This is a genomic window from Paenibacillus sp. FSL L8-0436 (assembly GCF_038593025.1).
GTDB lineage: Bacteria > Bacillota > Bacilli > Paenibacillales > Paenibacillaceae > Paenibacillus_AQ.
In genome coordinates, this window is record NZ_CP151955.1 from 2,763,398 (window position 1) to 2,821,068 (window position 57,671).

Annotated in this window: 44 protein-coding genes and 3 pseudogenes (2 of these 47 running past the window's edge); 40 read left to right on the top strand and 7 right to left on the bottom strand. The window is 49.3% G+C overall.

Annotated features, from left to right (window positions below; genetic code table 11):
• The 20 genes and pseudogenes from NSS79_RS12550 to NSS79_RS12645 form a co-directional block, all read left to right on the top strand.
• A protein-coding gene (locus NSS79_RS12550; RefSeq protein ID WP_342440359.1) for an ABC transporter substrate-binding protein crosses the window boundary here: on the top strand, positions 1-125 show its end. 610 nt of this gene lie to the left of the window's left edge; only the last 125 of its 735 coding nucleotides appear in the window; its start codon lies off the left edge, out of view; the stop codon is at positions 123-125.
• Positions 122-877, top strand: a complete 756-nt coding sequence (locus NSS79_RS12555; protein ID WP_342439592.1) for a methyltransferase domain-containing protein — start codon at positions 122-124, stop codon at positions 875-877. Before NSS79_RS12550 ends, NSS79_RS12555 begins: the two co-directional genes overlap by 4 nt.
• A 7-nt stretch (positions 878-884) precedes the next feature.
• Complete coding sequence (locus NSS79_RS12560; RefSeq protein ID WP_342439593.1) at positions 885-1,634, top strand: class I SAM-dependent methyltransferase; 750 nt, start codon at positions 885-887, stop codon at positions 1,632-1,634.
• A 358-nt stretch (positions 1,635-1,992) separates the two neighbouring features.
• Positions 1,993-2,391 carry a hypothetical protein gene (locus NSS79_RS12565; RefSeq protein ID WP_342439594.1) on the top strand — a complete coding sequence of 133 codons (399 nt, stop codon included), beginning with the start codon at positions 1,993-1,995 and terminating at the stop codon, positions 2,389-2,391.
• A gap of 794 nt (positions 2,392-3,185) precedes the next feature.
• A pseudogene (locus NSS79_RS12570) lies at positions 3,186-4,618 on the top strand (family 43 glycosylhydrolase).
• A gap of 252 nt (positions 4,619-4,870) precedes the next feature.
• On the top strand, positions 4,871-7,126 hold the full coding sequence (locus NSS79_RS12575; RefSeq protein ID WP_342439595.1) for a glycoside hydrolase family 95 protein: 2,256 nt from the start codon (positions 4,871-4,873) through the stop codon (positions 7,124-7,126).
• Between the two features lie 485 nt (positions 7,127-7,611).
• Positions 7,612-9,279 carry an extracellular solute-binding protein gene (locus tag NSS79_RS12580; RefSeq protein WP_342439596.1) on the top strand — a complete coding sequence of 556 codons (1,668 nt, stop codon included), beginning with the start codon at positions 7,612-7,614 and terminating at the stop codon, positions 9,277-9,279.
• Between the two features lie 94 nt (positions 9,280-9,373).
• Positions 9,374-10,360, top strand: coding sequence for an ABC transporter permease subunit (locus NSS79_RS12585; RefSeq protein WP_038589874.1), 987 nt, complete (start codon positions 9,374-9,376; stop codon positions 10,358-10,360).
• Positions 10,361-10,374: 14 nt separating this feature from the next.
• Positions 10,375-11,286, top strand: coding sequence for a carbohydrate ABC transporter permease (locus tag NSS79_RS12590; RefSeq protein WP_342439597.1), 912 nt, complete (start codon positions 10,375-10,377; stop codon positions 11,284-11,286).
• 127 nt (positions 11,287-11,413) lie between these two features.
• A complete protein-coding gene (locus NSS79_RS12595) occupies positions 11,414-12,943 on the top strand; it encodes a response regulator transcription factor (RefSeq protein WP_342439598.1) in 1,530 nt (509 codons plus the stop codon).
• A 24-nt stretch (positions 12,944-12,967) separates the two neighbouring features.
• On the top strand, positions 12,968-14,776 hold the full coding sequence (locus NSS79_RS12600) for a histidine kinase (RefSeq protein ID WP_342439599.1): 1,809 nt from the start codon (positions 12,968-12,970) through the stop codon (positions 14,774-14,776).
• Entirely contained in the window at positions 14,769-16,292 is a 1,524-nt protein-coding gene (locus NSS79_RS12605; protein ID WP_342439600.1) for a response regulator, read from the top strand. Before NSS79_RS12600 ends, NSS79_RS12605 begins: the two co-directional genes overlap by 8 nt.
• A 164-nt stretch (positions 16,293-16,456) precedes the next feature.
• On the top strand, positions 16,457-17,893 hold the full coding sequence (locus tag NSS79_RS12610) for a glycoside hydrolase family 43 protein (RefSeq protein WP_342439601.1): 1,437 nt from the start codon (positions 16,457-16,459) through the stop codon (positions 17,891-17,893).
• Between the two features lie 19 nt (positions 17,894-17,912).
• Positions 17,913-19,425: pseudogene (locus NSS79_RS12615) on the top strand (glycoside hydrolase 43 family protein).
• A 511-nt stretch (positions 19,426-19,936) separates the two neighbouring features.
• Positions 19,937-20,328, top strand: a pseudogene (locus tag NSS79_RS12620) (hypothetical protein).
• Positions 20,258-21,097, top strand: coding sequence for a carboxylesterase family protein (locus tag NSS79_RS12625; RefSeq protein WP_342439602.1), 840 nt, complete (start codon positions 20,258-20,260; stop codon positions 21,095-21,097). Before NSS79_RS12620 ends, NSS79_RS12625 begins: the two are co-directional and overlap by 71 nt.
• On the top strand, positions 21,016-21,756 hold the full coding sequence (locus tag NSS79_RS12630) for a carboxylesterase family protein (RefSeq protein WP_342439603.1): 741 nt from the start codon (positions 21,016-21,018) through the stop codon (positions 21,754-21,756). The genes NSS79_RS12625 and NSS79_RS12630 overlap by 82 nt, the downstream gene beginning before the upstream one ends.
• 17 nt (positions 21,757-21,773) lie before the next feature.
• On the top strand, positions 21,774-22,556 hold the full coding sequence (locus NSS79_RS12635) for an alpha/beta hydrolase-fold protein (protein WP_342439604.1): 783 nt from the start codon (positions 21,774-21,776) through the stop codon (positions 22,554-22,556).
• Between the two features lie 499 nt (positions 22,557-23,055).
• Entirely contained in the window at positions 23,056-24,135 is a 1,080-nt protein-coding gene (locus NSS79_RS12640) for an AI-2E family transporter (protein ID WP_342439605.1), read from the top strand.
• 27 nt (positions 24,136-24,162) lie between these two features.
• Entirely contained in the window at positions 24,163-24,507 is a 345-nt protein-coding gene (locus NSS79_RS12645) for an Asp23/Gls24 family envelope stress response protein (protein WP_342439606.1), read from the top strand.
• Between the two features lie 76 nt (positions 24,508-24,583).
• Here NSS79_RS12645 and NSS79_RS12650 read toward each other — a convergent pair whose 3' ends face one another.
• Both NSS79_RS12650 and NSS79_RS12655 read right to left on the bottom strand, forming a co-directional pair.
• Positions 24,584-25,999 carry a HAMP domain-containing sensor histidine kinase gene (locus NSS79_RS12650; protein ID WP_342439607.1) on the bottom strand — a complete coding sequence of 472 codons (1,416 nt, stop codon included), beginning with the start codon at positions 25,997-25,999 and terminating at the stop codon, positions 24,584-24,586.
• Positions 25,980-26,690, bottom strand: a complete 711-nt coding sequence (locus tag NSS79_RS12655; protein WP_342440360.1) for a response regulator transcription factor — start codon at positions 26,688-26,690, stop codon at positions 25,980-25,982. Before NSS79_RS12655 ends, NSS79_RS12650 begins: the two co-directional genes overlap by 20 nt.
• A gap of 323 nt (positions 26,691-27,013) precedes the next feature.
• Here NSS79_RS12655 and NSS79_RS12660 point away from each other — a divergent pair, with 323 nt between their 5' ends.
• The 6 genes from NSS79_RS12660 to mnhG are packed head-to-tail and all read left to right on the top strand — an operon-like array spanning position 27,014 to position 32,809.
• On the top strand, positions 27,014-29,881 hold the full coding sequence (locus NSS79_RS12660) for a Na+/H+ antiporter subunit A (RefSeq protein ID WP_342439608.1): 2,868 nt from the start codon (positions 27,014-27,016) through the stop codon (positions 29,879-29,881).
• Entirely contained in the window at positions 29,869-30,204 is a 336-nt protein-coding gene (locus NSS79_RS12665; protein ID WP_342439609.1) for a Na(+)/H(+) antiporter subunit C, read from the top strand. Before NSS79_RS12660 ends, NSS79_RS12665 begins: the two co-directional genes overlap by 13 nt.
• Entirely contained in the window at positions 30,201-31,676 is a 1,476-nt protein-coding gene (locus NSS79_RS12670; RefSeq protein WP_342439610.1) for a Na+/H+ antiporter subunit D, read from the top strand. The genes NSS79_RS12665 and NSS79_RS12670 overlap by 4 nt, the downstream gene beginning before the upstream one ends.
• 5 nt (positions 31,677-31,681) lie before the next feature.
• Positions 31,682-32,158 carry a Na+/H+ antiporter subunit E gene (locus NSS79_RS12675; protein WP_342439611.1) on the top strand — a complete coding sequence of 159 codons (477 nt, stop codon included), beginning with the start codon at positions 31,682-31,684 and terminating at the stop codon, positions 32,156-32,158.
• Complete coding sequence (locus NSS79_RS12680; RefSeq protein WP_342439612.1) at positions 32,158-32,451, top strand: Na(+)/H(+) antiporter subunit F1; 294 nt, start codon at positions 32,158-32,160, stop codon at positions 32,449-32,451. The genes NSS79_RS12675 and NSS79_RS12680 overlap by 1 nt, the downstream gene beginning before the upstream one ends.
• Positions 32,441-32,809 carry a monovalent cation/H(+) antiporter subunit G gene (gene mnhG / locus NSS79_RS12685; RefSeq protein WP_342439613.1) on the top strand — a complete coding sequence of 123 codons (369 nt, stop codon included), beginning with the start codon at positions 32,441-32,443 and terminating at the stop codon, positions 32,807-32,809. The genes NSS79_RS12680 and mnhG overlap by 11 nt, the downstream gene beginning before the upstream one ends.
• A 79-nt stretch (positions 32,810-32,888) precedes the next feature.
• On the opposite strand, the gene NSS79_RS12690 is transcribed toward mnhG, so the two are convergent.
• The gene (locus tag NSS79_RS12690) at positions 32,889-33,689 is read right to left on the bottom strand and encodes a YheC/YheD family protein (protein WP_342439614.1); all 801 of its coding nucleotides are present in this window, start codon (positions 33,687-33,689) and stop codon (positions 32,889-32,891) included.
• A 165-nt stretch (positions 33,690-33,854) separates the two neighbouring features.
• On the opposite strand from NSS79_RS12690, the gene sbnA reads away from it, so the two are divergent.
• Both sbnA and NSS79_RS12700 read left to right on the top strand, forming a co-directional pair.
• A complete protein-coding gene (gene sbnA, locus NSS79_RS12695) occupies positions 33,855-36,056 on the top strand; it encodes a 2,3-diaminopropionate biosynthesis protein SbnA (protein WP_342439615.1) in 2,202 nt (733 codons plus the stop codon).
• Between the two features lie 20 nt (positions 36,057-36,076).
• Complete coding sequence (locus NSS79_RS12700) at positions 36,077-37,042, top strand: 2,3-diaminopropionate biosynthesis protein SbnB (RefSeq protein WP_342439616.1); 966 nt, start codon at positions 36,077-36,079, stop codon at positions 37,040-37,042.
• A 54-nt stretch (positions 37,043-37,096) separates the two neighbouring features.
• Here NSS79_RS12700 and NSS79_RS12705 read toward each other — a convergent pair whose 3' ends face one another.
• Complete coding sequence (locus NSS79_RS12705; protein WP_342439617.1) at positions 37,097-37,906, bottom strand: copper amine oxidase N-terminal domain-containing protein; 810 nt, start codon at positions 37,904-37,906, stop codon at positions 37,097-37,099.
• Between the two features lie 145 nt (positions 37,907-38,051).
• Between NSS79_RS12705 and NSS79_RS12710 the strand changes: the two genes are divergently transcribed.
• The 5 genes from NSS79_RS12710 to treR all read left to right on the top strand — a co-directional run bounded on the left by NSS79_RS12710 (position 38,052) and on the right by treR (position 44,142).
• Positions 38,052-38,387, top strand: coding sequence for a potassium channel family protein (locus NSS79_RS12710; RefSeq protein WP_342439618.1), 336 nt, complete (start codon positions 38,052-38,054; stop codon positions 38,385-38,387).
• A 91-nt stretch (positions 38,388-38,478) separates the two neighbouring features.
• The gene (locus NSS79_RS12715) at positions 38,479-39,300 is read left to right on the top strand and encodes a methyl-accepting chemotaxis protein (protein ID WP_342439619.1); all 822 of its coding nucleotides are present in this window, start codon (positions 38,479-38,481) and stop codon (positions 39,298-39,300) included.
• Between the two features lie 346 nt (positions 39,301-39,646).
• A complete protein-coding gene (gene treC / locus NSS79_RS12720; RefSeq protein ID WP_342439620.1) occupies positions 39,647-41,347 on the top strand; it encodes an alpha,alpha-phosphotrehalase in 1,701 nt (566 codons plus the stop codon).
• A gap of 39 nt (positions 41,348-41,386) precedes the next feature.
• A complete protein-coding gene (treP, locus tag NSS79_RS12725) occupies positions 41,387-43,378 on the top strand; it encodes a PTS system trehalose-specific EIIBC component (RefSeq protein ID WP_342439621.1) in 1,992 nt (663 codons plus the stop codon).
• Between the two features lie 32 nt (positions 43,379-43,410).
• Positions 43,411-44,142, top strand: a complete 732-nt coding sequence (gene treR / locus NSS79_RS12730; protein WP_076114387.1) for a trehalose operon repressor — start codon at positions 43,411-43,413, stop codon at positions 44,140-44,142.
• Between the two features lie 361 nt (positions 44,143-44,503).
• On the opposite strand, the gene NSS79_RS12735 is transcribed toward treR, so the two are convergent.
• Positions 44,504-45,274: a DeoR/GlpR family DNA-binding transcription regulator gene (locus NSS79_RS12735; RefSeq protein WP_342439622.1), complete on the bottom strand. Its 771-nt coding sequence runs from the start codon at positions 45,272-45,274 to the stop codon at positions 44,504-44,506.
• A gap of 227 nt (positions 45,275-45,501) precedes the next feature.
• Here NSS79_RS12735 and NSS79_RS12740 point away from each other — a divergent pair, with 227 nt between their 5' ends.
• The 5 genes from NSS79_RS12740 (at position 45,502) to NSS79_RS12760 (ending at position 52,616) form a co-directional block, all read left to right on the top strand.
• Positions 45,502-47,271 carry an L-fucose isomerase gene (locus NSS79_RS12740; RefSeq protein WP_342439623.1) on the top strand — a complete coding sequence of 590 codons (1,770 nt, stop codon included), beginning with the start codon at positions 45,502-45,504 and terminating at the stop codon, positions 47,269-47,271.
• Positions 47,272-47,294: 23 nt separating this feature from the next.
• Positions 47,295-48,725, top strand: coding sequence for a rhamnulokinase family protein (locus tag NSS79_RS12745; RefSeq protein ID WP_342439624.1), 1,431 nt, complete (start codon positions 47,295-47,297; stop codon positions 48,723-48,725).
• A gap of 23 nt (positions 48,726-48,748) precedes the next feature.
• Entirely contained in the window at positions 48,749-49,399 is a 651-nt protein-coding gene (locus NSS79_RS12750) for a class II aldolase/adducin family protein (protein ID WP_342439625.1), read from the top strand.
• 13 nt (positions 49,400-49,412) lie between these two features.
• Positions 49,413-49,841, top strand: a complete 429-nt coding sequence (gene fucU, locus NSS79_RS12755) for an L-fucose mutarotase (RefSeq protein WP_340899054.1) — start codon at positions 49,413-49,415, stop codon at positions 49,839-49,841.
• 393 nt (positions 49,842-50,234) lie between these two features.
• Positions 50,235-52,616, top strand: coding sequence for a transglutaminase-like domain-containing protein (locus NSS79_RS12760; RefSeq protein ID WP_342439626.1), 2,382 nt, complete (start codon positions 50,235-50,237; stop codon positions 52,614-52,616).
• A gap of 96 nt (positions 52,617-52,712) precedes the next feature.
• Here the strand turns inward: NSS79_RS12760 and NSS79_RS12765 are convergent, their stop codons facing one another.
• Together NSS79_RS12765 and NSS79_RS12770 are read right to left on the bottom strand one after the other, a co-directional pair.
• Positions 52,713-53,117 carry a hypothetical protein gene (locus NSS79_RS12765; RefSeq protein ID WP_342439627.1) on the bottom strand — a complete coding sequence of 135 codons (405 nt, stop codon included), beginning with the start codon at positions 53,115-53,117 and terminating at the stop codon, positions 52,713-52,715.
• 145 nt (positions 53,118-53,262) lie between these two features.
• Positions 53,263-55,623 carry an ABC transporter ATP-binding protein/permease gene (locus NSS79_RS12770; protein WP_340899051.1) on the bottom strand — a complete coding sequence of 787 codons (2,361 nt, stop codon included), beginning with the start codon at positions 55,621-55,623 and terminating at the stop codon, positions 53,263-53,265.
• 365 nt (positions 55,624-55,988) lie between these two features.
• Here NSS79_RS12770 and NSS79_RS12775 point away from each other — a divergent pair, with 365 nt between their 5' ends.
• Both NSS79_RS12775 and NSS79_RS12780 read left to right on the top strand, forming a co-directional pair.
• Positions 55,989-56,663, top strand: a complete 675-nt coding sequence (locus NSS79_RS12775) for a response regulator transcription factor (RefSeq protein ID WP_342439628.1) — start codon at positions 55,989-55,991, stop codon at positions 56,661-56,663.
• On the top strand, positions 56,660-57,671 hold the 5' portion of the coding sequence (locus NSS79_RS12780; protein ID WP_342439629.1) for a HAMP domain-containing sensor histidine kinase. The gene runs 23 nt beyond the window's last position; the window shows 1,012 of its 1,035 coding nt (coding positions 1-1,012); its start codon is at positions 56,660-56,662; its stop codon lies off the right edge, out of view. The genes NSS79_RS12775 and NSS79_RS12780 overlap by 4 nt, the downstream gene beginning before the upstream one ends.

Genomic DNA, 57,671 nt, shown 5'->3' on the forward strand with positions numbered 1-57,671 from the left:
TGTTTGCTGCTATATACTTCCCCGATGATATCCTGGCAGTGAACAAGAGAGTAACAGGGTTCAAAGCCGGGTATACCACCTTCTCGCCAATCTTTTGGAATCAGCTGGATATAGGTGGAGAATGATGTTGAGAGAAATTTCGAAGTATTGGACCGCAAGCTCGGAGAGTTATGACAAAGTCATACAGACCCAATTCCGCAGCAAGACAACCATTAACCTGTGGAAACAGCTGCTTACTAAAGGCTTGGGAGTCAAGTCCCGGCAAAAGGTGCTGGATGTGGGAACCGGGCCCGGTTTTTTTTCCATCCTCTTATCGCAGATGGGACATCTGCCTACAGCCGTTGATGCATCTCAGGGGATGATCGATAGAGCTTCACAGAATTTTGAACATTTTGGATACAAAGTTCCTGCTTATGTCGGCGATGCTGCGGATTTGCATGCTGAGCTGGACGACAGCTTTGATGCAGTGGTTTGCCGGGATGTGGTATGGACGCTGCCCGATCCACAGAAGGCTTATGCCGAGTGGTACCGGACTCTGAAGCCTGGAGGGGCCCTGATTATTTTTGACGGTAATTATTTGTATAACGAGAGCAGGACGGTATTTCGCAGACTATGGTATGCCTTGTCTTGGACACTGATTCTGCTTACAGAGAAGAGAATCCGGCAACGGAGTAATCAAGATAAAAGTATGCTAAGCGAGCTGCCGTTTGTTAATGTACTGCGCCCTGAGGCCGATGAGAAAGCGCTGATACGGGCCGGATTCCGCAGTATAGATGTTCAGCGGAACTTTATTCCTGCCCGTGCGATGCCGCTGAATTATTTGAAATACGGCTACCAGAATGTAAACCGGTTCATGATTATAGCCAAGAAGGAGTGAATGATACATGAGTATCCAGCAGGAAGTAGAAACATATTGGGAAGGTGAAGCAGAGCTGTATAGTGAAGGCATTCAGCGGGAACTGAACGGATTCCAGCGGGAAGCGTGGCTGAAGCTTATCCTGGCGAATGCACCGCAGAAGGATAGACTGCATATTCTTGATATTGGCTGCGGTCCCGGCTTCTTTTCTGTGATTCTCTCCAGTGCCGGGCATCTGGTCACTGCGGTCGACTGCACAGACAATATGCTGGAAGAAGCGAGAGCACACACCAGCCGGGAAGGTGTCACCGTTACTTTCCGCAAGATGGACTCACACAAGCTGGACTTTGCAGCGGAGAGCTTCGATCTGATCGTATGCCGCAATGTCACCTGGAGCCTTGCCGATCCGCAGTCAGCGTACAAGGAATGGAGAAGAGTACTCAAGCCGGAGGGAAGGCTGCTGGTTTTCGATGCCAACTGGAACCGTCATCTGTGGGACGAAGAGATGCAGCTGAAGCATGCCGAGGATCAGCAGGCCTACATAGACCGGGGGTTTGGTGAGCTTCCGCATCACAAGGACATCGAGGAGACTGACCGTCTGAGCCTTTTATTGCCGCTGACCAGAGAGTGGCGTCCGGAGTGGGATGTACGGACCCTCAAGGAAGAGGGTTTCTCCGCTGTATATACAGAAGAGAACCTGAACGCCAAAGTACTGGAAGAGAAGCAGCAAGTATTGAACCGTTCAACACCGATGTTCATGATTTGCGCCGAGAAATGATAATGAGCAGCTGTAATAATAATGAAATGAGAAAAAAAGCAGCGATTCTCTAAAGGAGAGTCGCTGCTTTTTGTATGGAATTTTTGCTTTCAGCTCAATCTTGGCAACGTCCAAGTTGGAGGTTTGTCCATTGACGTTACACTATAGCGACCTCGGTTCAAGTCCCACGGGCAGGTTAGTTCCAATTAAAGGTAAGTGTTCTTTTATGGCGAATAATACTAAAGGTATCGTTCTAAAGAGGTTGTCCATTGAAGATTTTGATATCATAAACGATTGGTGTACCTCGGCTGGTGTAACCAATATGCTTTTTCAATTTTCAATCAACACAATAAATTAACAGAGCAGAGAGGTGATCATTTTGACAAGGAAGAGATTAGTAACTGTTCTTACATTGCTTATAGTCTTATTATCTGCTTGTGACACATCAAGTGATACAGAAGTAGAAAAGAATGAAGAATACAACTTAATGATTACTAATAATAGCCCGTTGGATTTAAAAAGCGTAGTTGTTACTGTTAAACAAAAAGATACCACGCTAATTAATTCTTTAATCGATAGTAATATCAAACCTGGGGAAGTTGCGAAGTTCCGGGTGGAAGATGGGAAACAGACATTTAAGATTACATTAAATCCGAAGGAAAATTACTCGGTGAGTAAAGAATTTAACGAAGTATTTGGTAAAGGGGAAATTGTTGAATATCAAGTAATAATAGAAGAAAACGAAGTAACAATAAAAAAAATTAAAGCCAATGAGTAGTTGGGCTGAGTGTAAGAGCTGTAACGATAGAGGGTTTATTTCAATGTAATAGGATACATAGAATTATGAGCGATATTTTTTGTTGAACAACAGCCATACCTTTATATCCGGGGGAAAGGCCGGTTTCCGGATGGCAAGCCTTTTGCAGATGGTAAGAGGGATCGCTGTAAGGAGTTTCGGGAACGAACTTAATCAGCTTGGTCGCCGGATCCCACATCGGGTCGCCTCTTCCGACATTCCGTTCTCCTGGAAGAGGTTTCTGTATTCTCCCGTATAGAAGGAGCCTTTTTTGAAGATGTTCATAACAATCCTCCATTAGATATGGTTTTCTCAAAGTCTAACATAAGCGGTGGTATAGAAATTAAAGAGTTTTCCTTGAAATTTATAGATGATTCAGGCCTGGTTCTCCACACCGCAAATCATTTCCGGAACATCTAAGAATAGATCAATGTTAAATGGCTATATGTCATGGACTTCGATCAAGGTGCTTCACTATACTGTAATGGACAAATCGTGAAGCAAAAAAATGTAAGGGTGATGGGTAGGAATAGGGTGCAAAATCATATTTCTCACCGCTGACGGCTCTTTCGGCATTGTCACGGTAAGAGTTGATGCATTGGTAGATGATGACGTAGAAAGCAGAAGGCATATTCTTCTGTGGACCTCCCCGGATCTGGTTACCTTTCATAATCATGGTCTGGTTCAACTGCACAAGGAGCTTTATGTCAAAGAGGCCGTTTGTGACCTTGATGGTACTGGTGAAGAATGCACGCATAAGCAGACAAAATATATAAATGGCAAGGGGGGAATTACGATGGTTCAATCCGTATCTCCCGTCTTGGGAATATATACCCGACGGTGAGCCGTATGTCTTTGAAGGCAGAGTGTATGTGTATGGCTCGCATGACCGTTTTAACGGACACGCTTTTTGCTTGAATGACTATGTCTGCTGGTCGGCACCGGAGGACAATCTGGCCGATTGGCGGTATGAGGACGTAATCTACCGGACTACGGATGACTCGTTTAACCCTGAAGGCAGCATGTGCCTGTATGCTCCCGATGTCACCGTGGGACCGGACGGGCGGTATTATCTCTACTATGTACTGGACAAGGTTCCCGTCGTTTCGGTAGCTGTCTGCGACAAGCCGGGAGGCAAGTATAAGTTCTACGGCTATGTCAGATATGCCGATGGATCACGCCTTGGAGAGCGGGAAGGAGACGAGCCGCAGTTTGACCCCGGCGTACTGACCGAAGGAGAGAACACCTACCTGTACACCGGATTCTACGCGAATGGAGACCAATCCAGACATGGCGCAATGGCAACGGTGCTTGGCCCGGATATGCTCACAATTGTCGAAGAACCTGTATTTGTTGCGCCGAGCCAGCCATACAGCAAGGGGAGCGGATTCGAAGGTTACGAGTTCTTCGAAGCTCCTTCCATCCGCAAAAGGGGAGAAACCTACTACCTTATCTATTCCTCGATCTCCATGCATGAGCTGTGCTATGCGACCAGCAAGCATCCGACCAGAGACTTCACCTACCAGGGAGTCATTGTCAGCAATTGCGATCTTCATATCGATACGTACAAGCCGGGGGACCAGCCGATGTATTATGGCGGCAATAACCATGGCAGCATCGTTGAAATTAATGGAGAATGGTACATTTTTTATCACCGGCACACCAATGGGACGGCATTCTGCCGGCAGGGCTGCATCGAAAGAATTGAATTCCGCGGGGATGGCACTATTCCCCAGGTGGAGGTAACATCCTGCGGTCCGAACGGAGGGCCGTTCGAAGGCCGGGGGGAATATCCGGCATACCTTACCTGCCATTTGTTCTGCAAAGATCAGGAAATGTACACCGGAGGCTTCGGCCGTACCGGAGCATGGATGGACAGCCGGTTTCCGAAAATTACCCAGGACGGCAGGGATGGCGACGAGGAAATCGGCTATATTGCCAATATGACGGATTCGGCTACCGCCGGCTTTAAATATTTCGCGTGCGAGGGAGTCACCAAAATCAAAATCAAGGTGGCGGATATTGCCAGGGCGTGTTTGAAATAAAAACGTCGTGGGACGGACCGGTTCTCGGACGGATACCGGTAGGGTTTGCAAATGTCTGGAAGGAATACTCTACAGAACTAGCTATTCCGGACGGTGTACAAGCACTGTATTTTACGTATACCGGCAATGGCGGTGCCAGTCTGGCCTCATTTACTTTGGAATAATCCCAAGTGGAATGGCAAAAGACCGGAAGAATAACAGGCCTTGTAGTCTGAAGGCGTCATATTCATATAAAATTTGAACCATTTGGAAAAATAACTGACATGCAGGTAACCGGACTCAAATGCGGCTTCCAATGCGGAGCAGATTGTTGTAAGGATTCGCCGGATCGGCATTTGCGGAATCGATCTGCATGCGTATCACGATATAGTATCGCTATGTTCAACACTATTAGGCAGATTAAAGGAGGTGCAATCATGACAAGCATGACAAGCATGGTACACAATCAGCAGTTGTGGTACAGCCAACCGGCGGGAGAATGGAACGAGGCTTTGCCGATTGGAAACGGGCGGCTCGGTGCTATGATTTTTGGCGGTGCAGCCGAGGAGAAGCTGCAACTTAATGAGGATTCCGTATGGTACGGCGGTCCGCGTGATCGCAACAACGAAGACGCGCTGCCTCATTTACCCGAGATTCGCAAGCTGATTCTGGAGGGAAGGCTCATGGAGGCGGAGAAACTGGCTGCAATGTCGATGGCGGGACTGCCCGAAGCGCAGCGGCATTATTTGCCGCTGGGTGAGCTACTGCTGTCATTCGGAGGGCACGAACAACCTGCCGATGACTACAGAAGAGAGCTTGATTTGAAGTGCGGGGTATCCCGGATTAGTTACCGGATCGGTGAGGTTTGGTATACCCGCGAGATGTTTGCTAGCTACCCGGATCAGGCCATTGTCATTCGAATTTCAACCGACAATGAGGAAGGAGTTTCCCTGAAGGCGAGGTTTAACCGCCACAGCTGGAGATATCTGGAGAAAACAGAGAAATGGCAGAACAGCGGACTGGCGATGAGCGGAGTTTGCGGCGGCAAGGGGGGCAGCTCCTTTGCCGCTGTCTTGAAGGCTGTCACGGAAGAAGGTACCTGCCGGACCATTGGCGAGTATTTGCTTGTGGATGGTGCATGTTCGGTTACGCTACTGCTTGCCGCAGGAACCACGTTTCGCCATCCTGACCCGGAGCTTTACGCCAAAAGACGGCTGGAAGAGCTGAGCCAGGTTCCATATGAAGATCTGCTGGCCCGGCATATCGCAGATTACCGCGGATTGTACGGACGAGTTGAGCTGGCGCTGCCGGAGATCCCACATAAACGTGCTTTACCGACCGACGAACGGCTGAAACTGCTCCGGAAGGGAGAGGAGGATAACGGTCTGATAGCGACCTATTTCCAGTATGGCCGCTATTTGCTTATCTCCTCCAGCCGTCAAGGCTCCTTGCCCGCGAATCTGCAGGGTATCTGGAATGACAGCTTCACCCCAGCTTGGGACAGCAAATTCACGATCAATATCAATGCGCAAATGAATTATTGGCCTGCGGAAATCTGCAACCTGGCTGAATGCCATGAGCCACTGTTTGATTTGATCGAGCGGATGCGGGAGCCAGGGAGGGTCACAGCCAGGGTTATGTACGGTTGCCGGGGGTTCACGGCACATCACAATACGGATATCTGGGCAGACACAGCTCCGCAGGATACCTACCTGCCGGCTTCGTTCTGGCCGCTGGGCGCAGCCTGGCTGTGCCTGCATCTCTGGGAGCATTACCGGTTCAGCCAGGACCATTATTTTCTGGCACAGGCGTATGAGACGATGAAGGAGGCGGCCCAGTTCCTGCTTGATTATTTGATGGAAGACGCCGAAGGCCGGCTGATTACCTGCCCGTCCGTCTCCCCTGAGAACACCTATAAGCTGCCAAGCGGCGAGACGGGAGTGCTCTGCGCCGGGGCATCGATGGATTTTCAGATAATAGAAGCGCTGTTTGGAGCCTGCATCCGCAGTGCAGAGATTATCGGCAGGGACGAGGCGTTCCGCGAAGAACTCGCCTCCGCTCTGGAGCGGCTTCCCAAACCACAAATCGGGAAATATGGCCAGATCCAGGAGTGGATGGAGGATTATGAAGAGGTGGAGCCGGGGCATCGCCACATCTCCCATCTATTTGCACTGTATCCCGGCGACTCCTTTAGCATGGAGCATACGCCAGAACTGGCTGAAGCCGCCCGGACGACGCTGGAACGCAGGCTTGCGAACGGCGGCGGTCACACCGGCTGGAGCCGGGCCTGGATTATTAACTTTTGGGCCAGATTGAAGGATGAGGGCAAAGCCTATGCAAACGTCCGCGCTCTTTTGGAGCATTCTACGCTGCCCAACCTGTTTGACAACCACCCTCCGTTCCAGATTGACGGCAATTTTGGAGGAGCGGCGGGGATTGCCGAGATGCTGCTGCAAAGCCATGCCGATGGAATCAAGCTGCTGCCCGCGCTGCCGACAAGCTGGAGCGAGGGGAGCGTCAAAGGCCTGCGGGCAAGGGGCGGATATACCCTCGATTTCACCTGGGCGGAGGGTCTTGTTACGGAAGCTGTTGTGACCTGCACAGTTTCCGGTCCTTGCTGCCTGGAAGCTCCCGGTCTTGACCCCGTTTCGTTTACAGGAGAAGCCGGATGCTCCTATACGTTCACCCGGTAAGGAAAAAGGAAGATGCCTATTTTTAACCTCATTTAGGAAATTATGTAATGTAAAAAATACGGATATCACCTCCAAGACCAATTCACCTGCCAGAGTGTTTTTGTCTGTATAATATAACAGTGCTGGCTGGGGTTGGCGTATTAACGCCAGCCTTTTTTCGCTTGGCAAGGGCTTCTCTTGAGGCAAATCCATTTCCGCTATGCAATCGATGTTTCTTGAAATCGTTCTGCATTGCTTTTGTTTCACCCGCAGAATTTTCTGGAAGCCTTCACTCCATCCAATTTCGGTAATCCGGTATGGACAAGCCTTGTACTTTAGCAAGTCAAAGGAATACATGAATAACAAGCGCTTACATTTTATCGTATTTTTTGGGGGGAATAACTATATTTTATGAATTGGAAGCGCATTCTTGGGAGGTATAATTATAGTTGTCACCAGGTAATGAACCAATATAAGCAACTAGCCAAAAAGGGAGGCATAACAAAATGCACAAAACGGCAAAACGTTCCGCCCAGGCAGTAGCAGCCGGTGTATTCGCGCTAGCACTGGCAGTGACCGGCTGTAGTTCGAACAACACGAACAGCAATACAGCCAATGGAGGAACCGCTAGTCCAGCGGCAAATGGGGACGATAATTCACCGGCAACGTTTTCGGTATTTATGAGCGGTCCCGGGCAGCAGCCTACAGCCGACAACAAGATTCTCAAACTGATCAAAGAAAAAACCGGAGTCAGCTTCAATATGGAATTTCTCGTGGGCGACCTGAAGCAGAAGCTGGGAGTAATGATCGCCGGCGGAGACTACCCGGACATTATGTCGGGCGATGACAAATTAATCAATGCCAAGGCTTACATTCCGCTTGAGGATTTGATTGAGAAGCACGCTCCCAACCTGAAAAAACATTATGCTGCAGTCTGGAATCAAATCAAGGATGAGACCGACGGCCACATCTACGTTTTGCCGAGCTATGGCGTATATCAAGGTAAAATCACAGAACCGACTTACCAGGGACCAGGCTTCTGGCTTCAGAAGGCCGTACTTGAGGAAATGGGATATCCGACACCGAAGACCTTGGATGAGTATTTCGATATCATTGCCAAATATAAAGAAAAACACCCGGATATGATCGGATTTGAATCGCTCAACTTCGACTGGCGTGTATTCCCGCTTCAGAATCCTCCTGAGCACTTGTCGGGCCATCCGAATGACGGGGGCGTTGTTGTAGACAACAACAAAGCGCAGATTTTTGCCGATAAGGATATTTCCAAGACCTATTACAAGAAGCTTAATGAAATTAACGATCAAGGTTTGATGGACAAGGAAGCCTTCGTACAGAACTATGACCAGTACTTGGCCAAAGTCGCAAGCGGTAAGGTCATCGGTATGTTCGACCAGCACTGGAACTTTGAGGATGGCGAAAAGTCCTTAATCTCCCAAGGCAAAATTGAAAATACGTATATCGGCTTTCCACTGCTCTATCCAGGCGCTGAGGAATGGTACCGTGACCGCGGAGCGGTCGGCACCAACCGCGGATTCGGGATTTCAATCAATGCCAAGGACCCTGTCCGGATTATCAAATTCTGGGATCAGATGATTACGGAAGATTGGCAGAAAACGATCCAATGGGGCATCAAAGGCGAAGATTATGAAGTGAAGGAAGACGGCACATTCTACCGGACGCCGGAGCAACGGGCGAACGCAGATAAAACAAGCTGGCAGGTAGCTAACAAAATCACAACCATGCATGGGTATATGCCTAAAATTCAAGGTACCTACAGCGACGGAAATGCAGCAGATCCAGGAACTCAGCCGCAGGAATTTTTCGACAGTCTGAAGCCTTACGATCAGAAAATCCTGAAGGCGTATAACAAGAAATCATGGTCTGAATTCTTCAAGGAACCCAAAGAAAATAATATCTACTTCCCTGCCTACTCCATCGTTCTTCAGGACGGTTCGGCAGCCCAGCTTGCGCAGTCCAAGCTGAATGACCTTCAGATCAAGTACTTGCCCAAGGCTATTATGGCCAGTCCGGCTGAATTTGAAGAGGTCTGGCAAGATTATGTCAAGCAGATTCAAAAGCTGGATATCAAGGCATATGAAGACCGGATAAATGAAGGAATCCAGTTGCGCATCAAAAACTGGAGCGTGAAGTAATTCAAAGCTGGAAACAGAGCGGGAAATCCTATTTCCCGCTCTTCATTAATCCGGATAGTATGGAGAGAATGATCTTACAGGAGGGGAACACTACATGTCTGATACCGTACTGGACAAACAGGTCAAAACACAGAAGACCAGAAAACGCAGAGTCGATCCGGAAATCGGTGTGAGCCTTAGCTGGAAAACGCTAAAAACGCAGAAGCAGCTTATTTTCATGTCCGTGCCGCTTGCTATTTATTTAATTATCTTTAACTATGCTCCCATTTGGGGCTGGCTGATGGCCTTTCAGAACTACCGCCCGGCGCTACCCTTCGGCAAGCAGGAATGGGTAGGCTTGCAGCAGTTTAAGTTTTTATTTGAAGATGAGACCTTTATGATGGTGCTGCGCAACACGATTGCCATGAGCTTTATTAACCTTGTGCTTGGTACTGTTACAGCAATCGGCCTGGCTTTGCTGCTGAATGAGATCAAAGTCAAGTTTTTCAAACGTATCGTTCAGTCAATTTCGTATTTGCCGCACTTCTTGTCCTGGGTTATCGCGGCGGGCATCGTTGCCACTTCGCTGTCGATTGATGATGGAATCGTCAATATAATCTTAATGAAGCTTCATTTAATTAAAGAACCGATTATGTGGCTCAGTGAAGGGAAATATTTCTGGGGCATTGTCGGGGCTTCGAACGTGTGGAAAGAGGTGGGCTGGGGTACTATCATTTATCTGGCGGCCATTACCTCGATCGATCCTTCTCTGTATGAGGCAGCGTCCATAGACGGCGCCAAACGTTTTCAGAAGATGCGCTATGTCACACTTCCGGGGATTAAGGCTACATTCGTTATTTTGCTGATTATGAACATCGGACATATCCTGGATGCTGGCTTTGAACTCCAATATTTGCTTGGCAACGGGCTCACTGTGGACTGGTCGCAGACCATTGATATCTTTGTACTGAAGTATGGTATTTCTATGGGGAATTACTCTCTGGCTACGGCGGCAGGGATCTTCAAAACCATCGTCAGTGTCGTTCTTGTATTCAGCGCAAATTATATCGCAAGACGCCTCGGCGAAGAGCGATTAGTATAGAGGAGGAAGCCCATATGAAAGCAGTGACGAAAAGTTCAAGCCGCATGGAGCCGGTTGTATTTCATACGATGAACACGATATTTATGCTCTTTGTGGTTGCCATCACGCTCTATCCATTCCTCCACACGCTGGCTGTTTCTTTAAATGACGGCAGTGACACTCTTGCCGGTGGTATCGATATCTGGCCCCGTGAATGGACCTTGGAGAACTATAAAGCCGTCTTTATTTCAGGGACGATTTATCATGCCGCTTTTATCTCTGTGTCCCGCACGGTGCTCTCTACAGTATTCGGCGTTTTTCTGACCACCATGCTGGCATATACCCTGGCGCAGCCGCAATATATTTTTCGTAAAAAAATCAGCATGCTGTTCATCCTGACCATGTATTTCAATGCCGGGCTGATTCCGAACTACTTCCTGATTAAAGAGCTGGGCCTGCTTCATAGCTTTTGGGTATATATCCTTCCCAGCTTAGTCAGCGCGTTCAACCTGATTATCATGCGGACGTATATCCGCGGCCTTCCATTCAGTCTCACGGAGTCGGCGAAGATCGACGGGGCGGGGGATTTCCGGATTTTCTGGAAAATCATTTTCCCGTTGTGTACTCCCGTGCTGGCAACCATAGCTTTGCTCATTGCCGTTGGCGCGTGGAATAACTGGTTTGACACGTTCCTGTACGCATCATCGGATATCAAGCTGAGCACACTGCAATATGAAATGATGAAGCTGCTCGGTTCCATCATGAGTACGAATAATGATCCTTCGCTAATAGCTGGTAATCAGAACAATCAGGTGCAGTCATTGGTTACACCGGCTTCTATGCGTGCAGCCATCACCATTGTTACCGCCGTGCCGATTTTGTTCGTCTACCCTTTCTTGCAGAAGTACTTCGTGGTAGGATTGAACCTGGGAAGTGTTAAAGAATAACTGGACGTATCTATTGAAATAGATCATAGGTGAATAATAACCGTTTCGGCAGCGACCGAAGCGGTTTCTCTTTTCAACAACGGTCAGCTTATCGGAATCATAATTCAGAAATAAAGTTGGTGATGCAATGCTTAAGGTAGTGTTTGCCGATGATGAGCCGCTGATGTTGGAGGGGCTGCGATTTTTGTTGGACTGGGAGGACCTGGACTTTGAAGTGTGCGGCGAGGCTCTCGATGGCGAAGATGCGCTGCAGCTTATTCATAACACGCGGCCTGATTTGGTCATAACTGATGTACGCATGCCTGTGATCGACGGATTGGAGCTTATTGAAAAATTTTCTGAAAGCGATTTCCAGCCTAAGTTCATCATTTTTAGCGGGTATGCTGACTTTGAATATGCCAAAAAAGCTCTTAAGTATGGTGTGTCCAACTATTTGACGAAACCCTTGGATGAAAAAGAACTCACAGAGGCACTGCAGGCTGTAGCCCAGCAAATACAAGCTGAACGCAAGGTTGCTTCAAGGCGCGAAGCGGTTTCCGCTTTCATGCAGATGGAAACCATATCCCGTCTTTTGATGCGGGAGAACACTCCAGAAGAAGAATTGGCGGCAGGGGCAAAGGTGCTTAATATCCGCCCCGATTCCCGGATATGCTGTGTATTGGCCCGGGATGCTTCACCCGGCAGCATGCAGCTGCGAAGCCAGGCTGGTTCCATGAACGCCAAGGAGCCGTTCCGCAATATAACCGCTTATCCTTTTACAGCCGGAAGCCATAAGCATGGCTATTTGCTGGTTTCCCCGCAGGAAGGCCCGGTGCTTGACCCGAAAATGATTGCAAGCTGGGTCCATGAGGTGCGGACTGAATACAGCGGTCATGTACATTTCTCGGCAAGCCTGGAGCATCGCGGGGCGAAGTTCCTGAATACAGCCTATCATGAAGCGCTGGCGGCTGAATTACGCCGACCGGACTTGGGGAACATCGATATTGGTTTCTTTCGGGAACAGGACAAGGATCAAATGGCGTCGCTTTCGGCAGGGCTGAGGAAAGCGCTGCTGCAATCGGTTACGGAAGGGGAATTTGACCGGTTAAGCGCTCAATTGAGCGATATATTCAAAATTTTCTCGAGTAATGTTGCTTCTAATGCATGGATCGACGCTTTTCTGGCCAATATCAAAGCAGAACTGCTCCGTGAAATCGACGCTAGAGGAGGGGAAGCGGCCATATGGGCGAATAAGTGGTTTCCGCCCCGGGTCACTGCTTGCTGCTTGCCGCTGCTTGAGCGGCAGACAGAGGAAGAACTGCATGAGGTAGCAGAATGGTTCGCCGCAGCGGACAACCGTCAGGAGGACCAGATCGTATCGGCGGCGATGGATTATGTCCGGGCGCATTATCAGGAGAAGCTGAAGCTGCAGGACATTGCGAAGCACTTGCATGTGAATTCCGCCTATCTGGGACAACGAATCAAGAAACACTGTGGCAGTTCCTTTAACGAATTTCTCCATGAATACCGCATTGAAGAAGCCAAGAAGCTTCTGCGCCGGACGGATATGTGCATTTCGGATGTCGCGGGGCGTGTGGGCTATTCCGACGCGGATTTCTTCGCTGCCAAGTTCAAAGCGCTAAATGGCGTCTCGCCTTCAGTATACAAAAAGGGCTAGTTCAAAGGGGAGGAGGGAAGCGGCATGAAGGGTAAACGGAAACCATCTGCCTTCGTCAACGATATTCCTCTCAAATATAAATTTCTGTTTATCTATTTGCTGTGCGTACTTGTCCCCATTCTTAGCATTAACGCCCTCTTTTATGTTCAGATCAGCCGTAATGTGGATGCTCGTGAAAGAGGCAATCTTGAGATCTCTGTAGATCGCGTAGTCTATGATATCATGCAAATCGTGAATGAATGTGTAGCGATAAGCAATACGGTCGCCGCGGACAGTAACTTTAATGAAATATTGGATTATGCTTATCCGGATAACGAGGCTTATTATGAAGCCTATGACAGTGTTCTAAGGGATAAGATGCGGCAATACAGCACTCTGCATTCCTATATTTATTGGATGGGTGTGTATACAACGAATCCGACCATCCAGAATGGCGGCAGCTACTTTGTGTTCTCTGACAGCGACAAGGAGAGTGAATGGTACCGCAAAATCACCAGTGGTGCGGACAAGGTGCTTTTAACCGCGTATCAGGGAACCAACCCGCTTAATCCGCCTCAAAAGGAGGTGTTTGTCAGCCTTATCCGCAAATTGGATAACTTTACGGGACAGCCCTACCATAAATATCTGCGGATTGATCTGCGGTTGAACAATGTCCAGGAGTTGTTCCAGAAGGAGCGCGACTATTTGCGGTTCAAGCTCTTGGATGAGCAGAGCCGTGTTGTGTTGGAATCGGATCAATCCTTCTACGCACTAGATAAAAACGCCTTGTTAAACGTTGACACGGGCGACAGCCAGCCGTCCAGGCAGATAGTCCGAACTTTGGGCAGTGCAGGATATACGGAGGGCTGGAGGCTGATCGGAACTCCGGAAAGCAGAAAAAGCAATGGTGAGATGAGCCGGGCACTTCGGGTTTCACTAATTTTTGCTGTATTGACGATAATTATTCCCACACTATTAATGATTGTAATTATACAATCTTATAATCTGCGGGTAAGGTTGCTCTACAAACATATGAAGCTCGTCAAATACGAACATTTTGAGAACATTGATATGTATGAGGGGAAGGATGAAATCGGCGGCTTGATCCGCAGCTTCAATCTGATGACGGAGAAAATTCGCAATTTGATCAATGATGTCTATAAGCTGGAAATTCAGAAAAAGGACCTTGAGCTTGAACAGGTAAGGGCCGAATTGAAGTATTTGGAAAGTCAGGTGGACCCGCATTTTCTCTTTAATACATTGAATGCCATATTGGTCATCTGCAAGAAATACAAATATGAAGAGGTCACCGATGTGATCCGGAATCTCGCTCTTATTCTGCGCAGACTGCTAAGCTGGAAGGACGATCTAATTCCCGTCGAAGAAGAAATATCCTTTATTGAAATGTATCTGCAAATTGAAAAATTCCGCTTTCAGAGCCGATTCACTTACGATCTGGACATCGACCCCGCCGTGCTGAATTGCCGGATTCCCAAGATGAGCGTACAAGCTTTGGTGGAGAATTCCTGTAAGCATGGCCTGCAGTCGGTCAAAGGTGCAAGGAAGATTTACGTGTCTGCTTCTATGAACGACGCAGGTCTAATGATTGTTGTGACTGACAACGGAAAGGGAATCGAGAAGGAGAAGCTGGAATGGATCGAGTCCCACCTGCAATCGGAGCAAGACTTCGGTAAAAATATCGGGCTCCGAAATGTTTATAAGCGCCTGATGATGTATTACGACGACAGAGCCGGGTTTACCATTGAAAGCATCGAGTATGAACGGACGGCTATCACCATTCAAATTCCCATAGATTTGGCAATGGTTTCAAAAGTGGAGGAATCTCATGTTTAAAGTGGTTTTGGCTGATGATGAAACGATTGCATTAGAGGGATTAAGAACGTTGACCGATTGGGAGGAGCTGGGCTTTGAAATCTGCGGAGTATGCGAGAACGGGGAAGAAGCGTTGACAGCGGTTACTGAGTGCTCTCCGGACCTTGTGATTACAGATATCCGCATGCCCGGCATCGATGGACTGGAGCTAATCAAGCGCGCACGCCAGTTGGATATGGAGCCGCCCATCTTCATCGTTCTTAGCGGTTACGGCGAGTTTGAATACGCGCGGACAGCAATCCGATATGGTGTGAGACACTATTTGCTGAAGCCTGTCGTAGAAGCGGAATGGGAGAAGGCGATTGCAGCAATTACGGACGAGCTGGAATCGCGCATGAAGCAGAAGACACAGCAGAACATACTGGCGAACCAGCTTCTTCCCGTTGCGATTGCCCGTATGCTTGAAGGGCAGTGGACGGAGCCTGAAGAGGAGATTGCCGAACAAATGGATCGTCTGGACGAGGCGGTTTCGGGGTGGACTTATATACATGTAGATGGCCCCAAAAGCAGTATCTCGGAAATCTGCCGGGAACTGGCTGGTTCGGTGAGCGCCTTGTTTATTGATTTGTCCGGCGATCAGGCGGGAATTGTTGTGGATAGCTCAGCACGAGCGGCGGAGCTGGCTAGGCGGGTACATACCGAGCTGTCATTGTCAGGGAACGGTGCGAAGGGAGCTGTCAGCATTGGGCCAAGTGTGCGGTCACTTCGGGAGCTGCCTGTCTCCTATATGGTGGCTGCAAGGGCCGCTTCCCGCCATTTTTTCTATTCGGAGCCGGACGGGCCTATTGATTCCGCCACGAACGCCCGGAGCGAGCTTAGCTATAATCTACCTTCCGCAGAGCTGACCGAGGAACTGATGAGCGCAGTGGAAAGATTGCAGGAGCAGAAAGCCTGGGATAAATTGAAGGAAATATTCAGGATGTTCAAACAGAATAGGACTGCGCCTGAAGTTGTACAGATGACCAGCGTTGATATCATGCTGAAAAGTATAGAGCTGGTACAGGAGTTCGGAGGGACGGCTGAGCAGTGGAGCGACTCTTTTGACTTTTTTAAAACAGAGCCAAAGTCGCTCGGAGCGCTGGAGGACACCCTTCGGGTTTTGTTGAATTCATGTATGGGATATATCAAGCAGCATAAGGAACGCGGCTCCGAGCATCCGCTTATACGGGTGGAGTATTTTTTGAAGGACAATTATTCCAAGCCACTGACCGTGAAAGAGATTGCGGAGCAATTTTATATCAATCCGGTATATCTTGGCCAGGCTTTTATCAAGAAGAATGGAATCAGCATCCTCGAATATATTCATAATTTGCGCATCGAACAAGCCCAAAAGCGGCTGATTGAAACGGGCGAGACCGTGCGGAATATTGCAGAGAATGTGGGCTATGTGCATTACCATCATTTTTTAAGAGAGTTTGAGAAGCGGACCGCGCTGAAACCAGTCGCTTACCGCAACCAGGCTCACTCTGAAGGATGAAGGGGATATTTCTTTAATTTGGTAATCGTAAACGCATACAAAAGCGATATCATAGACTTAACTGAGCAGCCCAAAGCTTCGTTCGGACGGTTTGCCGATCTGGCGGCTTCGAAATCATAACATTCACTGAAATTTGAAACGCTTAACAACAATGGAGGAATCAAATGACACATCAAATGAATCAGGCCGTCGGAAAGGTACCGCCAAGCGGCAATCCGCTGGTTGCGCACAGATACGGGGCCGATCCCTATGCCCTGGTATTCGGGGACAGGGTCTATCTGTACATGACCAACGACGTGCTGGAGTACGATGGGAACGGCACGGTAAAAGAAAACTCTTACAGCAGCATCCGTACGATTACGGTAATTTCCTCCGCCGATCTGGTCAACTGGACCGATCACGGCGAGATCGCAGTGGCCGGGCCAGAAGGGGCGGCCAAGTGGGCTACGCAGTCATGGGCGCCTGCGGCGGTCCATAAAGTGATTGACGGCAAGGACAAGTTCTTCCTGTACTTCGCCAATAATGCCAGCGGCATCGGCGTTCTGTCGAGTGACAGTCCGGTGGGGCCATGGATCGACCCCATCGGAGAGGCGCTGATTCTGCGCTCCACTCCGGGAGTCGAGGATGTAACCTGGCTATTCGACCCGGCGGTTCTGGTCGATGACGACGGCAAGGGCTACATTTATTTCGGAGGCGGTGTCCCGGAAGGACAATTCGCGGAGCCTGGCACAGCACGGGTCATGAAGCTGGGAGATGACATGACCAGCGTAATGGGTACTGCTGAGGTTATTCCTGCCCCCTTCATGTTTGAGGATGCCGGCATACATAAGCGAGAAGGTGTCTACTACTATACCTACTGTTCAAATTTCTATGACGGGGAACGTCCGGAAGGCAGTCCTCCTGCGGGAGAAATCGCGTTTATGACGAGCAGCAATCCTATGGGTCCCTGGATCTATTGCGAGACGATCCTGAAGAATCCGGGACATTTCTTCGGAGTATCCGGAAATAACCATCATGCGATTTTCCAATTTCATGACGAGTGGTACATCGCCTATCACGCACAGACATTGTCCAAGGCACAGGGAATTGCGAACGGCTACCGTTCGACGCATTTCAACCGTCTTTTTCATAACGAAGATGGTTCCATTCAGGGTGTTGAAGCAGACTATAAAGGTGTGCAGCAAATCAAATTTTTAAGTCCGTATCAACGCGTACAAGCGTCAACAATAGGGTGGAGCGCAGGCGTAAAGACGGAATTTGGGGCAGTCGTGGGAAAACGGCTTGTAACGGATATTGACAATGGCGACTGGATCGGATTATCCGGGGTCGATTTCGGAAGCAAAGGGGCAGGGGCATTCAGTGCTTCCGTCATAAGCTTTGAGGGCGGCGGTACCATCGAACTGCATCTGGATGAACCGGCAGGTCTATTAATTGGCGAACTGTCCGTTCCCGCCGCGAATGGGCCGGAGAAACGGATGGAGTTAAAGACGGAGGTCCAGGGAGCGGCAGGAGTCCATCACCTGTATCTGGTGTTTGCGGGCGAGAGCGGGACCGGCTTGTTCAAGCTGGAAGCCTGGGACTTTATAGAGCAGCGAAGTTAATCCCAAGGAGGCCATTACATTGAATACCGCCATCATTACCAATCCTGTTATGTGGGCAGATGTCCCGGATGTTGACGTCATCCGGGTTGGCCCTGTGTTCTATATGGTTAGTACCAGCATGCATTCCATGCCGGGTTGTCCGATTATGAAATCGGTGAACCTGAACGATTGGGAAATTGTGAATTATGTCTATGATACCTTTGAGGATAACGAGGCCCACCAGCTGCAGGACGGAAAAGGTATTTACGGAAAAGGCTCTTGGGCGGCATCCCTTCGATACAAGGACGGGATATTCTACGTCTGTTTTTCATCCAATGATATGGACCGGTTCTATATCTACCGCACGGAGGATATTGAACACGGAATATGGGAGCGTTCGGTGATACCGGGGCTTCACCATGACCCTAGTTTGCTGCTGGATGACGATAGCAAGAATTATGTGATCTACGGTAATGGTAGTATCCGTATTAAGGAGCTGACGGAAGATCTTACGGCTGTGAAGCCAGGTGGAATCGATCAACTGCTGCTCGAAGGCGAACGGACAGACATTGGTCTGCGGATCGAGGGTTGTCATGCGTACAAGCTGAATGGTTATTACTATTTATTCTTTATTGAATGGCCAAGAACCGGCAATCGGCGCAGACGCCAGCTATGCTACCGTTCGCGCGAGCTTCTGGGTCCTTATGAGCGGAAGATTATTCTGAATGATGATCTGGGTTACCATAATAACGGTGTCGCGCAAGGCGGCATTGTAGATACTCTGGGTGGCGATTGGTACACGGTGCTGTTCCAGGATCATGATGCTGTCGGACGGATTCCCTGCGTGTTTCCCATGAGCTGGGAGAATGATTGGCCGGTCGTCGGGGAGAACGGCAGAGTGCCTCAAGTTTTTGCGACGAAGCTTCCTGCCGCTGAGCCGAAGCCGCTTGTCATCAGCGATGAGTTCGACTATGCAAACAACCGGCTGGCACTGAACTGGCAGTGGAACCATAATCCAGACAACGGGCTATGGTCTGTCACTGAGCGGCCGGGTTGTGCGGCTCCGCACCGGTCAAATAGCAGACAGCATCCTATGGGCACGCAATACGCTGACGCAACGTACAGAAGGTCCGGCCTGCAGCGCGGAGACGGTGCTGGACCTGTCCGGCCTGCGGCCCGGCGACCGGGCAGGCATGGTAGCTCTGCAAAACGGGTTTGGCACTGTTGGGATTGCGGCCGGGGAGCAGGGCCGGTTCAACGTGGGCATGTGTGTCAACGGCGGCGACGGCTGCGAGGAGACAGTGGAGAGTGTGGAGTTCACCAGCGACCAGGTTTATCTCAGAATTGATTTCAATTTTGAGGATAGTCTGGATCAGGCCGATTTCTTCTATTCGGAGGATGGAACCGCTTGGAAGCCGATTGGCCGGACGCTGCATATGAAATATACGCTGGACCATTTTATGGGATACCGGATTGGCTTGTTCAATTACGCAACTAAACAGTCCGGCGGTTATGCCGATTTCGATTATTTTCATTATCACAGGCAGGGTTAGGCTGGACCCGGAAGTATACACGTGATAGAACACAGACAGTCCAATATGGAAATGACGTGATGAGATCCGGAGGCGCATTCTTCCGGTTTTCTTATTGTTGTGACCGAAGGCTGGCGGAGAGTTGGGCGAGGATGCCGCAGACGTTTGGGTCTTCCTGGGAACAAAGCGGCGGGTGAAATCGGAATGCAAAGCAATCCATTGCATTTCGTACAGCAGAATGCACTTAAAGTAGCGTGAAAATGAAATCTACTGCATTCTGTGCAGCAGATTTCTGGAAAAAGAGCCCTTCGAGGTCCATTCTTAAAAATCAATTGTATGGACTGCAATAGAAGAGCTAATACCGGAGAAATCTGAGCAATCTGCTGCATAAACTACAATCACACTGTGAGAGGTATGGAGCTACGGTGAAGAGGCATACGCCATATTCGATGAATTCATGCAGATCAGAGAGCATCTGAAGCCCTATATCCGCGGGCTGATGGAGGCCGCCCATGAGAAGGGGACACCGCTTATGCATCCCCTGTTCTATGATTTCCCTCAGGACACGGAAGCCTGGGAAGCGGACGACCAGTATATGTTCGGCCCTGATCTTCTGTCGCCCCGGTGCTGTTCAAAGGTGAAAGTCAGCGCAAGGTATATTTGCCGTCCGGATCACAGTGGACCCATGTGTATACCCGCGAAAAGTTTGCCGGAGGACAGGTCATTGTGCCGGATGCGCCCTGGAGCAGATTCCTTTGTTCTTGCGCGATAATGCGGCGTTGCCTGTCCTTGGTGAACTCAGTAAATAAGAAAGAGCTATATAAGCTGAAACTGGGGAGCCTTTCTCAAGTTATTGGTCCGCCCGGGCTTTTGGTTCTTTGGAGGAAATCTTGTCACGGTAGGCCCGGGGGGAATAGCCGGTAAGCTGCCGGAACTGCCTGCAGAAATGCTCCACATTCAAGACTGGGAAGGTGAATTGAAAGCGTATGATTTTGCCCCGATTTCGATGCAGGTCCCAACCATCATAGATGTGAATAATATTTATTCCCGCGAATGGTCGGTTGACCCGGATCTTCCGATGGATGAGGACTGCCTTTACCTGAATGTCTGGACACCGGCCGTCTGCGCAGATGAGAAGCTTCCCGTCTTTGTATGGTATTTTGGCGGAGGACTTCAGGTCGGCCATACAGCCGAAATGGAATTTGACGGCGAACGTATTGCCCGCCGGGGAATTGTCGTGGTGACCGTGAATTACCGCCTGAATGCGTTTGGCTTTTTGAGCCATCCCGAGATTACTGCGGAATCCCCCGTGGCTCCCGCGAATTTCGGGCATCTGGATCAGCAGTCGGGCACGCAGTGGGTGAAACGCAATATCGCTGCTTTTGGCGGAGACCCTGACCAAATCACAATCGGGGGACAATCGGCCGGCGGTGGAAGTGTGCTGAGCCAACTGGCCTCGCCGCAGAATGAAGGGCTGTTTCAGCGAGCCGTGATTATGAGCGGGATCTTTACTCCGCTGTACCCGAACAACCCCGTGCCTCCGATAGAGCGTACCCTCAGTCAAGCTGAAGAGGAGGGGCAGCCTTCTTTGAATTTATGGGAGTGTCGACTTTGGAAGAGGCCCGCAAGCTGGATGCCCTCTATGTCCGTGATAAAATGCTGGAGTACGGCAGCTTCTGGGGAACGGTTATAGACCAGTTGTACTGTCCGGGCAACCCCTATAACCTTTTTCTGAAGGGACAGCACCATAAGGTGCCGGTCATGCTGGGAAATACCTCTTCCGAATTTTTCGCTGTTCCCGATACCGGCAGCGTGGAGGAATTCAGAGCCTTGGCGGTTGAAATGTTCGGCGGTAAAGCGGAAGAGTACCTTAAGCTATGTGGAGTTGATTCAGGGAAGCTGGAGGAAATGATCCATAAGGCTTCCGTAAGCAATATTGAATATGCGGTCCGTATTGCCGTTAAGGCCAATTGCGATTCCGGCAGCGGCGTACCAATGTATTATTATACTTTTGATGCGGAAATTCCGGGCTGGGAGGATCCGGGAACCTTCCATTCGGTGGATTTGTGGTTCCACTTCGAAACGCTGGCCAAATGCTGGCGGCCTTTTGTGGGCAAGCATTATGATCTTGCCCGCCAGATGTGCAATTATCTTGCCTATTTCATGGGCACGGGCGATCCGAATGGCAAAGATTCCACCGGGGAGGACTTGCCTCTCTGGAAACCGTGTACGCCGGAGGCGCCTTACGGCATGGTTTTTGCGGACAAGGCAGAATTTGTGAAGGAGCCTGCGGGTGAGGTTATGCAATTTCTGGTCGAGCAATATTTCAAGCGGCAATCCATTTATATCTAGGGGAGGAATGAGGGGAAATGAACGAGAACAATCAGAATTATACGATACAAACGGCCGGATATGACAAGGAGAGGGATGCCATTGCGCGGGGAGCGATCCGTACTATAGAATATCCTTCTACAACGGTAGGGAACGCCCGGAAGGCAATGGTATATACGCCGCCCGGATATTCCGCCGCCGAGGAATACGGCGTCTTGTATTTGCTGCACGGAATTGGCGGAGATGAGACCGAATGGTACAATCACGGCAAGCCTCAGATTATCCTGGACAATCTGTATGCCGATCAAATGCTGAAGCCTATGATCGTCGTGCTTCCGAACGGCCGGGCGATGTTGAATGACCGGGCGGCAGGAGATGTTTTTGCTCCCGACAAGGTACAGGCGTTCGAAACCTTCGAGTCAGATTTACTCCATGATCTTATCCCTTATATAGAAGCGAATTATTCGGTCCTGACCGACCGGATGCACCGCGCCATTGCCGGATTATCCATGGGCGGAGGGCAATCCCTGAATATCGGTCTGAACAATCTGGACCAGTTCGCCTGGATCGGGGCGTTCTCCCCGGCTCCCAATACGAAGCTGCCCGAGCTGCTGGTGCCGGAACCGCTGAAGACGGCAGAATTGCTCAGCCTGCTCTGGCTATCCTGTGGTGATCTGGACAGTCTCAAGAATGTCAGCGACCGGACGCATGCCTATTTATCGCAGCATTCCGTGCCGCATATCTGGGTGGAAGAACATGGCGACCACGATTGGCCGGTCTGGAAGAACGGCTTGTATCAGTTCTCCAAGCTTATTTTTTAGCTGACCGCTCAAGGATAACCGCTGCTTCAGCCTAGTACGACAAAAAGGGGGCATTCCCGGCTTCGGGACAGCGAATATATGGGTGGACGGAGCTTTAATCTGGAACAGCCGATCCGCTTGTTGTGAACTGGACACACTGCCATGCCATGATCTTGTTCAATGAACGATACTGGGATTTGGGTATGTGTTGTAACACCAATTTAGAGCGACCGTTTCCTTGTTCGATGGGGAAACGGTTGTTTACTATGAGCTGCTAAGAATTCTGAATCTTATTAAGGTGATTTGGATGGAGCTCCAGTTATAACCCCGATCTGCGGCAGCTGTTATGCCTTTATCCGCTGCTTGAACGGGCAAATCGCTTTGAAGGAGAACACCGATTGCATCATTTGAGTTGATAAAATGTAATAATATTTATCTAATCTTTAGGTTCAGTTTAGAGTGTATAAAGATTGGAACGCTATATTAATACAAATAAGCTGGATAGAGCAGGAGATGGCAGATGAAAAATGTAAATAAATTTCTTACCATAGGTAAAGCAATACTGCTGGTCCTTGCAATCATTTATGTGGGTTCTTTAGTGGATTTTATTTTTAAACCCTTTAAGGCGCTGACGGGTGTGATCCTCATCCCGATGTTGTTAGCCGTTTTTTTCTACTATATCCTGCGGCCTTTAATTCCTCTGCTGGAAAAGTGGAAATTGAAGCGAACACCGGCGATCCTTCTGATTTACCTTTTCTTGTTTATCATTGTAATGGCATTCTTTGGGGGTGTCTGGCCTCCCTTGAAATCGCAACTGATCAATCTGGTGCAAAATGCGCCTCATCTTTTCAATTTATTAAACGATAAAATTATGGAGCTGGAGAAAACGGGGGTTTTCTCGAAAATAATCCCCGATGATTTCAGCCTGCTCTCCCAATTAAATGAATATTTAAACAAGGGGTTCACTTTATTAACCAGTTATGTCACAGGGTTATTTTCAGCGGTCTCCAACTTAGCGATTATACTGTTTACCTTTCCAATATTGTTGTTTTATATGCTTAAGGAGGGTGACAAATTCGGGAAAATCATCGTAAGAGCTGTTCCTAAACGTTTTCGCGGGAAAACCAGTACAATTACAAAAGAAATCGATGCCGCGCTCAGCAGCTATATCGTTAGCAGAGTTATCGTTAATCTGGCGCTGGGTGTCCTGATGTATCTCGGATTCCTTATGATAGGGTTACCTTATGCTCTTGTATTAACACTGATTGCCGTCATTATGAACTTTATTCCTTATTTTGGGGCCATCATCTCATCTGTTCCTATTGTGATTGTAGGTCTGGTTGAATCTCCTGCTGTGGGATTGTGGGCTTTGGTTATTATCCTGTTGGCACAGCAGGTTCAGGATAACATCATTTCACCGTTGGTCTTTGGCAAAAGTCTTGATATTCATCCCATTACCACAACAGTTCTTGTGCTCGGAGTGGGGAATTTCTTTGGATTCATTGGCATGCTGATCATTATTCCTGTGTATATGGTCATCAAAATTTTATCTAAGCATACGTATCATTTGTTCTTTAAAGAAAAATGGGAGGGACTATAGTTCGTATAAATCGAAGGAGGCGATGGGATGAATAACTTAAATAACGGATATAGAGGTAACATTACGATTTCAAATCGGGCCATATTGAAGATTGCCGGCAAGGCGATTCAGGAAGCGGAAGAAGTGAAGGTGCTTATGGAAGGCAAAACAAAACGCAAAAACAGAGATGACTTCTATAAAGCTATTGACCTCCAGATAAACGGGGGAGAGCTGGCGGTTCACATCTTTCCGATTTTTGTGCTCGGAACTCCTCTTCACCAGCTTGCGCAGCTTTTGCAGCAAAAAATTAAGAGCAGCCTTGAAATACTGACTGGATTAAAAGTGTCACAAGTGAATGTAACTGTGGTTGGCATTATACCGGAGCAAATTTGAATTATTCAATAAAACAGCGGCAGTCAAGGACATTATTCTATCGTCCTTGGCTGCCGCTATTTCTTTTGGCGTTAGACTATTTTTGTAAACTGATCTTAAAAACGGTTGATTCCTTCCCGGGGTTGGCCAGTTCCAACGTTCCGCCCATTCTTTCCGTATTTTTCAAGGCTATAGCCAAGCCTAAGCCGGTTCCTCCAGATGCCGTTCTGGCTTCATCTCCCCGCACAAAGGGATCGAAAAGGGTGGATCTGAGTTCTTGAGGAATCCCCACACCATTATCAGCAATTTCAATGACCATTCGGGTGGCCTGGGGAATGAGCTCTATCCGAAGATTCGTTCCGGGCGGATTATAAGTCAGAGCATTGGTGATCAGATTATAGACCACTCGTGACAGCAGTTCAGGATCAAAGAGCGCATAAACATCCTGATCGGGTACTTGGAACTGAAGCGTAAACCGCTTTTGTTCGATTTCTCCATACGAATCGGCGATAATTTCCCGCAGGAAGTCGCCAAGCTCGTGATGCCCCATTTTCAGCAGGAAATCCGGCGAGTCTGTTTTGAGCAGTTCCATCATATTTTGAATTAATTTAGTGACTTGGGAGGACTTATTGTGAATATATGACAGATATTTCCGCTGTCTTTCCACATCCTCGACGCGGCCTTCATACAGGGCTTGCGCATAACCCTGAATGCTGGTGACCGGGGTCTTCAGATCATGAGAGAGGTCCATCATCATCCGCTGCTTGCTTTCTTCCGCCAGCCGCGTAGCCTTGGTAGTTTTCTCAATCATATCTGCCATGTAGTTGAACGTTTCAGCCATTTGCTCGAATTCCTGCTCTGCATGGACAGAGATCCTGGTGCTGTAATTGCCTTGGATCATTTCCTTTAATCCTTCGTTAATTGTTTTGAGCGGTTTGAGAATTCGCCGGGCTACAGAATAGCTGTAAACAACAACCAGCACCAGAAGCACCATCGCTCCAATCAAAATATAGAAGGTAACCGAATGGTTAAAATAGGACATAAACGGGTAGCTGTTAATGGAGATGTCAATACGGTCCCGTGGGATTTTCAGCAGCAGCCAGTCTGTCGAACCAGGGCCCGGGTAGCGGGACAATGAATAGTAATAATCCTGACTTCGATCATTCTCAAGCAGCTTATACAATTGTTCCTCTGAGTAGCTAATCATCTGATCCTGTTTATTTCCGATCACTTCTTTGATGAGCTTGCTTCCGTCCAAGATTTCAAGCCAGCCCTGGCTGCGCAGCAATTTCCCGGTTTCCGGCCCGGATCTGGGATTATTCAAATATTGGCTTGCCGTGACCTTTAAATCCGGATCCGCAAGTTGATAATCCTTTAGCTTTTGCGTCACATCCAGTTGTATAAACAAATAGGCGCCAAGCGAAATGACAAGAACAATGACAAGAAACCGTAAAAAGTCAAAGGCAAGCGACGTCTGCAGCGGCCGTTGGTTTCTAGTTCTCCACAGGCGCATTAATTTTGTACCCCAATCCCCGGATGGTTTTCAGATACTCAGGTTTCTTGGAATCCAGCTCAATCTTCTCACGGATGTTGCTGATATGTACCATGATACTGTTGTCCTCATACATATAGAAGTCTTCCCAAACCGCTTCATAAATTCGCTTGCGCGTGAACACCCGCCCCGGTTCCTCCATCATCAGCTTAAGGATTTTATATTCAGTGGAGGTCAACACAACCGGTTCCCCTGAGACATATAGAACACACTCGCTCAGATCTAGTGTCAGTGATCCAAGTACAATTTTCTCAACCGCCGGCTCCTTGTCCACAGGGGAAACATCAAAATGATGGACTCTCCTCAGCAAAGCATTGACACGGGCAACGACCTCCAGCGGATTAAAGGGCTTAGAGATATAATCATCCGCTCCGAGCTCCAGACCGAGAATTTTATCATGATGCTGGCTTTTGGCCGATAAGAACAGGACGGGAAAATGATACGCCCGGCGAATACTCTTAAGCAGCTGTAATCCATCCATCCCCGGCATCATAATATCGAGAATAGCTAAATCGATCGTATGCTCCCCAATGATATGTAAAGCGTCCATACCGTTGGTAGCCTTCAAAATATGGTAGTCCTTTTCAAGGTAAAGCTGCAGCAATTCGACGATTTCGAGTTCGTCATCAGCGATCAGTATCGTAAATATAATAAATCACCCCTACTCAATATAACTCTCTAACCTTTATTCATTCTAAACCAAACCTAAAGATTGGATAAATATTTATGGAATATTGTTTTTATCTTTTTTTCATTCGTTCGAACGGGGCTTTACAGTTTCTTGCGCTGACTGTATAATTATCTTTAATTGTATACGGAATCAAACGGAGGAGCCTGCCAAAAGCGGGCTCTTTTTGTTTTTTTTTACTGGGAAAATAAGTTAATTATCAATACCTGAGAATTGTACAGAATGAATGGATACAACCGCAATAGCAGAAAACTAGAACATGAATAAAAGAGGAGGAGTGCTGGACCGTGCTGCATCTTGTAATTTTACTTCCATTTTTGTTTGCTGCATTTATTCCGCTTACTAAATATTTGCCGCGTTTTCATGTGGGCTGGACCGTTCTGCCCTTGCCTGCAGCTCTGTTTCTCTACTTCCTGACAAGAATCCCAAGTATTCAAGCAGGATCAAATCTAATGACAAGCGTTTCCTGGATGCCTTCACTCGGAGTCGATATTACACTTTACCTGGATGGACTCAGCCTGTTGTTTGTTTTGCTGATTACCGGAATGGGCGCTCTGGTGGTGCTCTATTCCATTTATTATCTGAGTAAGCACAGCGAAGGGATTCGCCAATTCTACATGTACCTGCTGATGTTTATGGGGGCGATGCTGGGTGTTGTGCTGTCAGATAATCTGATGGTTCTATACGGGTTCTGGGAGCTCACCAGTATTTCTTCATTCCTGCTGATTGCTTTCTGGCACCGCCGGGAAAGATCGCGCTACGGTGCAATGAAGTCGATGCTCATTACGGTGTTTGGCGGTCTGGCTATGTTTGCCGGATTTAATCTGTTATACGTCATGACTGGAACTTATAGTATCCGGGAAATTGTAGCTGTAGCCGGATCTTTGCCGGGCCACTCCATGTTTATCCCGGCGATGCTGCTGATCCTGCTGGGAGCGTTCACGAAATCCGCGCAATTTCCATTTCATATCTGGCTGCCTGATGCGATGGAAGCACCGACACCGGTCAGCGCCTATCTTCATTCGGCTACGATGGTTAAGGCGGGAATCTATTTGGTTGCACGGCTCACCCCTGTATTTGCAGGTCAATCCGGGTGGTTCTGGCTGGTTTCGCTCACAGGAATGGTGACACTGATCTATGGAGCATTTAAAGCGATTAAGCAAAGCGATCTCAAAGGCTTGCTTGCGTACTCTACCATCAGCCAGCTCGGTCTGATCATGTCTCTGCTGGGACTTGGTTCGGCGGCTTCCTTTTTTGCCGGGAAGGAAGAAGCTGTTTTCTATACTATGGCTACTGCAGCGGCCCTCTTTCATCTCCTGAATCATGCTGTTTTTAAAGGCAGCTTGTTTATGGTTGTCGGAATTATTGACCATGAAACGGGTACCCGGGATCTCCGCAAGCTGGGCGGGCTGATGTCTCTCATGCCCATTACTTTCTCGGTCGCATTGATCGGCGCATTCTCCATGGCAGGCTTGCCGCCGTTCAGCGGGTTCCTCAGCAAAGAAATGTTCTTTACCGCTATGCTGAATATCCGTGAGTTCGACATACTGAATACTGGCTCCTGGATGGGGATTTTTCCGGTAGCCGCCTGGCTTGCCAGTGTGTTTACCTTTGTGTACAGTATGATTCTCGTCTTTAAGACCTTTGGGGGTAAACTTCAGAAGGCTAAACTGGATAAAATGCCGCATGAAGCGCCGCTCGGCCTTCTGCTGTCACCAGTGATGCTGGTCTCCCTTGCTGTAGTCTTTGCTTTCTTTCCTGAGCTTGTTTCTAATTCGCTGATTGAGCCGGCAATGGCGTCGATCCATAACGGGGTATTGGCGCCTGAAGATACGTTCGAGGTTTCGATTCATTTCTGGCATGGCTGGACACCGGAGATATTTATGACCATAGGTGTTATCGCTGCCGGTGTGCTGTTATACCGAAGCTACAGCCGGTTGCGGGTCTTGGACCGTGGGCCAAGCGGACGGAAAACGCTCAACCATCTCTATGATGGGAGCCTTCAATTGTTGGAGCGGGGCTCAAAACGCCTGACCAATGCTTATATGACCGGCTCCAACCGTCATTATTTGCTGTATATTTTCAGCTTCTTTATTATCGCGTTGCTCGCTGCTCTAATTGGACAACCGGGTATCAGCTTCGGCATGGAGCACTATGCGCCATTGTCCATTTATGAGACAGCGGTAATAGCCGTTATGCTGCTTGCGGCATTCGCAGTGCCTTTTGCCAAATCACGGGTCAGTGCCATTTTATTCACTGGCTGTGTCGGCTATATGGTAACGCTATTGTTCGTCATCTTCCGGGCGCCTGATCTCGCGCTTACGCAAATGATGATAGAGACGGTGTCGGTCATTCTCTTCCTTCTCTGCTTCAGATATCTTCCGAAGCTGAAGAAGGATAAGGAACGCCTGCGGTTTAAGCTGCCGAATTTGATTATCGCCCTTGGTGTTGGTATCACCACAACTTTAATTGCTTTGGCGGCGATGGGTAGCAGTCCCTTTGAACCGATTTCCGAGTATTTCCTGAAAGAAAGCTACAAATCAGCCGGCGGTAAAAATGTAGTCAACGTCATTCTGGTGGATTTCCGCGGCTTTGATACCTTGTTTGAAATTATGGTGCTCGGTATCGCCTCAATGGCTATCTATGGCTTGATTCATTTAAGAATGGAACCTGGTCAGACTGAAGCCGGAAAAGTCCGTTCTGGAAACTCAGCCTCGCGGCTGCAAAGTAATGATGTGATCCTGCAGACCATGTCCAAGGGAATTGTCCTCATTATACTTACGTTCTCCTTGTACTTGTTCTTTGCGGGCCACAACCATCCGGGGGGAGGTTTTATTGGAGCGCTGATGACTTCCGCCGCGCTTGTTCTGATGGCTGTCGCTTTTGGCATGGATACGGTCCGTAAGGTTATTCCGGTGAACTACCGCTTGATTACGGGAACCGGATTGCTGATCGCGATTGTTACGGCATCGGGTTCCTTCATATTTAATGCACCGTTTCTCAGTCATGCCTTTGGTCATTTTCAATTGCCTATACTCGGGGATACAGAGCTTGCGACAGCGGTTCTGTTTGACCTGGGCGTGTATTTGGCCGTAGTGGGTGTAACCATGAACATCATATTATCGATCGGGGGGGATAAACAATGGAACTCGTAATGGCGGTGGCTGTAGGGATTTTATTTACAATTGGTGTCTATCTGATTCTGTCCAAAAGTCTGCTGCGCATTGTGCTGGGAACTTCCCTGCTGACACATGGCGTCCATCTGCTGCTCCTCACGATGGCCGGACTCAAAAAAGGCGCTGCACCGGTGCTGGGAGAAAATGCGGAGACTTATGTCGATCCCCTGCCGCAGGCGCTGATCTTAACCTCCATTGTGATCAGCTTTGGAGTTACTGCTTTCTATTTTGTTCTGGCCTACCGTTCCTACCAGACACTGGGTACGGATGAAATCGATAGTATCAAGGAGGAGAAAGAATGAGCAATCTGTTGGTGCTGCCGATTCTGATCCCCCTATGTACAGCTGTGATCCTGATCTTCCTGAAAGAAAGAATCCGGCTCCAGCGCTGGATCAGCTCCGCCAGCGGATTACTGAATATTGTCATTGCTGCTGTCCTGGTCTCACGTGTTCACGATAAGGGTATACAAACCCTGCAGATGGGGGGATGGTCCCCGCCTTACGGCATTGTGTTCGTTGGCGATATGTTAGCATCATTGCTGCTGCTGACGGCTTCGCTGGTCAGCTTTGCCATATTGCTCTACTCCTTCCGCAGTATAGGTGAGGAGCGGGAGCGCTTTTACTACTATACCTTTTTTCATTTCTTACTCGTAGGGGTATACGGTTCCTTCCTTACAGGGGACATCTTTAATCTGTTCGTCTTCTTCGAGGTGATGCTCATTTCTTCCTATGCGCTTATTTCTATTGGCGGGACGAAGCTCCAGCTACGGGAGACGTCCAAATATTTGCTGATCAATATTGTATCCTCCACACTGTTCGTGGCGGCGGTAGCTTATCTCTATGCAGCAGTGGGCACGCTCAACATGGCCCATTTGTCCCAGCGTATTGCCGAAGCAGGGCAAGGCGGCATACTTAATGTAATAGCCATTTTGTTCCTGATCGTATTTTCTTTAAAGGCCGGGCTCATGCTGTTTTATTGGCTGCCTGGATCATACAGTGCACCTCCGGTGGCGGTCAGGGCTTTGTTTGGCGCATTGTTGACTAAAGTGGGCTTGTATGCAATTATTCGTACATTTACCCTCCTGTTCGTAAACGATCCGGGCTTCACCCAGCCTTGGATAGCCTGGATGGCGGCGGCTACAATGATTCTGGGCGGATTGGGAGCTGTAGCCTATCAGGATATTCCCCGTATTCTTAATTACAATGTCATCATCAGCGTTGGTTTTGTCGCCTTTGGCCTGGCAGTTGGGACACCAGACTCTCTGAACGGGGCGGTATTCTATTTGCTGCATGATATGCTGGCGAAAGCACTGATGTTTATTCTCGGAGGAATGATCATCTCTGCCGCAGGAACGGAACACTTGAAGAACATGGGGGGGATGATCAGAAAGTACCCCTTGATCGGCTGGATGTTTTTTATACTGGCACTTGCTCTTGTGGGAATTCCTCCGCTCAGCGGTTTTGCCGGCAAGGTTCTGATCATTCGCGGAGGGTTGGATACCGGCATGTTGACCTTGTCTCTGATTGGTCTGGCGTCAAGCTTTCTTGTACTGTATTCCTTGATGAAGGTGTTCAGACTGGCATTTTGGGGAAATGAACCGGAGAAGGAATTACCAAAGGTCAACTTAAAAAGCGCTTCGGCCGTTGCTGCCGGACTGCTTGTTCTTGTTATTGCAATGGGGATTGGGGCGGAGTGGGTATACACCTATGTATCGCAGGCCGGAGATATCTTGGTCTCACCCGGGCTTTATATTGAAGCTGTAATGAAGGAGTAGAGGAGATGGCTTTGCAAATACTGTTCAACCTGATGATTGCTTTCATGTGGATGCTGCTAAATAACAACAGTTCGGGCTCAAGCTTTATCGTGGGGTATGTGCTTGGAATATTCATTCTGCTGATCCTGCGGAAGTCATGGACACAGCCCTTCTATCTCAAACGAGTATGGGCAATGCTGAAGCTGCTGCTGATATTTATCCGCGAGCTGGTGGTGTCGAGCTTTGTGGTGATTGGTCATATCGTTCGTCCAAAACTGGCTATACGTCCCGGTATTTTTGCTTACGAGACCACCTTAACATCTGCGTGGGAAGTCACTTTATTATCCTGTTTGATTTGCCTGACACCGGGAACACTGACACTTGATGTTTCTGGAGATGGAAAGATCCTGTACATCCATGCCATTGATATTGAAGATGCACAGCTGCTTACCGAGCAGATCAGAGGCACTTTTGAGCAAGCCATTATGGAGGTGACCCGCTGATGAGTCTGACTTTGTTAACTGCAGCGCTGATTATATTATCGGTGTCTATGCTGGCCTGTCTGTACCGTCTGCTTAAAGGACCGACCCGTTCTGACCGGGTTGCCGCACTGGATACGATAGGCATCCATGTGCTGGCCATGATTGCGGTAGTCTCTATGCTGCTGGATACACAGGATTTTCTTGAGATTATTCTGGTGATAGGCATTCTTACTTTTATAGGAACGACGGCGCTGGCCAGATACATTGAACGGGGTGTTGTATTTGAAGAGGGAGGTGACAGGCATGACCGGTGAGTTGTTCAGTTCGATTCTGGTGCTGCTTGGCGCTGTATTCTGCGCTCTGAGCGCATTCGGTTTGGTCCGGCTGCCCGATGTGTACCTGCGTTCACACGCCGCTACCAAAAGCGCGACACTTGGGGTGCTCTGTGTGCTGAGCGGAGCGTTTGTCTACTTCCTGTTTCACGATGGAACGGTCAGCTATAAGCTGCTGCTTGCTATCGTCTTTGTATTCATTACCTCTCCGGTAGCAGGCCATTTAAACGGCAGATCAGCCTACCGGTCGGGAGTTCCGCTATGGGAAGGCAGCATTCAGGATGACCTGAAGCCCTCCATGGAAGAGGATCAGGCGCTGTCTGTAGAGCAAGAACGCTGACAGGAGCAGGCGAGCTGTGAAAGAGCAGCTCCACAATTCGCCGCTTCAGGCTGCGTTGTTCCGCAGATAACCCCGCAGTTTACACTACACCCTGTTTAGATTTCATACACTTCAGATTATATGTGCGGCCATAGGCGTTAGCGTATTTTATGATCCGTTTAATCATGCTTTTGTCCTTCAGCTTGGTAAACGGACAAGGATCGGGGGAAGTATTCACTTCCAGAATCCAGGGCTTGAGGCGCCGGTCCAAGGCAATATCCACGCCGATTTCCTGGAGGGCGGGAAAGGTTGTGCTTAGCTGCTTGGCGGACTTCACACCCATTTCCTTCAGGGCCGAGATCAATGCTTTACGCTTCTCCAGGCTGGTGTAGGCGTTCAACAATACTTCAACCGGATAAATCGTCCCCCCCTGGCTCCCGTTTGTAACAACCTTGCGGGGATGCGCTAAGCGTCCTGCAACCCCCGTAGCATCCCATCCACCCTTAAGATTTCGCTGCACCATCACCCGGATATCGAAGGGCCGGCCCTCATAAACCAAAAGCCGGATCCCTCTCTGTACTAAATAGGACTTTCCCTGGGTCTCCTTTAAGATTGCGCGATAAGCTGTGTCGTAATCCGGGAAGCTGCGTACATGCATACCCGCCTGATAGCTGTAGTGAATCCGTTCCTTCCGGACGGTCTTTTCAATCCGAATCACACCTTTCCCCAAGGATCCACAGCATGGCTTAATGTAGACCATATTATATTTTTGCAGCATCTCATGTAGTGTGCTTTGATCCATTTTTCTCGTTACCGGGATATACGTCCTTAATTCTTGGCTTCGAGCCATCACCTTTGTCTTCGTCAGCTTATTGGATACATGCCTTATTTGCTTCTTCATTGTGTCCCTCCGTCTCTATAGTTCCATAGGCTATATTACGGAAATGTTCAGTTTTTGATTGGGCATCTACACAGCAATAGAACACACTAGGAGAATTCTACATAAGATTATTGCAGGTGTTTATCTAATGAGGCTGCAGCATGCGGCCAATAGGAGGCGGCGAAGATGCTGCTCGGTAATTTGCAGGATAAGGTGCTAGAAGTCACCGGGGTTTTTCCTTGGTACAAGAGGCTGATCGGAGGGAAGACGAGTTATAGCCTACAGAACCTTCCGCTTATGACGTCGGAGATTCTGGATACCCATTATTATACCCAACCCGGTGACCCTTCTCTGGCCGTATACCGGACGTCGGGCACAAGCACGGGCCGCCGAAAAGCGATATTCTACTCAGAGGAAGACGATAAAAACTACATTGATATCAAAACAAAGCTGTTCGGTGAGCTGCTTGCGGGAAGCGGCTGCACAAGAGCTTTGGCGGACATGGGTACAGGACATGCAGCGAACACGGCCCTGTCCATATTTGAGCGGCTGGGACTCGAAAAGAGTTCAATACCCTTCGATCTTCCCATCGAACAGCACATTGAACGGCTGCAAGCCTTTAAGCCTGAGCTGCTGTATACGATGCCTTCTATCCTTGACCATATTGTATATGCCGCCGGAAACCCGCGCGACTTCGGCATCCGTAAGATCATTCTGGTCGGGGAAATCGCCACACTGGGATGGCAGCGGAATATGGCGCGCCTGTTCGGTCTTGATCCACGGGACATCGTCGATACGTATGGCTCCATTGAAATGGGCACGATTGCTTATTACTCTCATGAGCTAGGCAGGTATATCCTTGCTGACGGGATTTTTGCGGAAGGGCTCGGGACGGAGGCGTTAGGCGGGGATTTAAGGCCGCTGGGTAAAAATGAAAGTATTCTGGTTCTTACTTCAACCGTCCGCAAGATGATACCAGCCATTCGTTTTGTTACCTATGATGTGGTAAGGGATTTCAGACCTGTGATGATAGGCGGTGTGGAAAAGCAGAGCTTTGCCTCAATCGTCAAACGGGTGGGCCGGGAACTGAAGCATGGGGAGAAAATTAGCCTGTACGATATTGAACAGGTTGTATACCGTCATATAGAAGATGCGATCATCCGGGTGAAGGTAAGGAACAATGCGCTGACCGTTTATATCAAAAGTAAATCTGCACTTAACTCCACGGCTCCGGCAATCAGGGGGGAAATCAGAGAGTGCATTCCGGAAATCGGCATGATGATTCGAAATCATCTGCTTGACGATGTTGAGGTCTTTATAGTGTCCAATGGCGAGACGCTGGAGAGCGGGCAGGTAAAGAACAAAAAGCTATATTACCAGAAAGACAAAGACAGGGCAGAGATGAACTTGAGTGGCGGCATACTGTCGACCATCGGAAATACGCCCTTAATCAAGCTGAGCAATCTGTTCCAGAACAGCGGGTTTGAGGTCTACGCCAAAATGGAGCTGCTGAATCCGGGCGGAAGTGCGAAAGACCGTCCTGCCCTGCGGATGATCCAGGAGGCTTGGAAGGAAGGTAGAATAAGGCCTGGAACTGTCATTATTGAATCGAGTTCGGGGAATATGGCGATTAGCCTGGCGATGATTTGCAAATATTTGGGGCTGCGGTTTATCAGCGTTATCGACCCCCGAACAACCGAAACGAATATTCAGATCCTGAAGGCTTTGGATGCAAAAATCGACTATGTCGCGGAGCCAGACCCGGAAACAGGCGAGTTTCTGCCTGCGAGGCTCACACGCGTACAGCAGTTATTGGCTGAGATACCCGGCAGCTTTTGGCCGAATCAATATGGAAACGCAAATAATTATCTGGCCCACTACCATACGACCATGAAAGAGATCGTGACCGAACTTGGCCGGGTGGATTATTTGTTTTGCAGTGTCAGTACATGCGGCACGATCAGGGGGCTGGCGGAATACGCAAGGGATCATGGGCTAAAGACCAAGATCGTGGCTGTCGACGCGGAGGGCAGCGTCATTTTTGGCGGAAATAAGGGCAGCCGGCGTTTCCCCGGACTGGGTGCCGGCATTGTGCCGCCTTTTTGCAGAAAAGACCTAATCGACCATATCGTGTATGTTTCGGACTGGGAGATCGTAAAAGGCTGCCGGGCGCTCGCGCAGACTGAATCGATCCTGGCCGGTGCATCCTCCGGAGGAATTATTGCCGCCGTCAAGCGTATGGAGCAAGAAATAACTCCGGGATCTCACTGCGCGGTCATTCTGCATGACAAGGGAGAACGTTACCTCGATACCGTATATTCGGACTCATGGATTCAGAACCAGTTCGGCCGGGATCTCTCGTCTGAAGACGGAGATGTCCCTACCTAATAGCCAAAGGAGGGAGTGGCATGCTGTACTTAAACGACCAGGATATCCAGGCGATAGGCCTTGAGTGGCCTGACCTTGTGGAGTCTGCAGAATCTGCGGTGCGCATTCTTGATTCCGGTGATTACGCACAGCCAGTTAAGCCTTATCTAAGGTATAACCATCCTCAAAACCGGATTATTGCAATGCCCGCGTATGTAGGAGGAGATGTGAATGCGGCCGGGATCAAGTGGATTTCCAGCTTCCCGGATAATATCGGAGCCGGTCTTCCCCGCGCGCATAGCGTCATCATATTGAATGATCCCCATACGGGCCAGCCTTCAGCCGTTCTGAACTCACCGCTGCCCAGCATCGTCAGGACAGCTTCCATCAGCGGGCTGATGATCCGTCACTTTATGCAGGCGCGGACGCTGGAAAAGATTCAGCTCGGCATTATCGGCTGGGGGCCAATTGGGCAGCATCATTTTCAAATGGCAATGGCTCTGTTCGGTGATCGAATTGAACGTATCCGCATCTTCGATCTAAGGGAAGCCGATCTGTCAGGAATTCCGCCCTGTTACAGGGACAGGATTGAAGTGGCAGAGACCTGGGCGGACGTCTATCTGAAGTCCAATATCTTCATCACCTGTACCGTATCCGATCACCGGTATATCGATCTTCCCCCTGCAAAAGGTTGTCTACTGCTGAATGTTTCTCTGCGTGATTATAAGCCGGAGGCGTTAGCTTCGGTGAAAGCTGTCATTGTCGACGATTGGGATGAAGTGTGCCGCGAGAATACAGACATCGAGCGGCTCCATCTGGAACAGGGGCTGACCCGTACCGGCACCCGTAAGATTGACGACGTCGTCTGCCGAAGCGGCCTGACTGAATTCGCCGAAGATGAGCCGGTCTTTTTCTGCCCAATGGGGATGGCTGTCTTCGATATTGCAACAGCGGTATATTATGTAAAGAAGGCCAGGAAAAAAGGGATTGGGACCGAGCTTGAGTAAGGTGTTTAACACAAACAGCGCGAGCCAATGGATACTGCACGCGCTGTTTGTGTTCTATTCTGTAAATAATCTTGCCACCGTAATAATATAGTTAACTTCTTTTTGAGGAAAGTTTTGTGAAATAGATATATTATCATTTACATTAACTTCTCGAATTGCTGGATAAACTGGACGACTATAAGAGTCGCTAGCAAAGCCTCCATAACTAGCCCCAAAAGAAACAAGTGGATGAATGTCAGCCTTACCCTTAGGAATACTCTTACCGGTTATGTTTGTTGCATTTATGGTGAGCTGAAATGTGTTATTGCTTTTATAAGTTATTGCATAGTCATTGATTCTAAATGCTCCATCTTCATTATTGCTGTACAGATCGTTCCCATCAAAATTTTTAAAGGGGTCCCCTACAAGTATTCGATCATCGTCCAAAGCCAGAATATTTGCCTTGTTATCCCAGTGGCTCTTTAATTCTGCTTGATCTAAAAAAATTCGTATTGGCAGAAACATAGCTCCGTTTTTTAGTACAGGTTTTGTATCCATCACAACAGTTTGTCCGTCCATCTGAGCATTTTTTGAATCTATAAAAAATACAAACTCATGATCTAGCCAGTGAAGCCGAGCTACTTTTGTCGAGTCAGAGTAAGAAATTCCCCCACCAAATAAATCTTCAAAAGTCCGCAAAGGTACCAATAACCGATTATTTTCATCAACGAACGGTGGGGCAGGTTTGGTGTATAAAACAAAAAACTTTCCAGCTTTTAGATAGACCTTAGATTTTACAGGTGGAGGAGCTGCTGACGCATGTCCAACCTCATTAAATGAAACTAAGAGCAAAGTACATAATAATACCGCAAAGAAACGCTTCACTATCCATCACCTCCATATTGTTTTATTTTATACTTATTAGACGTAGTTCTGCTTACTGGGTTGCAGCAGAACTATACTTTCTTCAGCTAGCCGATTATACTGAATTATAAAATTCACAATCTGAAATAGTTGAAAGGTGCTGCCCATGTTATCATTTTTGCTTACGCTTAAGCGTCTGGTGACCGGCTTATGGCGGGCGCTCAAGCTTAAGAATTTTCAGGCATTGCTCATATTGGTGGTCATCACGCTGACCTCCGGAACCATTTTTTATGTCAAAGAGGAAGGACTCTCTGTAATTGATGCGATCTATTTTTGCGTAGCCACGCTTAGTACAATCGGACATCCTACCTTTGTTCCGCAAACCACTTTAGGGAAAACTTTTACTATTGTCTACATCATCGTTGGCACCGGGTTATTCCTGGGGATGATCGGCTACATCGCTTATTTCTTGATCAAACAAACGGACAAGGAAAGTGATTGATCCGCAGGAAACAGAACAGAATAATTTCTTCTTAATTTATGAACTGTATGTGACGATAATAATTAAAACATTCACATTTAGGAGATGCATCATGGATAATTTGACCGCACTTGTATTGGCTGCGCCAATGATTAAGCAAATTCACGCACAGGATATTATGATTGGGATTACGGATAAGGAGATCTTTCATTACTACGCACCCAGTAAGGTGCTCGATTTTGGCCTGACCAAGGGAAGTCCTATTCCAGAGAATGACCCGTCGCTAGGAAACGCCCTTGCAGGACGTGCTACGACGAATCGTCTGTCTGCCGAGCTGTACGGTGCGACTGTAATCTCCTCGGCAGTGCCGATTTACGGGGATGAAGGGGAGATTATCGGGGCATTTGCGATTGCTTATACGCTTGAGAACGAAGACAAAATGGAACAGCTGACAGATAGTATCAACCAGATCAGTGGCCAATTGATGGATATGGTCCAGAACGTTGCCGCCCAGTCCGAGGAGCTGTCAGCTACGACGGCACAAATTCTGGAAAATTCGCGCAAGACGGTTGAGGAGTCCAAGCAGGTGAACAAAGTGGCCGGCTTTATCCGTGAAATCTCGGAACAGACGAATCTGCTTGGCCTGAACGCAGCGATTGAAGCGGCCCGAGTAGGGGAGCAGGGGGCAGGTTTCGGTGTAGTGGCTACTGAAGTGCGCAAGCTTTCCGTCAACACAAAGGAAGCGACGAAGACGATCGAAGATTCACTCAGCACTGTGCAGCAGTCCATTCTGCAGATGGAACAGGAAATTGAAGCCATTGCGGATTCTTCCTCTGCACAGGCCGAATTGGTCACCCAGTTCAGTGAGCTTATTGAGCGCCTGAATGAGACCAGCGGTGAGATGGAAAAGTTCATTTCATCCATTCTTCAATAAGCTCGGTAAAATTGGCTGCAACTGTAAAAGCTCCGCAAATGAGGACACTTATTTGTGGGGCTTTTTGCTATGAAGAAGTCCAAATGCCTTCAACTCCTGTTCCTGCAGAAGGTATTATTGACAATTACTTGTTAATAAATGAGCTATCTAGTTTAAGTATGTGACATAGCTGTATTTCATGGTGGCATGCACGCTGTGTTGCATCATGATGAAATAGGGGCATTTTCAGGTTTGACAACCTGTATATACAGGTGTACAATCCATCTTGTATATACAGGTTAAAGATAAGTGAGTTAAACCTATAATGGCTGGAAAAGGCTACATACAACTAGGGGGGGACAAATAAATGGCAAATACACCTGAACAACAATGGTGGCGGAAATCAACGGTGTATCAGGTCTATCCGAAAAGCTTCAAGGATACGACCGGGAGCGGAACAGGTAATATAAAAGGTTTGACCCGGAAGCTGGATTATTTGCAAGACCTGGGCATTGATATCGTTTGGCTGCAGCCGGTTTATGTATCCCCGCAAAATGATAACGGTTACGATGTCGCGGATTACCGGCAGATTGACCCGACATTCGGAACGATGGAGGACTTCGATGAGCTGATGCATGAGCTTAAGAAGCGCGGCATGCATCTGATGACGGATATTGTGGTCAACCATTCCTCTACAGAGCATCCCTGGTTTCAGGAAGCCCGCAAATCGAAGGACAATGCTTACCGCAATTATTATATCTGGAAAGATGCAGCACCGGACGGCGGTCCTCCCAACAACTGGCAGTCCAAGTTTGGCGGACCTGCATGGCAGTGGGAAGAGACAACGGGCCAGTATTTTTTGACACTGTTTGATAAGACACAGGCCGATCTGAACTGGGAGAACGAGCAAGTGCGGCAGGAAGTGGCCGACCTGATGATTTTTTGGGCGGAGAAGGGAGTCAGAGGATTCCGTATGGATGTTATCAACCTGATCTCTAAGGATCAGGGGTTTCCGGAGGATGACGGAAGTATTTCACCCGGCGACGGACGGCGTTACTATACGGACGGGCCTCGGGTGCATGAATACATCAAGGAGTTGTATGCCAAGGTCTTTGGTCCCTACAATCTTGTAACTGTAGGAGAGATGTCTTCAACTACACTGGAGCATTGCATCCGCTATTCTAATCCGGAGGAGAAGGAATTCTCCATGACCTTTAACTTCCACCACCTGAAAGTGGACTACCGGAATGGGCAGAAGTGGGAACTGAAGCCTTACGATTTCGAGGAATTGAAGCAGTTGTTCACGAAATGGCAGTCCGGTATGCAGCGGGGCGGGGGCTGGAACGCGCTCTTCTGGAACAACCATGATCAGCCGCGGGCTTTGTCCCGGTTTGCGGACGACGGAATCTACCGGGTGGAGAGTGCCAAGATGCTGGCGACGACGCTCCACGGGCTGCAGGGTACACCCTATGTGTACCAGGGTGAGGAGATCGGCATGGCAAATCCGAAATGGCTGGACATAAGTGAGTTCAATGATATCGAATCCACCAATATGTTCAAGATCCTGCAGGAAAGAGGCCTGTCAGCGGATGAAGCACTTGCCATCATCCGGGAACGCTCCCGCGATAATTCACGGACACCGATGCAGTGGGATGAGACAGCGAATGCCGGATTTACCAGCGGAACCCCATGGCTGAAGGTGGATGAGAGTTACAAGGAGATCAACGTTAGCGCACAGCTTGGAGATCCGGCTTCCATCCTGGCTCATTACCGTAAGCTGATCCGTCTGCGCAAGCAGGAAGAAGTGCTTACCAACGGACGTTATGTCCGGCTTGATGAGGCCCATCCTCAGATTTACGCGTATGCCCGGATTAACGAAACCGAAATACTGGTCGTCGTATCCAATTTCAGCGGTGAACATGTAGTATTTACTGCTGCCGAAGTGTTCTGGGAGACGGTCAAGGGCAAGGAAGCAGAACTGCTGATCGGAAACACCCCGCAGATTCCGGTATGGGGCCAGACGGTTGAGCTATCACCTTATGCATCCTACATGTGGATTATCCGATAACAGCACGAATATAACCTAACTAAATTAAGGAGTGAGAACATGGCGATTAACCGGCAAAACGTGGAGCAGATCGTACAGGCCATCGGCGGAAAAGACAATATCGAAGCAGCCACGCACTGTGTCACAAGGCTGAGATTTGCCTTGAAAGACGAGGGCAAGGTTGATACCTCTGCGCTGGAGCGGAATGATCTGGTGAAAGGGCATTTTTCTTCCCAAGGCCAATTTCAAGTGATTATCGGTCCGGGACTGGTGGACAAAGTATATGAAGAAATGATCGGTATTACCGGCGGAGCCCGTTCTTCGAAAGACGAGGTAAAGACGGCGGCCAGCAAACACCAGAATCCGCTGCAGCAGGCAATCAAGACACTGGCGGATATCTTTATTCCGATCCTCCCGGCCATTGTGATGGCAGGTCTGCTGCTCGGGATCAACAACATTCTGACGGGTCCCGGCATCTTTTTCGACGCACGTTCCCTGGTGGATGTGTATCCGCAGTGGAAGGACATCGCTTCGATTATCAATACGATTGCCAGTACGGCCTTTACCTTCCTGCCCGCACTTATTGGATGGTCGGCAGTAACCCGGTTCGGAGGCAGTCCGCTGCTGGGGATTGTGCTTGGTCTTATCCTTGTTCATCCTGATCTGCTCAGTGCTTACGGATATGCGGATGCCAAGCTGGAAGGTACGGTTCCAGTCTGGAATTTATTCGGCTGGGAAGTTAACAAGATCGGCTACCAGGGACAGGTGCTCCCGGTGCTGGTCTCCGCTTATCTGCTCGCCCGGCTGGAGCGCTGGCTTAACAAGCGGGTGCATGATTCCATCAAGCTGCTGGTCGTTGCACCGGTAGCGCTGCTGGTTACAGGATTTCTGGCGTTTACGGTTATCGGTCCGGTTACATTTATGATTGCCAACGCTATTACAACGGGGCTGGTCAATATCTTTGGCTCCTTCCCGGCGCTGGGAGGACTCATTTATGGGGGGCTGTACGCACTGCTGGTTATTACCGGCATGCACCATACGTTCCTTGCTGTTGATATTCAGCTGATCGGCTCCGAAGGAGGAACCTTCCTCTGGCCGATGCTGGCGTTGTCCAACATTGCACAGGGTGCAGCCGCACTCGGGATGCTGTTCGTGGCCAAGCAGGAGAAGACGAAAGGTCTGGCCGTGACCTCTTCCATTTCTGCCTTCCTGGGGGTTACAGAACCGGCGATCTTCGGGGTTAACATCCGTTATAAGTATCCGTTTATCTTCGGGATGATCGGTTCGGGTCTGGCGGGCATACTGCTGGCGCTCAATAATGTACTGGCATCCTCTATCGGGGTCGGCGGGATTCCCGGCTTCCTGTCCATCTTCCCGAAACAGTGGGGGATATTCTTTGTCGGCATGGCGATCGTATTAATCATTCCTTTCGGAGCTACCGTATTGTTCGGCAAGATCCGCGCCCGGGGAGGAGAAGAACCGGATAATAACGCAAAGGCGGATAACGTCCAGGCCACAACTCCGGTTTCCCTTCCTCCGATGATTCAAGAGAAGGATGGTACCAAGGAATCAGCAGCGAATGTTCTGGAAATCGTCTCGCCGGTGAGAGGACAGATTGTACCGCTGGAAGAAGTGCCGGACCCGGCCTTCGCTGAGCGGCAAATGGGTAAAGGAGTGGCGGTAAATCCGTCCGAAGGAAAAGTGTATGCTCCATTTGACGCTACGGTCGCCCATGTCATCAAGAGCAAACACGCGATGATTCTGGAGCATGCTACGGGAGTACAGATTCTGATTCATATCGGCATCAATACCGTTTCGATGAAGGGCAGCGGATTTACGGCTCATGCCGCCACTGGAGATCAAGTCAAGGCGGGTCAGCTGCTGCTTGAATTCGACAGGGATGTTATTACCGCAGCAGGATACCCGCTGACTTCACCGGTTATCGTGCCTGACGGGCAGGATATCATCGAACGGGTGGAGGAGCTGATCCCTAGTTCAAATCCTGTTCAGGGGCAGGCGGTTCCTGTTCTAAAGGTCTATCTTAAAGGTTAACAATCGTGGTACTATGGGCATGGTGATTAAGGATGAATAAGAATATATATCTTCATATTTATAATGATTATTCGGCCCGGATTCAGTCCGGGCAGCTCCCTGCCGGCAAGAAGCTGCCCTCGGAAAGCGAGCTTGCTGAAGCTTACGGAACTTCAAGGGAGACGGTACGCAAGGCTTTGCTTATGCTCTCTCAGAACGGCTATATCCATAAGATTAAGGGCAAAGGTTCCTTTGTACTCGATACCCAGCGGATGAACTTCCCTGTTTCCGGCTTGGTCAGCTTCAAGGAAGTGTCCAAGAACCTGGGACGTTCCGTACGTACCATTGTATATGAGAACGGCTGTGTACCCAGTACATCCGAGGAGGAACGGCGTCTTCAGATGAAGGAGCCGGGCCCGCTTTGGAAGGTAGTTCGTGCCCGGGAGATTGATGGGGAGAAGATCATCCTGGACAAGGATTATTTTCTAACCTCCTATGTACCGTCTCTCACTGCTGAAACCGCCGGGAATTCGATCTATGCGTATTTGGAAGGAGAACTTCATCTCACGATCAGCTACGCCAAAAAGGAGATCTCTGTGGAAGAAGCCACGCCGGAGGATAAGCTTTTGCTTGATTTGCACGATTATCAGCATATTGTCGTAGTCCGCAATTATGTGCATCTGGTGGACACTAAGCTGTTCCAGTATACCGAATCGCGGCACCGGCTGGATAAGTTTCAGTTCGTGGACTTTGCCCGGCGGGCTCAGAGCGAAAGCGATCTGTAGCATTAACGGATACCGTCCTTTTAAGGACGGTATCCGTTTCCACTTGGAAAAAATCGGGTGTGATTCCTCCGTCAAAGAGGGATTGCACCCGATTTTTTATATGAAGAAGGGAATCTGAATTATGATGGATAGACCTGAAAGTTGAGTAGAGGCTTAAAGCGGGTAGAATACGGAAGTGAATTGTTAATAGAAAGCGCATACAAAACATCAGTCCATTTTCTTGAACACAGCCCATAACAGCCCAATCAAGCATAAGCCTACAGCCAGGAGGACAAAGGGGAGCCACTGCGGACCGGCTGCGGCAGGTATATTTATTGAGGCCATTCGCGGGTTCACCCCCTTTCCGGGTAAAGATTGCAAGCTACTCTGTGGGGCCATAGACCAGTGAAATCTGATGCTCCTTGAAAAAATCAATCCATTCCTCCGAAGGCTTGCGGTCTGTCACAATGTAATCCACCTTGTCAAAGCTGAACAATTTGATGAAGGCAATACGGTCGAATTTAGAATAGTCCACAAGCAGGATCACCTTGCTCGCCTGCTGCTGCATCAGAACCTTAAGCTCGCTCTCTGCTTCATTGGAATCACTCAGCCCGCCTGTCATAGACAGAGCTTTGCAGCTGAACAAGGCGACGTCCACATTGTACTTCTGTAGAGTATAGGAGGCAGTGGGTCCGACAAAAGAGTTCGTCTCAGCACCCAGCACACCACCGGTAGAGATCAGCTTGTGGCCGGAATGCTGGAACTCGGACAGGACTACCAGTGAATTGGTGATCACCGTCAGATTTTGTTTAACATCGGTAATTTTCCTTAAGGCTTCAAAAGCGGTCGAACTGGTGTCTGTCATCAGGCTGTCGCCATCATTGATCAGTCCCAGCACGTTGTCGGCGATCATCCGCTTCTCATCAAGATGGACTGAATGCCGGAGGGAGTAAGCAGGGTCTTCATTAGTGTGAACATTCAGAACCGCTCCGCCATAGCTCTTCTTGGCAATTCCTTCTTTATCCAGCTTGTCGAGATCTCTTCTTATCGTTTCTTCGGAGACTCCGAAATCCTGTGCCAGATCAGCAACATGGACTTTCTTATAGCGGTGCAGCGTGTTGATAATATATTCCCGGCGTTCAAAAGCTCTCATGTAGTTCCTCCTGCATTAAAACATCTATATGGCTAGTGTACTACAATTCACTTCAGAAATAAAAGGATATTCCACATTTATTAGCGATTAACAAAATAAAATCCACAAAAAGTCACATTGAAGTGTGGTTTTTTGTTGACATTCCATTTCCCAGATTTTATGATGAAGCAGATGAAAGCGATTTATTTATAGTATAAACCCATTTACCTTTGAGGAGGTTGTTCAGTATGGCAGTAAAGTATCCGGCAATCGGCATTCGTCCAACGATCGACGGCAGAAGGCGCGGTGTTCGCGAATCGTTAGAGCTTCAGACTATGGGAATGGCACAACGGGTAGCTGATTTTTTGCAGGCGAATTTGCGTTATCCTGATGGATCGCCCGTGGAATGCGTCATTGCGGATTCTACCATTGGCGGGGTCAGTGAAGCCTCGGCTGCACGTTCGAAGTTCTCCGGAGCAAATGTGGGGGTATCCATTACAGTAACTCCTTGCTGGTGTTACGGCTCCGAAACGATGGATATGGATGCGGCAATTCCCCACGCGGTATGGGGGTTCAATGGCACGGAAAGACCCGGTGCCGTTTATCTAGCCGCAGTTCTGTCGGCGTACGCCCAGAAGGGAATTCCGGCCTTTGGGATCTACGGGGAGGATGTACAGGACTCCGGAAGTGAGGAGATTCCGGCCGATGTTCAGGCCAAGCTGCTCCGGTTTGCCAAATCGGCGTTGGCTGCTGCCATTATGAAGAGCCGCTCCTATTTATCCATGGGTTCCGTTTCCATGGGAATCGCCGGTTCCATCGTGAATGACCAGTTCTTCCAGGAGTATCTGGGCATGCGCAATGAATATATCGACATGTCCGAATTCGTGCGCCGCTTCGAAGAGGAAATCTATGATCCGGAGGAATTCGCGCGGGCCTTGAAATGGACCAGGGAGAACTGCCAGATAGGGCCTGACAACAACCCTGCCCATCTGCAGGTCAGCGAAGAAGAGAAGGAGAAGCAGTGGGAGACCTGTGTCAAGATGGCCCTGATCGGGCGTGACCTCATGATCGGCAATCCTGTGCTTGCGGAGCTTGGCTTTGAAGAAGAAGCGCAGGGACATAACGCTATTGCTGCAGGCTTTCAAGGGCAACGTCAGTGGACCGACCATTTCCCGAATGGCGACTTTATGGAGACGATCCTGAACTCCTCCTTTGACTGGAACGGCAAACGGGCACCTTATATTCTGGCTACCGAAAATGACAGTCTGAACGGCGTGACGATGCTGTTTAATTATCTGCTGACGAATACGGCGCAAATATTCGCTGATGTCCGCACGTACTGGAGTCCGGCAGCCGTGAAGCGTGTGACCGGCTACGAGCTGGAAGGCGCTGCTGCGAATGGCTTGCTTCATTTGATCAACTCCGGTTCGGCCGCGCTCGACGGAACCGGTCAGCAATCCCTCGAAGGCAAGCCGGCGATTAAGCCCTTCTGGGACATTACGGATGAAGAAGTGGCTGCTTCGCTTAAGGAGACCTTCTTCCGCCCTGCCTCGCAGGAATATTTCCGCGGCGGCGGTTTCTCTACCGACTACTTGACCAAAGGCGGTATGCCTGTCACGATGGCGCGGCTTAACCTCGTCAAAGGCTTGGGACCCGTTCTGCAGCTGGTGGAAGGATATACCGCCGAGCTCCCCGGAGAGGTTCACCGCCAGCTGGATGAACGTACCGATCCGACCTGGCCGACTACCTGGTTTGCTCCAATCCTTACCGGAACCGGCTCGTTCAAATCGGTCTATGATGTGATGAACAATTGGGGAGCCAATCATGGAGCCATCAGCTACGGCCATATTGGTGCCGATCTGATTACTCTTGCTTCAATATTGCGTATTCCAGTCAGTATGCATAATGTCGACGAATCACAGATTTTTAGACCGCGTGTGTGGTCGCTGTTTGGAACAGTCAGCCTGGAGGATGCCGATTACCGGGCATGCCGCAATTTCGGTCCGCTGTATCATTGACAGAACTTAGGCAGGTGGTTTCGATGAGCGAGTTCAAAAGAGTGCTGGCCGTGGATCTTGGAGCCAGCTCCGGCAGAGTGATTCTGGGAACTTATGACGGCAGCCGCATTATCACCGAGGAGCTTCACCGGTTTGCCAATACTCCGCTGCATATCGGCGGGGATTTACACTGGAACGTGCTGGAGCTGTTTCAGGAAATTAAGCAGGGTATCAGGCTGGCCTGCAGCAAATATGGGGCGCTGCTTAGTCTTAGTGTGGACACCTGGGGAGTGGATTACGGCGTGCTGGATCAGGACGGAATGCTGCTGTATCCGCCTCACCATTACAGAGATCAGCGGATGCAGGAATACCGCCTCAAGCTGGAAGAGCTGCTGCCGCCGGAGGAACAATTCCGCCTGACCGGCAACCAGCCGGACCCCATCAACACAGTGTATCAGCTGTTTGCTGATGTTCAGCGGAATCCTGAACTGCAGGCAAATGCTGGCCGTATCTTAATGATGCCGGATTTATTTCATTATTTATTATCAGGAACAGCCGCCGCCGAGAGGACGATCCTCAGCACCAGCGGCCTCATGAAGGCCGGCACGGCAGAACTCTCATCCGAGGTGTTCAGCAGACTGGGAATTCCTCCGGCGCTGATTGCCGAGAGGGTGGATGCCGGGACAGTTATCGGCTCCCTGCTACCCGGCCTCCGCAAGGAATTCGGAGGCAGTGCTCTGCAGATCATTGCCGGCGCTTCACATGATACAGCTTCAGCGGTTGCTTCTATTCCTTATCGTGACAAGGAGCATGCAGCATTTATTAGCTGCGGCACCTGGTCGCTGGTCGGGTTGGAAACGGAGCAGCCCGTGCTTACAGATCGCTGCTACCGTTACGGCTTTACCAATGAGAGCTGCTACGGCAAGGGCAACCGGCTGCTGAAGAATATTACGGGGCTTTGGCTGCTGCAGGAAACCCAGAGAGCCTGGGCGGAAGCCGGTGTGGCCCTTAGCTTCGGGGAAATGGTCGAGCTGGCCGAGAGCGAGCAGGCTGTGCAAGGTCTGATCAATCCGGGTGATCCGCTGTTCAGCACCCCGGGAGATATCCCCAGACGTATTGCGGAATATTGCCGCAGCACCGGACAGCCGGTGCCGGCTTCCAAAGGTGCAGTCGTCCGGCTCATTCTAGTGAGCCTCGCCGAGGCGTACCGCAAGGCGATCGCGGAGCTGGAGGAGCTCACCGGCACAACGATCCGTACCTTGCATATGGTTGGCGGCGGTATTCAGAACCGGCTGCTGTGCCAGCTGACGGCGGATGCGACCGGGAAAGAAGTGATCGCCGGTCCGGTCGAAGCAAGCGCGATCGGGAACGTTATCGTGCAGCTTACTGCACTCGGCTTGCTGGATTACAGCCGGGCGGGGGAAGTGGCCGCCGCTTCCGGAAGTCTTGCCGTGTACCGGCCTGTTCAAAAATGACTATACAAAGAGGAGAAATGACAATGGATGAAATGGAACGGAAATTACGACTGCAGATTTGCGACATTGGAAGAAACCTGTTTAATAAAGATTATATTGCCGCCAATGACGGCAATATTTCAGCAAGGTTGAACGAACACGAAGTATTGGCCACCCCTACCGGTGTAAGTAAAGGATATCTGGAGCCGGATATTCTGGTGAAAGTTAATCTTCAGGGTGAAATTCTGGAGGCACAGGAAGGCTACAGCCCTTCGACAGAGGTGAAAATGCATCTGCGGATCTACCGGGAGCTTCCCGGCATCCATGGTGTCGTTCACGCCCATCCGCCATTTGCCACCGCCTTTGCCATCAAGGGAGAAGCACTGGATAAGATGATGATGCCGGAATCGGTCATTGCCATGGGCGAGATTCCTCTGGCCCCGTACGGTACGCCCTCCACTGAGGAGGTTCCTGATTCGATTATGCCCTTCCTCGGCAAGAAATCCGCTGTGCTGCTGGAAAGCCACGGGGCCTTGTCCTGGGGGAAGGATGTAATGGCGGCTTACATGAATATGGAGAGATTGGAGTATACAGCGAAGCTCACTTTCCTGACCCGCATGATCCAAGGGGAGCGTGAACTGCCGGCAGACCGTATCGAGCAACTGGTGGCACTTAGATCATTTTACGGAATGTAAAGGAGATTATAGGATGCTCAAAAAGATTCCCAAGCTGCTGTCCCCTGAGCTCGTGCGGATTATGATGGAAATGGGCCATGGGGATGAGCTGGTGCTGGCGGATGCGAATTTTCCGGGACATGCGCTGCATCCCCGGGTGACAAGATGCGATGGCATAGGAATCCCCCAGCTGCTGGCCGCTATTCTGGAGCTGTTTCCGCTGGATCATTATGCCGGGCATCAGGCCGTTCTGATGGATGTGGTGCAAGGTGATCCTACCGTTCCTGTGATCTGGGACACTTATAAAGAGATTATTAGGGATGTTGATCCGCAAGCGGTGATTGGTTACGAGGAACGCTTCCACTTCTATGAACGGTCCAAATCCGCTTATGCGATTGTAGTAACCGGTGAAGAAGCTCTGTATGGCAATCTCCTTCTTAAAAAAGGCGTTATTGAAGGGTGAAAGTAGAATTACAGGCATTTTTAATTTTTTTGTAATATACTTGAGTGTTGCGAAATCGACTTGAATGTCTTGAAAAAGACAGAGCTGTAGAGGGTTACCATAGGAATGGGGCATCTCCTTTATCTGGAAATTGTGGTCTGGTAAACGACAATTTCTCCAACAAGGCTGGATGTCCTTCTTCTGTCTGCCTATTCGATAAAAGTTCTAACCGTTGCCGCGAATACTCAGCGCCCCCTCGTTAGCCCTCTGCTTATATAACTTAAAATATAAAATATCCCAAATTTGTTTTAATCGTTCCCAAATGGGTTATATATCTCCTGTGCTTTGTAATGGGTAATTTTGGATTACACACCATAACCCTCATTAAGACAACCCAGACAGGAGAGGACGTTAGTGAAAGTGAAACAATTGGCAATGATTATGCTCATTATGTGTATGATTCTAACAGGCTGCATGGGGGGCGGCAAGGAAGCCGGTCCAGCGCCTTCACCCGCACCGACGGCCAGTCCGGCTGCAGAAACGAAGAAACCTTCAGGGAACCCTCCGCCGGACGCTTCGCAGACGGTGTATAATCTGAAGCAGAAATACGATAATGACAACAATCCGGGCATCATGCCTATGTATAATGTTGAGCAGGATATGGAATTTATCTTCAGATTCAATACGGATCTTGGCTCAGAGGCAATTGGCAAGACGCTGTCCGTACATACCGATATCAAGGCACTGCCGGAGAGCAAGGTAGGGACCCTTGAAGACTCACAGCTTGTAGGTGGCAAAAGCGTATACTCCATCAAGCCGCTCGGCTTCGGCGTACTCCCTTCCGATTCCTTGCGCGAAGCCGGAGGCAGCTCCTGGGGGAACGCCCCCGTGTACTACATCCGGCTCAACTATGACCTGGATGCCAAATCGCCTACTCCGCTGAAGCAGCCGATTATCATTCCGTTTACGGTGAAATCGGATCTGCCCACACCGACTCTGGATGCCGACATCAGCCCTGACGGCAGACTGACTCTCGTATGGAATGAGGTGCCGGGCGCAGAGAGCTACAATATTTACAGCGCTTCGCATATCACGATGGAGAATACCAATGAGGCGCTGAACGGGGCGGAGCAAGGATATGCGAATCAGCGTCCGCTGAAGATTGCGACGGTGCCCGGCACTTCTTATAACGACTTCATGAAGGACGGGCGCGGTGCACTCGGCATTGTGGATGAGACCATCACCAGCCTTCAGAACAACAATGTGCAAGGTGAATATTATGTCACCGCTGTTCAGGGAGGCAAAGAGTCCAGATTCAGCCGCTCGGTGGATACCGTGTCGCTGTCCAGGCTGCTGCCGCGCACCGTAGCTTCCGAGGATAATATCAACCTGAAATTGTTCAAGAACGCTGCCGAACTGCCCAAGACTGTACCTGTCCAGTTCATTGACGGCTCCAAAGCCTCGGGGACTGTGATATATGACACGGATTCCATCACGATTCAGCAGTCCGGTCCAACCGATGTGCCATACTCCATTCAAGGTACAGCGCTCAAGGGGTACGTACAGGTTACGCAGTTGACGGATGCCGATATTGCAGGTCTTGCAGCCGCCCGGAGCAAAGGGGCCAATCAAGGGTATGTGGAGCCGGAGAATAATACGGAGTATGTGCCTGCCCCTGATGTTCCGACCATCATTGACAACGACAATGCGGGCGAATCCGGCGATAATGCCATTGACCGGCAGAAGGAAAATACCCGCAGCAAGGTAGATGAGGGGAACAAGCAGGCCGTGCCTGCCTCAACGATCCGGGCGGACCTGATTCATGCCGATTCTGCGCTGGAAGAGTATCTTGCCTTGTCACTGATCAGCGGAAAGACCGAAATTTCGCTTCTGGCCTTCCCGGAGGCGCAGAATGCACGAACCCTGGTCGATGTAGTGGAAAAAGTAGTCTATCAGAACCCGCTCATTCTTGGATTCCGCAGCTACGGCTACGATTATCAGAACCTGACGCTGCATGTGGAGTACGATGATTCAGCCGAGGTCATTGCGTCCAAACAGCGTGAGATCCTCTCAGAGGCAGATAAAGTGATCGCCGCCACACTCAAGGACGGTATGAGCGCCGATGAGAAGCAGATGGCGCTCTACGATTATCTGAATGACAATACCGCCTATGACGATGCCGCGCTGGAGAATGCCAAGGAGCAGCAGTTCAAGAGTGTGGATGCCAAATTCAATGATTCCTTCAGTACCTACGGCATTCTGGTCAAAAAAGTTGGCGTATGTATGAGCTATGCACACACCTTCCAGTTGCTCGCTGACCTGTCCCAGGTCCCTTCGATGGTGGTCACAGGAACCATGAGCGGCGTGAATCACGCCTGGAACAAAGTGAAAATCGGCGCGGAATGGGTCAATGTCGATCCGACCAATAATGCTACCAATAGCGGACTTCCCTATCTGCTCTACAATTCCAGCGATGCCACTGCCACAGATGTAGAGTATGTGATGGACAAGGCTTACTGGCTGGACCATGAGCTGTCCCTGTTCCAGGCCACCAGCAATGCCTATGATTATTATGTGACGCAAGGGCTTGAGGTGGATTCCCTGGAAGCGTACAAGACCAAATTGGCCGAACAGTTGAAGAATGGGGAGACCCTGGTGGTCCTGCGCGTTCTGGCCGATACAGACAGTTCAGAGCTGATGCAGAAGACCGCCGAGGTCATCAAGCAATATGATGCAACCAAGCTGGACAAAGCGGGTATGGTTGAATTCGGAAGCTACGTGGCGGTTCAGCTGTAAGCCTGGCCCCTATAGAAATGCCAAAAGGTAAGCTCCTGCAGCGGAGCTTACCTTTTGACTTTCCAGAAGAAACAAAATGCAGTCTGGGCTATGAACTTAGCTCCAAAAATATTGCATCCGCTTATACCCGGCATCCCATACTTTTTGGTTCCCCTCAATGGTGATCTTCAGCTCGTTCCCCGGCTCGAGAGGGATCTTGAATATCGACGGGAATAGATCAGGATCACTCCGCTGATCTTCTCCAGAGCCGGTCATTATCTCTTTTCCATCGAGGGTAACACGGATGCTTCCCGAATAATCGGTTGGTTCAGGAATTCCGTTATAGGACGAGAATATCGTCTCCCCCTCAGACGTATACGTGAACGTTCTAGAATCTACGCCTTCAGCGCCATACATATTATACAAGGGCTTTACAGTTTGACCGCTTATTTGAAAGCCGTCCTCCGGCTTGTATCCAGCGGATAAATTCCCCGAACTGTCCGTCCATTCATTGATCGCCACAAACGGGCCTTCTACTTTGGTTGTCGCTTTATCTATCGCCCCGCTTAATCCCCCTACGGCTGTTTTAGGCAGAGAGTCGAAGCAATTTTAGAATGTCGAAAAGAGGCTTCTTTTCCAGGGCTTACTGATAATTAGTAGTTTGTGATTATTCGCTGCGCAGCGCCGTTACCGGATTCTTCTTGGCGGCAAGCTTGGCCGGAATGAATCCGCCGAGCATGGTGAGCACCACGTTAATGAGGATCAGCAGCAAGGCATGCAGCGGATTTAATTGGGCGACATTGGAAAGATCCGTGAGCGACTTAATAATAATGTTCGCCGGGATGGTCAGCAGATAGGTAATTCCTATCGCCAGAACCCCGGAAAAGGCACCGATGATAAAGGTTTCTGCGTTGAAGACACGTGTGATATCTTTTTTGCGTGCGCCTAATGCGCGTAGCACCCCGATCTCCTTAGTCCGCTCCAGTACAGAAATATAGGTGATAATTGCGATCATAATCATGGAAACGACGAGCGAGATCGAAGCAAAGGCAATCAGCACAAGCGTTATGGCATTCATAATCCCGCCGGTCAGGCCGGTAACGATGGCCGCCATGTCCGTGTATACGATCATATCACTCTCAGGCAGGTCTTCATTCCATTTGTCCAGATACTTCACGATGGCTTCCTTGGAATCAAAATCCTTCGGATAGATGGAGATCGAAGCCGGGATGCTTGTAGCACCCAGAGCAGCCAGAACATCTTCTTTCACAGGAGCCGTATTACTGCCTGCGCCACCTGGCATCATGGGTGCACCAGGCATCATGTCTGTCTGAGCAGAGGTTTTCGGAAACACATCGCCGGTCAGAAGGTTAACGGTATCTTCCTGCTCCTGGGCCTTTACCACCTTGGAAGCCTGTGCGGAGGTAATGAAGCGGAGCGCCAGGTCGTCGGAATAGGCGATACCGGCAGCCATAGTGGACATCGGAGAATCCTTCTGCGCCCGGATAATTCCTGCAATACGAAGTGGAATGGCATCCGTGCTGTTATACATATCGCTTAAGTTGGCAGCCGTTCCATTAACCACGAAATGGTCACCGGATTTTACATAGTACAGATCGTTCGGGATCAGCTTAAACTCTTGGCCGACAATATCGTCAAATTTGATGCTGTCCGCAGTATAATCCAGGCCGAGTGCTTCCACCGAAGCAACATTCAGCTGGTTGTATTCATCCACGATCAGCACAAGGTCGGTATCCTTGGACGGAAACGAACCGGCGAGCAGATCATAATAGTTCTCCAGATAACTTCCGGGAGCACCGCCGGCCTTGCTTGGGAATGAGGAGAAGTAGCTTGTATTGATGGCAGTTGCCGTTTTACCATCAGACTTTAGAATGTTCATATTCACTTTACGGGCATAAGAGATGCCGTCGATCAGGGACGGATCAATCTGCTTCACAAAGTCCAGATATTTTCCGGTCAGAACATTGGTGTGCATAATGGTATTGGCACTTGGATCGTATGGATAGATTTCCTGCGAGTCGCTGTACTCCTCCTTGCTGGTTGCTGCATCATCTGCCGCAGTTTCCGAGCGGTCAAAGCTCATCGCAGACTGGCTGATCGACACCGGGAAATTAGAGAGCGCACCCGCCTCATAGTTGTTGATTTGTTTATTGAAGCCGTTGGAGAGCGCCAGGATTAAGGCAATCCCGATGATACCGATACTGGAGGCGAAAGCGGTTAAGGTCGTTCTCCATTTTTTGGTCATGATGTTTTTAAAGGACAATTTGAGCGCTGTGGAGAAACCCATTGCTGTCTTTTTCAGCTTGTAGTCAGAGCTTACTTTCTGGTCGGGAAGCGGATCGGTGTCAGAAATGATTTTACCGTCTCTGAATTCCACAGTCCGGTCTGTGTACTTCCGGGCCAGTTCCGGGTTATGCGTAACCATAACGACCAGCTTATCCTTGGCGATTTCCTTGATCAGCTCCATAATCTGTTCACTTGTCTGGGTATCCAACGCTCCTGTAGGTTCGTCGGCAAGAATAATGTCGGGGTCATTGGCGAGCGCCCGGGCGATGGCTACACGCTGCATTTGACCGCCGGACAGCTGGTTCGGCTTCTTGTGCAGATGATCCTTAAGGCCAACCTTCTCCAGCACCTCTTTTGCCTTGTGCCGTTTCTCGGCTGCGGGGACACCGCTGAGGGTCATGCCCAGCTCGACATTGTCCATAATACTCAGATGCGCAATCAGATTATAGCTTTGAAAGATGAAGCCGACGCTATTATTACGGTAAGCATCCCAATCGCTGTCCTGAAAGTTCTGTGTGGATTTACCGTTAATGATCAAGTCTCCGCTGTCATATTGATCCAGCCCGCCGATGATGTTCAGGCAGGTGGTTTTACCCGAGCCGCTGGGACCCAGGATGGCGACAAATTCATTTTCCCGTAAATTGAGGCTGACCTTATCGAGCGCTACCTGTGTGAAATCTCCTGTCGTGTAGCTCTTGCTGATGTTTTTTAGCTGCAGCATATCTGTAAACCTTCCTTTCAAATAAAGCAATAAAAGTTGAACAATAGAACTACCTAGAGGCAAAAGCAGCGGAGGGGAAGTTTGGAACTGTAGGAACGGTAGTGTCCGCCTTTGTCTTCGGATTTCTACCGCCAATAGCGGTTAAAATCAAGAAATCTGAAGACAACAGCGGCCGGAAGTCCAAACATTCACCGCAGTTGCGTTCTATGCCAGCTTGGTAAATCTAAAGTTCGACATGTATAGCTTGATGATTGCTGACAGCATATCATACGAATATGAACTGAACATCAACTGAACATCAACTGGCTTCCGGCTACAGGGAAAGACTATAATTTATTCAAAGGCTAAAGAATGCAGGTGATTTCATGATTACTATACTTGTTGTGGAAGATAATGAGACGTTGCGCCAGCTGATCTGTACGGTGCTTGGGAAACATGGCTACAGGGTGCTTGCAGCAGAGGATGGCCAGAGTGCGCTGGATATTTTGGAAGCGGAATATATTGATTTGATTATTTCTGATATTATGATGCCTCAAGTGGACGGTTACGAGCTGATTGAGCATTTGAGGCAATCCAATAACAATCTGCCTGTGCTGATCATTACTGCCAAAGACAGCTTTCAGGACAAGCAAAAAGGGTTCCTTGTCGGCACGGACGATTATATGGTGAAGCCGATTGATATTAATGAGATGGTCCTGCGGGTGGGGGCTTTGCTGCGCCGGGCGCAGATTGTTAATGAACGCAAGCTGACTGTGGGCGAGGTGACCCTTGATTATGATTCTGTAACGGTCTACAGGGATGGGGAGAGTACGGTTCTCCCGCAGAAAGAATTTTTCCTGCTATATAAGCTGATTGCTTATCCAAACAAAATATTTACCAGGCAGCAGCTGATGGATGAAATCTGGGGGATGGACACAGAGACAGATGCCCGGACAGTGGATGTGCATATCAACCGGCTGCGGGAACGTTTCAGGGAATATACGGAGTTTGAGATTGTAACGGTCCGGGGACTCGGGTATAAGGCGGTGAAGCATATATGAAAAAGAGGTTCAGCAATTTATGGTTTGCCTTTGTGATGCTGGTATTTATGATCATGCTGTCTTCTGCGGTCTTTATGATGACTATTATATTCATTATAAAGAGGTTCACAATCATCGAGCCGGGCCAATTCCACGCCTTCGGATTTCTGGCAGCGGTACTGCTTACGGGGATCCTTACTGGAACGCTTATCACTGCCGTCATCGGGCAAAAAATATTGCTTCCCATCAGCAGACTGAGAGAAGCAACTAAGGAAGTCGCCAAAGGCAACTTTAATGTTCAGTTGTATGAGAATATTAAGATTGAAGAATTCCGGGAGATGGCCAAGGATTTCAATAAGATGGTTCAAGAGCTCCAAGGGATTGAAACACTAAGGACCGATTTTGTCACGAATGTATCCCATGAGTTCAAGACGCCTATCACAGCCATTGAGGGTTATGCTGCCCTGTTGCAGAATTTGGATCTTCCGGCGGAGGAAAGAGAGGAATACGCGGGCAAGATCATTAGCAGCACCAAGCAATTATCCATGCTGACCAATAATATTCTGAAGCTGTCGAAGCTGGAGAACCAGGAAATCATCATTGAAAAAACAGAGTTCAGTCTGGATGAGCAGATCCGCCAGGCGCTTCTTCTCCTGGAGCCGCAGTGGAGCGGCAAACAGCTGGATCTGGAGATTCAGTTGGCGGAGACTGGCTTCTACGGCAGCGAAGAGCTGCTGATGCAGGTATGGATTAACATTCTGGGGAATGCGGTAAAGTTCTCAAGAGAATACGGGAACCTGTCCGTCACCTTGACCGAATCCCCCCAGAACGTGAGTGTTGAAATTACCGATACCGGAATCGGCATGACCCCGGAGGTGCAGCGGCATATCTTTGAAAAGTTCTACCAGGGCGATAAAGCACGGGCTTCTTACGGGAACGGGCTCGGACTGCCTTTGGCCAAACGGATTGTCGACCTGTGCGGGGGACGGATTGTTGTGAGCAGTAGGCCCGGCCAAGGCTCGACATTCC

What these genes read in the sequence shown, in the direction of transcription:
- NSS79_RS12555 (WP_342439592.1), top strand. Translation starts at nt 122, where the DNA reads ATGATGTTGAGAGAAATTTCGAAGTATTGGACCGCAAGCTCGGAGAGT.
- NSS79_RS12560 (WP_342439593.1), top strand. Translation starts at nt 885, where the DNA reads ATGAGTATCCAGCAGGAAGTAGAAACATATTGGGAAGGTGAAGCAGAG.
- NSS79_RS12575 (WP_342439595.1), top strand. Translation starts at nt 4,871, where the DNA reads ATGACAAGCATGACAAGCATGGTACACAATCAGCAGTTGTGGTACAGC.
- NSS79_RS12580 (WP_342439596.1), top strand. Translation starts at nt 7,612, where the DNA reads ATGCACAAAACGGCAAAACGTTCCGCCCAGGCAGTAGCAGCCGGTGTA.
- NSS79_RS12585 (WP_038589874.1), top strand. Translation starts at nt 9,374, where the DNA reads ATGTCTGATACCGTACTGGACAAACAGGTCAAAACACAGAAGACCAGA.
- NSS79_RS12590 (WP_342439597.1), top strand. Translation starts at nt 10,375, where the DNA reads ATGAAAGCAGTGACGAAAAGTTCAAGCCGCATGGAGCCGGTTGTATTT.
- NSS79_RS12595 (WP_342439598.1), top strand. Translation starts at nt 11,414, where the DNA reads ATGCTTAAGGTAGTGTTTGCCGATGATGAGCCGCTGATGTTGGAGGGG.
- NSS79_RS12600 (WP_342439599.1), top strand. Translation starts at nt 12,968, where the DNA reads ATGAAGGGTAAACGGAAACCATCTGCCTTCGTCAACGATATTCCTCTC.
- NSS79_RS12605 (WP_342439600.1), top strand. Translation starts at nt 14,769, where the DNA reads ATGTTTAAAGTGGTTTTGGCTGATGATGAAACGATTGCATTAGAGGGA.
- NSS79_RS12610 (WP_342439601.1), top strand. Translation starts at nt 16,457, where the DNA reads ATGACACATCAAATGAATCAGGCCGTCGGAAAGGTACCGCCAAGCGGC.
- NSS79_RS12635 (WP_342439604.1), top strand. Translation starts at nt 21,774, where the DNA reads ATGAACGAGAACAATCAGAATTATACGATACAAACGGCCGGATATGAC.
- NSS79_RS12640 (WP_342439605.1), top strand. Translation starts at nt 23,056, where the DNA reads ATGAAAAATGTAAATAAATTTCTTACCATAGGTAAAGCAATACTGCTG.
- NSS79_RS12645 (WP_342439606.1), top strand. Translation starts at nt 24,163, where the DNA reads ATGAATAACTTAAATAACGGATATAGAGGTAACATTACGATTTCAAAT.
- NSS79_RS12650 (WP_342439607.1), bottom strand. Translation starts at nt 25,999, where the DNA reads ATGCGCCTGTGGAGAACTAGAAACCAACGGCCGCTGCAGACGTCGCTT.
- NSS79_RS12665 (WP_342439609.1), top strand. Translation starts at nt 29,869, where the DNA reads ATGGAACTCGTAATGGCGGTGGCTGTAGGGATTTTATTTACAATTGGT.
- NSS79_RS12670 (WP_342439610.1), top strand. Translation starts at nt 30,201, where the DNA reads ATGAGCAATCTGTTGGTGCTGCCGATTCTGATCCCCCTATGTACAGCT.
- NSS79_RS12675 (WP_342439611.1), top strand. Translation starts at nt 31,682, where the DNA reads ATGGCTTTGCAAATACTGTTCAACCTGATGATTGCTTTCATGTGGATG.
- NSS79_RS12680 (WP_342439612.1), top strand. Translation starts at nt 32,158, where the DNA reads ATGAGTCTGACTTTGTTAACTGCAGCGCTGATTATATTATCGGTGTCT.
- mnhG (WP_342439613.1), top strand. Translation starts at nt 32,441, where the DNA reads ATGACCGGTGAGTTGTTCAGTTCGATTCTGGTGCTGCTTGGCGCTGTA.
- NSS79_RS12690 (WP_342439614.1), bottom strand. Translation starts at nt 33,689, where the DNA reads ATGAAGAAGCAAATAAGGCATGTATCCAATAAGCTGACGAAGACAAAG.
- sbnA (WP_342439615.1), top strand. Translation starts at nt 33,855, where the DNA reads ATGCTGCTCGGTAATTTGCAGGATAAGGTGCTAGAAGTCACCGGGGTT.
- NSS79_RS12700 (WP_342439616.1), top strand. Translation starts at nt 36,077, where the DNA reads ATGCTGTACTTAAACGACCAGGATATCCAGGCGATAGGCCTTGAGTGG.
- NSS79_RS12710 (WP_342439618.1), top strand. Translation starts at nt 38,052, where the DNA reads ATGTTATCATTTTTGCTTACGCTTAAGCGTCTGGTGACCGGCTTATGG.
- NSS79_RS12715 (WP_342439619.1), top strand. Translation starts at nt 38,479, where the DNA reads ATGGATAATTTGACCGCACTTGTATTGGCTGCGCCAATGATTAAGCAA.
- treC (WP_342439620.1), top strand. Translation starts at nt 39,647, where the DNA reads ATGGCAAATACACCTGAACAACAATGGTGGCGGAAATCAACGGTGTAT.
- treP (WP_342439621.1), top strand. Translation starts at nt 41,387, where the DNA reads ATGGCGATTAACCGGCAAAACGTGGAGCAGATCGTACAGGCCATCGGC.
- treR (WP_076114387.1), top strand. Translation starts at nt 43,411, where the DNA reads ATGAATAAGAATATATATCTTCATATTTATAATGATTATTCGGCCCGG.
- NSS79_RS12735 (WP_342439622.1), bottom strand. Translation starts at nt 45,274, where the DNA reads ATGAGAGCTTTTGAACGCCGGGAATATATTATCAACACGCTGCACCGC.
- NSS79_RS12740 (WP_342439623.1), top strand. Translation starts at nt 45,502, where the DNA reads ATGGCAGTAAAGTATCCGGCAATCGGCATTCGTCCAACGATCGACGGC.
- NSS79_RS12745 (WP_342439624.1), top strand. Translation starts at nt 47,295, where the DNA reads ATGAGCGAGTTCAAAAGAGTGCTGGCCGTGGATCTTGGAGCCAGCTCC.
- NSS79_RS12750 (WP_342439625.1), top strand. Translation starts at nt 48,749, where the DNA reads ATGGATGAAATGGAACGGAAATTACGACTGCAGATTTGCGACATTGGA.
- fucU (WP_340899054.1), top strand. Translation starts at nt 49,413, where the DNA reads ATGCTCAAAAAGATTCCCAAGCTGCTGTCCCCTGAGCTCGTGCGGATT.
- NSS79_RS12770 (WP_340899051.1), bottom strand. Translation starts at nt 55,623, where the DNA reads ATGCTGCAGCTAAAAAACATCAGCAAGAGCTACACGACAGGAGATTTC.
- NSS79_RS12775 (WP_342439628.1), top strand. Translation starts at nt 55,989, where the DNA reads ATGATTACTATACTTGTTGTGGAAGATAATGAGACGTTGCGCCAGCTG.